The organism is Bartonella tribocorum (assembly GCF_002777915.1).
Classification (GTDB): Bacteria; Pseudomonadota; Alphaproteobacteria; order Rhizobiales; family Rhizobiaceae; genus Bartonella; species Bartonella tribocorum_A.
In genome coordinates this window covers 1-57671 of the sequence record NZ_NJGE01000010.1, presented here as the reverse complement: position 1 = coordinate 57671, position 57671 = coordinate 1, and the positions used below count along the sequence as shown (strand labels likewise).

Annotated in this window: 48 protein-coding genes, 1 tRNA gene and 2 pseudogenes (1 of these 51 running past the window's edge); 17 read left to right on the top strand and 34 right to left on the bottom strand. The window is 39.3% G+C overall.

Annotation, left to right across the window (positions count from 1 at the left end; genetic code table 11):
* The 7 genes from CER18_RS05320 to rimM all read right to left on the bottom strand — a co-directional run.
* Positions 1 to 292: the beginning of a succinate dehydrogenase iron-sulfur subunit gene (locus CER18_RS05320; protein ID WP_005774220.1), read on the bottom strand. 488 nt of this gene lie to the left of the window's left edge; only the first 292 of its 780 coding nucleotides appear in the window; its start codon is at positions 290 to 292; its stop codon lies off the left edge, out of view.
* A 14-nt stretch (positions 293 to 306) separates the two neighbouring features.
* The gene (gene sdhA / locus CER18_RS05315; RefSeq protein WP_100129034.1) at positions 307 to 2151 is read right to left on the bottom strand and encodes a succinate dehydrogenase flavoprotein subunit; all 1845 of its coding nucleotides are present in this window, start codon (positions 2149 to 2151) and stop codon (positions 307 to 309) included.
* A gap of 6 nt (positions 2152 to 2157) precedes the next feature.
* Positions 2158 to 2544 carry a succinate dehydrogenase, hydrophobic membrane anchor protein gene (gene sdhD, locus CER18_RS05310; protein WP_100129033.1) on the bottom strand — a complete coding sequence of 129 codons (387 nt, stop codon included), beginning with the start codon at positions 2542 to 2544 and terminating at the stop codon, positions 2158 to 2160.
* A gap of 18 nt (positions 2545 to 2562) precedes the next feature.
* Positions 2563 to 2964 carry a succinate dehydrogenase, cytochrome b556 subunit gene (gene sdhC, locus CER18_RS05305; protein ID WP_100129032.1) on the bottom strand — a complete coding sequence of 134 codons (402 nt, stop codon included), beginning with the start codon at positions 2962 to 2964 and terminating at the stop codon, positions 2563 to 2565.
* Positions 2965 to 3440: 476 nt separating this feature from the next.
* The gene (rplS, locus tag CER18_RS05300; protein ID WP_100129044.1) at positions 3441 to 3881 is read right to left on the bottom strand and encodes a 50S ribosomal protein L19; all 441 of its coding nucleotides are present in this window, start codon (positions 3879 to 3881) and stop codon (positions 3441 to 3443) included.
* A gap of 211 nt (positions 3882 to 4092) precedes the next feature.
* Positions 4093 to 4791 carry a tRNA (guanosine(37)-N1)-methyltransferase TrmD gene (trmD, locus tag CER18_RS05295; protein WP_100129031.1) on the bottom strand — a complete coding sequence of 233 codons (699 nt, stop codon included), beginning with the start codon at positions 4789 to 4791 and terminating at the stop codon, positions 4093 to 4095.
* Between the two features lie 302 nt (positions 4792 to 5093).
* On the bottom strand, positions 5094 to 5639 hold the full coding sequence (gene rimM, locus CER18_RS05290) for a ribosome maturation factor RimM (RefSeq protein ID WP_100129030.1): 546 nt from the start codon (positions 5637 to 5639) through the stop codon (positions 5094 to 5096).
* Between the two features lie 131 nt (positions 5640 to 5770).
* Here rimM and CER18_RS05285 point away from each other — a divergent pair, with 131 nt between their 5' ends.
* Together CER18_RS05285 and CER18_RS05280 are read left to right on the top strand one after the other, a co-directional pair.
* Positions 5771 to 6592 carry a SapC family protein gene (locus tag CER18_RS05285; RefSeq protein ID WP_100129029.1) on the top strand — a complete coding sequence of 274 codons (822 nt, stop codon included), beginning with the start codon at positions 5771 to 5773 and terminating at the stop codon, positions 6590 to 6592.
* A gap of 3 nt (positions 6593 to 6595) precedes the next feature.
* Positions 6596 to 7564: a tyrosine recombinase XerC gene (locus tag CER18_RS05280; RefSeq protein WP_100129028.1), complete on the top strand. Its 969-nt coding sequence runs from the start codon at positions 6596 to 6598 to the stop codon at positions 7562 to 7564.
* Positions 7565 to 8143: 579 nt separating this feature from the next.
* On the opposite strand, the gene CER18_RS05275 is transcribed toward CER18_RS05280, so the two are convergent.
* Positions 8144 to 8416 carry a BolA family protein gene (locus CER18_RS05275; RefSeq protein ID WP_100129027.1) on the bottom strand — a complete coding sequence of 91 codons (273 nt, stop codon included), beginning with the start codon at positions 8414 to 8416 and terminating at the stop codon, positions 8144 to 8146.
* A gap of 125 nt (positions 8417 to 8541) precedes the next feature.
* Here CER18_RS05275 and CER18_RS05270 point away from each other — a divergent pair, with 125 nt between their 5' ends.
* The 3 genes from CER18_RS05270 to cobT all read left to right on the top strand — a co-directional run bounded on the left by CER18_RS05270 (position 8542) and on the right by cobT (position 12263).
* Entirely contained in the window at positions 8542 to 9162 is a 621-nt protein-coding gene (locus CER18_RS05270; RefSeq protein WP_100129026.1) for a J domain-containing protein, read from the top strand.
* A 206-nt stretch (positions 9163 to 9368) separates the two neighbouring features.
* Positions 9369 to 10349, top strand: coding sequence for a cobaltochelatase subunit CobS (gene cobS, locus CER18_RS05265; protein ID WP_100129025.1), 981 nt, complete (start codon positions 9369 to 9371; stop codon positions 10347 to 10349).
* Between the two features lie 15 nt (positions 10350 to 10364).
* A complete protein-coding gene (cobT, locus tag CER18_RS05260; protein ID WP_100129024.1) occupies positions 10365 to 12263 on the top strand; it encodes a cobaltochelatase subunit CobT in 1899 nt (632 codons plus the stop codon).
* An 811-nt stretch (positions 12264 to 13074) separates the two neighbouring features.
* Here cobT and CER18_RS05255 read toward each other — a convergent pair.
* Positions 13075 to 13758, bottom strand: a complete 684-nt coding sequence (locus CER18_RS05255) for a VUT family protein (protein WP_100129023.1) — start codon at positions 13756 to 13758, stop codon at positions 13075 to 13077.
* A gap of 146 nt (positions 13759 to 13904) precedes the next feature.
* Positions 13905 to 14222 (bottom strand): 50S ribosomal protein L28, encoded by a 318-nt coding sequence (gene rpmB, locus CER18_RS05250; protein WP_100129022.1) that lies wholly within the window; start codon positions 14220 to 14222, stop codon positions 13905 to 13907.
* A 299-nt stretch (positions 14223 to 14521) separates the two neighbouring features.
* Between rpmB and CER18_RS05245 the strand changes: the two genes are divergently transcribed.
* From CER18_RS05245 to CER18_RS05235, 4 genes are all read left to right on the top strand, one after another.
* Positions 14522 to 15304 (top strand): SURF1 family protein, encoded by a 783-nt coding sequence (locus CER18_RS05245; RefSeq protein ID WP_100129021.1) that lies wholly within the window; start codon positions 14522 to 14524, stop codon positions 15302 to 15304.
* Between the two features lie 445 nt (positions 15305 to 15749).
* Positions 15750 to 17369, top strand: a complete 1620-nt coding sequence (gene purH / locus CER18_RS05240; RefSeq protein ID WP_100129020.1) for a bifunctional phosphoribosylaminoimidazolecarboxamide formyltransferase/IMP cyclohydrolase — start codon at positions 15750 to 15752, stop codon at positions 17367 to 17369.
* A gap of 70 nt (positions 17370 to 17439) precedes the next feature.
* Positions 17440 to 17568: a hypothetical protein gene (locus CER18_RS10720; RefSeq protein WP_280951574.1), complete on the top strand. Its 129-nt coding sequence runs from the start codon at positions 17440 to 17442 to the stop codon at positions 17566 to 17568.
* A gap of 147 nt (positions 17569 to 17715) precedes the next feature.
* Positions 17716 to 17868 carry a DUF1127 domain-containing protein gene (locus CER18_RS05235; protein WP_012232557.1) on the top strand — a complete coding sequence of 51 codons (153 nt, stop codon included), beginning with the start codon at positions 17716 to 17718 and terminating at the stop codon, positions 17866 to 17868.
* A gap of 959 nt (positions 17869 to 18827) precedes the next feature.
* On the opposite strand, the gene CER18_RS05230 is transcribed toward CER18_RS05235, so the two are convergent.
* The 3 genes from CER18_RS05230 to htpX all read right to left on the bottom strand — a co-directional run bounded on the left by CER18_RS05230 (position 18828) and on the right by htpX (position 23108).
* On the bottom strand, positions 18828 to 20573 hold the full coding sequence (locus CER18_RS05230; RefSeq protein WP_100129019.1) for a heparinase II/III family protein: 1746 nt from the start codon (positions 20571 to 20573) through the stop codon (positions 18828 to 18830).
* Positions 20574 to 20637: 64 nt separating this feature from the next.
* Positions 20638 to 22002 carry an RsmB/NOP family class I SAM-dependent RNA methyltransferase gene (locus CER18_RS05225; RefSeq protein ID WP_100129018.1) on the bottom strand — a complete coding sequence of 455 codons (1365 nt, stop codon included), beginning with the start codon at positions 22000 to 22002 and terminating at the stop codon, positions 20638 to 20640.
* A 59-nt stretch (positions 22003 to 22061) separates the two neighbouring features.
* Complete coding sequence (htpX, locus tag CER18_RS05220) at positions 22062 to 23108, bottom strand: zinc metalloprotease HtpX (RefSeq protein ID WP_100129017.1); 1047 nt, start codon at positions 23106 to 23108, stop codon at positions 22062 to 22064.
* 83 nt (positions 23109 to 23191) lie between these two features.
* Between htpX and CER18_RS05215 the strand changes: the two genes are divergently transcribed.
* Positions 23192 to 23407, top strand: coding sequence for a DUF1674 domain-containing protein (locus tag CER18_RS05215; RefSeq protein ID WP_100129016.1), 216 nt, complete (start codon positions 23192 to 23194; stop codon positions 23405 to 23407).
* A 148-nt stretch (positions 23408 to 23555) separates the two neighbouring features.
* Here the strand turns inward: CER18_RS05215 and rpsP are convergent, their stop codons facing one another.
* The 4 genes and pseudogenes from rpsP to CER18_RS05195 form a co-directional block, all read right to left on the bottom strand.
* Complete coding sequence (gene rpsP, locus CER18_RS05210) at positions 23556 to 23930, bottom strand: 30S ribosomal protein S16 (protein ID WP_100129015.1); 375 nt, start codon at positions 23928 to 23930, stop codon at positions 23556 to 23558.
* A gap of 16 nt (positions 23931 to 23946) precedes the next feature.
* Positions 23947 to 24275, bottom strand: a pseudogene (locus CER18_RS05205) (chorismate mutase).
* 24 nt (positions 24276 to 24299) lie between these two features.
* Positions 24300 to 25862, bottom strand: coding sequence for a signal recognition particle protein (gene ffh / locus CER18_RS05200; protein ID WP_100129014.1), 1563 nt, complete (start codon positions 25860 to 25862; stop codon positions 24300 to 24302).
* Between the two features lie 243 nt (positions 25863 to 26105).
* A complete protein-coding gene (locus tag CER18_RS05195) occupies positions 26106 to 26762 on the bottom strand; it encodes a carbonic anhydrase (protein ID WP_100129013.1) in 657 nt (218 codons plus the stop codon).
* Positions 26763 to 27041: 279 nt separating this feature from the next.
* On the opposite strand from CER18_RS05195, the gene CER18_RS05190 reads away from it, so the two are divergent.
* Complete coding sequence (locus CER18_RS05190) at positions 27042 to 31751, top strand: NAD-glutamate dehydrogenase (RefSeq protein ID WP_100129012.1); 4710 nt, start codon at positions 27042 to 27044, stop codon at positions 31749 to 31751.
* A gap of 868 nt (positions 31752 to 32619) precedes the next feature.
* On the opposite strand, the gene CER18_RS05180 is transcribed toward CER18_RS05190, so the two are convergent.
* From CER18_RS05180 to CER18_RS05165, 4 genes are all read right to left on the bottom strand, one after another.
* Positions 32620 to 33606 (bottom strand): DUF2125 domain-containing protein, encoded by a 987-nt coding sequence (locus CER18_RS05180; RefSeq protein WP_245410054.1) that lies wholly within the window; start codon positions 33604 to 33606, stop codon positions 32620 to 32622.
* 482 nt (positions 33607 to 34088) lie between these two features.
* Positions 34089 to 34835: a glutamine amidotransferase gene (locus tag CER18_RS05175; RefSeq protein WP_100129009.1), complete on the bottom strand. Its 747-nt coding sequence runs from the start codon at positions 34833 to 34835 to the stop codon at positions 34089 to 34091.
* A 158-nt stretch (positions 34836 to 34993) separates the two neighbouring features.
* Positions 34994 to 36562 carry a heme biosynthesis protein HemY gene (locus CER18_RS05170; protein WP_100129008.1) on the bottom strand — a complete coding sequence of 523 codons (1569 nt, stop codon included), beginning with the start codon at positions 36560 to 36562 and terminating at the stop codon, positions 34994 to 34996.
* A gap of 11 nt (positions 36563 to 36573) precedes the next feature.
* On the bottom strand, positions 36574 to 37758 hold the full coding sequence (locus CER18_RS05165; RefSeq protein ID WP_100129007.1) for a COG4223 family protein: 1185 nt from the start codon (positions 37756 to 37758) through the stop codon (positions 36574 to 36576).
* A 384-nt stretch (positions 37759 to 38142) separates the two neighbouring features.
* Between CER18_RS05165 and tsaD the strand changes: the two genes are divergently transcribed.
* From tsaD to CER18_RS05150, 3 genes are all read left to right on the top strand, one after another.
* Positions 38143 to 39237, top strand: coding sequence for a tRNA (adenosine(37)-N6)-threonylcarbamoyltransferase complex transferase subunit TsaD (gene tsaD / locus CER18_RS05160; protein WP_100129006.1), 1095 nt, complete (start codon positions 38143 to 38145; stop codon positions 39235 to 39237).
* A gap of 545 nt (positions 39238 to 39782) precedes the next feature.
* A complete protein-coding gene (locus tag CER18_RS05155) occupies positions 39783 to 40211 on the top strand; it encodes an EVE domain-containing protein (RefSeq protein ID WP_100129042.1) in 429 nt (142 codons plus the stop codon).
* Between the two features lie 431 nt (positions 40212 to 40642).
* On the top strand, positions 40643 to 41323 hold the full coding sequence (locus tag CER18_RS05150) for a response regulator transcription factor (RefSeq protein ID WP_100129005.1): 681 nt from the start codon (positions 40643 to 40645) through the stop codon (positions 41321 to 41323).
* Between the two features lie 147 nt (positions 41324 to 41470).
* Here the strand turns inward: CER18_RS05150 and CER18_RS05145 are convergent, their stop codons facing one another.
* The 5 genes from CER18_RS05145 to argH all read right to left on the bottom strand — a co-directional run bounded on the left by CER18_RS05145 (position 41471) and on the right by argH (position 47927).
* The gene (locus tag CER18_RS05145; RefSeq protein WP_100129004.1) at positions 41471 to 42241 is read right to left on the bottom strand and encodes a class I SAM-dependent methyltransferase; all 771 of its coding nucleotides are present in this window, start codon (positions 42239 to 42241) and stop codon (positions 41471 to 41473) included.
* A gap of 224 nt (positions 42242 to 42465) precedes the next feature.
* Complete coding sequence (locus CER18_RS05140; protein WP_100129041.1) at positions 42466 to 44892, bottom strand: TIGR02302 family protein; 2427 nt, start codon at positions 44890 to 44892, stop codon at positions 42466 to 42468.
* Positions 44893 to 45008: 116 nt separating this feature from the next.
* The gene (gene lysA / locus CER18_RS05135) at positions 45009 to 46283 is read right to left on the bottom strand and encodes a diaminopimelate decarboxylase (protein WP_100129003.1); all 1275 of its coding nucleotides are present in this window, start codon (positions 46281 to 46283) and stop codon (positions 45009 to 45011) included.
* A gap of 9 nt (positions 46284 to 46292) precedes the next feature.
* Complete coding sequence (lptM, locus tag CER18_RS05130) at positions 46293 to 46475, bottom strand: LPS translocon maturation chaperone LptM (RefSeq protein WP_100129002.1); 183 nt, start codon at positions 46473 to 46475, stop codon at positions 46293 to 46295.
* A gap of 51 nt (positions 46476 to 46526) precedes the next feature.
* Positions 46527 to 47927 (bottom strand): argininosuccinate lyase, encoded by a 1401-nt coding sequence (gene argH / locus CER18_RS05125; protein ID WP_100129001.1) that lies wholly within the window; start codon positions 47925 to 47927, stop codon positions 46527 to 46529.
* Between the two features lie 33 nt (positions 47928 to 47960).
* Between argH and CER18_RS05120 the strand changes: the two genes are divergently transcribed.
* Entirely contained in the window at positions 47961 to 48659 is a 699-nt protein-coding gene (locus CER18_RS05120; protein ID WP_100129000.1) for a TlpA family protein disulfide reductase, read from the top strand.
* 1 nt (position 48660) lies between these two features.
* Here the strand turns inward: CER18_RS05120 and CER18_RS05115 are convergent, their stop codons facing one another.
* From CER18_RS05115 to CER18_RS05085, 7 genes are all read right to left on the bottom strand, one after another.
* A complete protein-coding gene (locus CER18_RS05115; protein ID WP_100129040.1) occupies positions 48661 to 49137 on the bottom strand; it encodes a YaiI/YqxD family protein in 477 nt (158 codons plus the stop codon).
* Between the two features lie 35 nt (positions 49138 to 49172).
* A complete protein-coding gene (locus CER18_RS05110; RefSeq protein WP_100128999.1) occupies positions 49173 to 50024 on the bottom strand; it encodes a YihY/virulence factor BrkB family protein in 852 nt (283 codons plus the stop codon).
* Between the two features lie 760 nt (positions 50025 to 50784).
* Positions 50785 to 51717, bottom strand: coding sequence for a prephenate/arogenate dehydrogenase family protein (locus CER18_RS05105; protein ID WP_100128998.1), 933 nt, complete (start codon positions 51715 to 51717; stop codon positions 50785 to 50787).
* Between the two features lie 831 nt (positions 51718 to 52548).
* Positions 52549 to 53589, bottom strand: a complete 1041-nt coding sequence (gene holA / locus CER18_RS05100) for a DNA polymerase III subunit delta (RefSeq protein ID WP_100128997.1) — start codon at positions 53587 to 53589, stop codon at positions 52549 to 52551.
* Positions 53590 to 53593: 4 nt separating this feature from the next.
* A complete protein-coding gene (locus CER18_RS05095; RefSeq protein ID WP_100128996.1) occupies positions 53594 to 54388 on the bottom strand; it encodes an ABC transporter ATP-binding protein in 795 nt (264 codons plus the stop codon).
* Positions 54381 to 55277, bottom strand: a complete 897-nt coding sequence (locus tag CER18_RS05090; protein ID WP_100128995.1) for an ABC transporter permease — start codon at positions 55275 to 55277, stop codon at positions 54381 to 54383. The genes CER18_RS05095 and CER18_RS05090 overlap by 8 nt, the downstream gene beginning before the upstream one ends.
* 62 nt (positions 55278 to 55339) lie before the next feature.
* Positions 55340 to 56317 (bottom strand): ABC transporter substrate-binding protein, encoded by a 978-nt coding sequence (locus tag CER18_RS05085; RefSeq protein ID WP_100128994.1) that lies wholly within the window; start codon positions 56315 to 56317, stop codon positions 55340 to 55342.
* A gap of 186 nt (positions 56318 to 56503) precedes the next feature.
* Between CER18_RS05085 and CER18_RS05080 the strand changes: the two genes are divergently transcribed.
* A tRNA-Gly gene (locus tag CER18_RS05080) sits at positions 56504 to 56578 on the top strand.
* A 389-nt stretch (positions 56579 to 56967) separates the two neighbouring features.
* Positions 56968 to 57177 (top strand): hypothetical protein, encoded by a 210-nt coding sequence (locus tag CER18_RS05070; protein WP_100128992.1) that lies wholly within the window; start codon positions 56968 to 56970, stop codon positions 57175 to 57177.
* A 131-nt stretch (positions 57178 to 57308) separates the two neighbouring features.
* Here the strand turns inward: CER18_RS05070 and CER18_RS05065 are convergent.
* Positions 57309 to 57671 (bottom strand): annotated as a pseudogene (locus CER18_RS05065) (late control protein); the annotation flags it as partial.

Below are 57671 nucleotides of genomic sequence, written 5' to 3'. Positions count from 1 at the left end.
ATGTATTGGTCCCATCAATATTCATTGCACAAGAACCACAGATACCTTCACGACATGATCGGCGGAGTGTCAAAGTTGGGTCAATATGGTTTTTAATAAACAAAAGCCCATCAAGAATCATAGGACCACAAGCAGAACGATCCACATAATAGGTATCCAGATGAGGATTTTCTTCATCATCAGGTGACCAACGATACACGTGAAATTCTGTTAGTTTTGTTGCCCCTTCAGGTTTAGGCCAAACCTTTCCCGGTTTTACTTGAGAATTTTTGGGAAGCTTAATTTGTACCATATTTCATTCTCCCCTCAATAAACCCGTTTTTTAGGTGCAATGCGCTTTAAATCAATCCCACCATCAGCTTCAGCTGTTAATGGGTCCACATGGACAGGCCGATAGGACAAAGTTACCTTACCTTCTTTTGACAAATGTGAAAGCGTATGTTTACGCCAATTTTTATCATCACGCTCTGGATAATCTTCACGAGCATGAGCGCCGCGGCTTTCTAAACGTGCTTCTGCAGAATGAACCGTCATGATTGCATTCGCCATAAGATTTTCAAGCTCTAATGTTTCAACCAAATCAGAATTCCATATCAGGGAACGATCTGTGACTTTAAGATCAGACAACTCTCCCCAGATTTTACTCATCCGTTGACACCCCTGTTGCAAGGAATCTTCTGTACGGAAGACAGCAGCATCTTCTTGCATCGTGCGTTGCATTTTTTCACGCAATAGGGCTGTTGGTATGGCTCCTTGTGCAAAACGTAAACGATCAAAACGCGCCATAATTTCGTCGAAAGCTTCTTCATTCAAAGGTGGAATTTCTGCATTCCGATCAATCACTTCACCCGCACGAATGGCGGCAGCACGCCCAAACACCACAAGATCAATCAATGAATTTGAACCCAAGCGGTTGGCACCATGAACAGAAGCACATCCTGCTTCTCCTACCGCCATTAATCCTGGCTGAATACGATCAGGCGAATCAGCTGTTGGATTGAGAACTTCCCCGTAGTAATTGGTAGGAATCCCGCCCATATTATAATGAACCGTTGGCAAGATAGGGATAGGTTCTTTTGTTACATCCACCCCTGCAAAGATTCGAGCAGATTCGGAAATTCCTGGTAAACGCTCGTGCAAGATTGCAGGATCAATATGATTGAGAACCAAATGAATATGATCTTTCTTAGGTCCAACGCCACGCCCTTCACGAATTTCAAGCGTGATACAACGCGAAACCAAATCGCGTGAAGCTAAATCCTTAAAGGAAGGTGCATAACGCTCCATAAAGCGTTCACCTTCAGAATTGATTAAATAACCTCCCTCACCACGAGCACCCTCTGTAATGAGACAACCAGAACCATAAATTCCTGTAGGATGGAATTGCACAAATTCCATATCCTGAAGTGGTAATCCGGCCCGTGCGATCATTCCACCACCATCACCGGTACAGGTATGCGCCGATGTCGCAGAAAAATAAGCACGTCCATAACCACCGGTTGCAAGAACAACCATTTTGGCAGAAAAACGATGTATAGTACCATCATCAAGATTCCATGCCACAACCCCCGTACAAACCCCATCGGTCATGATAAGATCAAGTGCAAAATATTCAATAAAAAATTGCGCGTTATGCTTTAAGCTTTGTCCATAAAGCGTATGCAAAATGGCATGACCTGTACGATCAGCGGCTGCACAAGTCCGTTGAACAGGTGGACCTTCACCAAATTGTGTCGTATGTCCACCAAAAGGACGTTGATAAATTTTGCCTTCTTGCGTTCGTGAAAAAGGAACACCATAATGTTCTAATTCATACACAGCAGCAGGAGCATTACGCACCAAATATTCCATTGCATCGGTATCGCCCAACCAATCAGAACCTTTCACGGTATCATATAAATGCCACTGCCAATTGTCAGGTCCCATATTTGAAAGCGACGCAGCAATTCCCCCTTGTGCTGCAACCGTATGTGAGCGCGTTGGAAAAACCTTCGTAATACAAGCTGTCTTTAATCCTTGTTCTGCCATACCCAGTGTTGCACGTAATCCTGCACCACCGGCCCCAACAACAACAACATCAAATTTATGATCTACAGTATGATAAGGAGCGTTACCTGCTTTAGCACCCAAAGATGATCTTGTACCCGCCATATTTGTCTACCCCCCTAATGCAATCTTTAAAAGAGAAAAAATAATGACACCGCCTATGAAAAAACAAAATAAAATATTTAATATCAAAAAGAATAACCGAAAACCTTCACGTGGAATATAATCTTCAATCACCACCTGCATACCAAGTTTCATATGATAAAGGACTGAAAAAGTCATAAATACCATCAAAATAGCAACAATAGGATGTGCAAGTCTTGCACGCACAATAGTATAGTCCTTGCCCACAAGCGAAAGAATAAGAACAATCAAAAATATCAAAAGCGGTAGATTGATAAACCCTGTCAAACGCTCTAACCAAAAATGCTCTGTTCCTTCATGAGCACTCCCACGCCCCCGTACTTTTCCAAGTTCCGTTCGAAAATCTTTTTTCATGTCTCTTTTCACCCCCAGCTAAACAACGGTATATCCAATAATCCAAATCGCAAAAGTAACAATAAGAGAAATAAACACTGTCGCCCAAGCAGTGGCTGTTGCCTTTTCTTTTGCCAAAAGGCAAGGATTCAGATCCCAAACAATGTGGCGAACACCACCAACCATGTGATGAACCCCTGCCAAAGTATAAAGAAACAAAATACACAATCCAAACCAAGAACTATAAATCTCGTGAACTGTTCTAAATGCCTCCTCGCCACAGGCAATAGCAATTAACCAAACAGCAAGAAAAACCGTTCCAACATAAAGGGCCATACCCGTAATGCGGTGCGCAATGGACATGGCCATGGTAATTGTCCAACGATAAATACTTATATGAGGGGAACGAGGGCGCTCTTTTATCCTAGTTGTCTCTGTCATAAAATATCCTGACCTGGTTTTTGCAACCGCAATGAACGAGAAGTTTCACACAAAATAACCAAATATATTATCTCGTTTTTACTTGTTTGGCATCTCAAGATACCGATATTACAGGTCGGTTGTCTCAAATAACGGATTAAAGGTCACGCATAAAAAAAACCGATTACTCCACGGATATGATCCGCAAAACTTGCCTTAATTTAATACACTTTTATCTTAACGTCAAAGGCCTAACATCTTTTATCAAATATAAACAGACATTTTTTCAAACAATACTTATTCCGCTTGAGTATCCACGACATGTGCAATGATACCCTACACTTCACCTATTATTAAGAATAAAAAAGAGACAAAATTTGGATAGATTAAACATTTTTATGCCCCCTCCACGCCTTTTAGATGACAAAACGAATCACAAAAGACACAAATAAGCGGCATAAAAGCCGCTTTTGTATAAAATTTAGCCGATATAATTCTTACTCAGCAACTTGCGTTTCAACATCTACGTTTACAGGGGTTGTTTCTACTTTATCAACGCCCTTTTCATCCTTTTTTCGATAATCTCTCTTCTCAGCAATACGGGCAGCTTTACCTCTCAAGCCACGAAGATAATAGAGTTTTGCCCGACGCACTTTACCACGACGCACCAACTCAACAGCTTCAATTAAAGGAGAATAAACAGGAAATACACGCTCGACTCCTTCACCATAAGAAATCTTGCGGACTGTAAAGGTCTCATTCAACCCACCACCTGAACGGGCAATACAAACCCCTTCATAAGCCTGAACACGCGTCCGCGTCCCTTCCGTCACACGCACCATGACACGAACTGTATCTCCTGGTTTAAAGGCTGGAAATTGGCGCTTTTCTTCAATTTTTGCACATTGTTCAGCTTCAAGCTGTGCGATAATATTCATTTCTTTATCCTTCATGTTCTTTATCGAACAGTCAGAGCGCTCAACTCTTACCCAAAAAAGCTTTGTATACAAATAAGATGCTCTTTAGGTTATGCCTTACACAGGAGCGAATACACCATTCCTTCATTTTAATTTTGGAACTACAGAAAACCTTTTATTTAAAACTCTCTAAAGAAAGAGAGCTATGCCATACACCACCTTATCCTATGAATCAAGTTTTCTGACGATTTTTATCATAACGCGCATAAAGATCAGGACGACGTTGACGTGTTAACAATTCGGCTTGGCTTTGACGCCAATCTGCTATCGCCTTGTGATGGCCTGAGGTCAACACAGGCGGAATCGCTCGCCCTTCAAAAAGAGAAGGGCGGGTGTATTGGGGGTGTTCCAGCAAACCATTTTCAAAACTTTCACACTTTGCAGAAGCTTTATTCCCCATCACACCAGGGAGAAGACGTATAATAGTATCTAAGATAACCAGTGCAGCGGCTTCACCGCCTGAAAGAATATAATCACCAATGGAGACTTCTTCTAACTCCCGTGCTTCTATGACTCGCTCATCAACGCCTTCAAAACGTCCGCAAACCAATGTTATACTCGAATCACCAGCCAAACGACGCGCATAAGCTTGGTCAAAAGGGCGCCCACGTGGACTCATCAATAACCTTGGCGAATCCTGTGGACAATAATCAAGCGCAGCAGCCAAAACATCTGCCCGCATCACCATACCAGCCCCTCCACCAGCGGGTGTATCATCAACGCTATGGTGTTTATCCAAAGCAAAATCTCTAATTTGCACTGTCTCTAGCGACCAAATGCCGCGTTCTAAAGCTTGCCCTGCTAAAGAATACCCTAAAAAACCAGGAAACATTTCAGGATAAAGAGTTAAAACACGCGCCTGAAACTTCATTTTTATTTTTCATCCTCATTTTATTCAATAAACTCTCTTAAAGTAAAAATGACACAAATTAATTCTAATTAACGCTATAGCGTTAATTAGAATATTCTTGATCTTCGTCCTATTCAACACGATCCCTCTCATATTTTCACTTTAAATAAAGGCTCTAAAAATTCGGAAATGTCTCGAGATAAAGTATGATAATATATGCTCAAAGGTGTATTCTTAAGATTGCCATACGTTTCACTTTTTATTGACGCAATTCCTCAATTCTTTTTTATCTTCATCTTTATTTTTAGATTCAAGCCATTTCCTTATTGATCATTTTTTTCCCCATCGCTAAGGCCAGCAGCCATGGGGTCAACAATAAGAAAACCAGAATCCATACAAATTTCTGGTACCGCCACCTTACTAAAGGGAACAAGCACTCTTTTACCTGTATTCAAACGTATTTCAAGCAAATCACCAGCCCCGAAATTATAGAAACTACATACTTCACCTAAGATTTTCCCCCCATATTCTTGAACACGCAAACCTATTAAATCAACTTGATAAAACTCATCCTCACCCAAATCATCAATCAATTGATCACGCATCACATAAAGACGAATCCCTTTTAAAGACTCAGCAGCATTACGATTTTCGATGCCTTTAAAACGAATAATCGCATTATTTTTTTGTGTGCGAAGAGTTACAATTTCATAAGAACGCCCCATATCATCATAAAGAGTCCCATAAGATTTGAAACGCTGTGGCTCGGCACTTAAAATTTTAACAAAAACATCTCCTCTTATACCATGAGGCATACCAATAATGGCAAGATAGACTTTATTTTTAAGCTTTTCTTTATTATACTTCATGCAAAAATATTATCTCTCAAAAATGAACCTTCAATCTTAATCATTTCTACTCAATCTTGTTGCCATATGAGACAATCTTCCCAAAAGACCTTTCTTGGTAACAAAAACAAATTAATAAAGGAGAAAGTCTTATGGCAAATATTATGCTATTTTATAAAGATATCACGCCAATCAACAAAATTTCCCATAAAAATCTAAAATTTGCGCCACCAAGTGATATGTCTTTTGCTAAAGATACGCACTGGGTCCCTTTAGCAAGTACTGAATATTTTCAAGCAGCCCTAGACTATCCTATTTTGTTTATGTGTGCCGAAGATGAACAAAAAAAACGGCACTATACATCGGCCGCTCTTGTCGGTCTTTCTAATGACGAAAATGACTATATCGCCTCTGATAAAAGTTGGAAAACCAATACTTATGTTCCAGCTTTTGTTCGTCGCTATCCTTTTGTTTTAGCACAAATTAGCAATGAAAAAGAACTTTCTGTTTGCTTTGATCAGCAGTCTGGGATGTTTAATGAAGTTGCAGGAACAGAACTTTTTAATTCCGATGGCTCTATTTCTCCTTTTATGGAAGAACGTATTCGTTTTCTTGAAAGTTTTAAAATCGCTATGGAGAAAACCTCTGAATTTATTGATGCCCTTGTGGAAATGGATCTTCTCAGTCAAAAATCAATCAACGTTAAAAACGATCAAGGTCTCTCAGCACAATTAGAAAATTTTTGGATTGTTGACGAAGAAAAATTGAATAAATTATCGGCAAGCCAACTTGCCAAACTTCATAAAAATGGCTTTTTAGGGTTAATTTTTGCGCATTTGATGTCAACGCATAATCTTTTAAAAATACTCTCCCTTAAAGGTGAAAAGCAACTTATCAATCGTGAAGAGCAACCCGAAAAAAAGAATGGTCAAGCTGACGATGAAAAACCTAAAAAGAAAGAAACCCTCAACTAGATAATGCCTCTAAAAAACGACAAGAGAAAAGATGAAAATAATCCTCTCATTCCAGCAGACCCTGCGGTTTTAACCGCAAGGAAAAACTGGTTAGAGTGTCTCGTAAAAACACGTCGTATGTCCGCACAAACAGCGCAAGCCTATGAACGTGATACGCGGCAGTTTTTATTTTTTCTCTGTCAACACTTCAATCAAGCCCCAACCCTTACAGATCTTGCTCATTTACGCGTAAGTGATTTGCGTGCTTATCTTGCTTATCGGCGTAAAAACAATGTCAGTGCTCGCTCTTTAAGCCGCGCGGTAGCAGGCATTCGTTCTTTTTTCAAATACCTATCCCGCGAAGGAATTATCAATGTTCCCGCAGCTCAACTGATCAAAAGCCCCAAACATCCAAAATCACTCCCAAAACCTTTAGCGATACAATCAGCCCTCCACGTCGTTAAACAAGAAAATCAGCTGGAAAACGAACCTTGGATTAACGCGCGTAATGCTGCTGTCCTCATGCTTCTCTATGGTTGTGGAATGCGAATATCAGAAGCCTTAAGCCTCACACCAGAACAATTTTCTGATCCTGAAAAAAAAAGTTTATTTATAACAGGGAAAGGGGGAAAAACACGCCTTGTTCCTCTCATCAAAATAGTTTACGAAGCTGTCCAAAATTATCTCAAATGTTGCCCATATCCTTTAGTGGATAACCAACCCATATTTCGTGGTGCGCGAGGGGGGGCCCTACAGCCCGCTATTATTCAGAAAACTGTCCGCAACTTGCGTGCAAGTCTCGGGTTACCAGAAACGGCCACCCCTCATACACTACGCCATTCTTTTGCCACCCATCTTTTATCACGAGGGGGAGATTTGCGAACAATTCAAGAACTTCTTGGGCACGCTAGTCTTTCCACCACACAAACCTATACCCATGTCGATACAGACCACTTGTTGGAAATTTATCAAAAGGCCCATCCTCGTTCTTAAAAACGTCTCATCAAAAAAATTAGAGTTTTTCAACCTCAAATGCCAAGGCGAGGACACAAATCGCGAACTTTTCTTTTAAAACGAGAATAAAATCGCTCAATGGGTTTCTATGCGCATCATATCTGAAAAACAACAATACTTTGATTTATAATGATAATATAGCGTTCTTCAATTTAAGTAAAAACCTTGATACCGTAATATTCTCTCATTTCAAATCTGTTCCACGTCGAATCAATCAAAGCCGAATCAGTCAAAACCTCTTGCTTGCACGCGTCATAAGCCGGTTATCCGTAGGGAAAAACTGTACAAAAAAGCATACCTCTTATGAATCATCTGAAAGGCTAAGAGCCACGCAACACCCACGAACTGGAAAAGCGTGTGATCGTTCAGCCCTCTCTTTTATGAAGCGTTTATGAAGCGTAAAGACGGGAATGCTCTAATGCTCAATAGATTTTATACACTTCATGGGAGCTTACCATTATACCATTCACGAATGTCTTCGCGAAATAGATGTGACAAGCGTTGCAAAATATTTCTTTAAACCAAAAAACGTTCTAAAAAATTTTTTAAGAAAAAAAATTAAAGTGCTTCAACCTCAAGTGCCAAGGCATGGACACAAGTCGCGAGCTCCTCTTGTAAAACTTGATAAATCGCTCGATGGATTTCTACACGCGTCATATTGGAAAAAGAAGAAGATAAAATTTTCACGCGAAAATGTGTTTCTCCTTTACCATCAAAAGCATGTTCCTTATGAGGATGCCCTTCATGAAGATGACTCTCGTTAATCACTTCAAGTTTTTGGGGATGAAAAGCATCTTGAAGCTTTCTCTTGATTATTGTTTCTACAGACATTTTTCATTCCTTAACAAAATGTAAAGTGCAAGAATACACCTTTTTCATAATCAAATAAGTGTGAAAACAAATTTTTCAAAAGTCAATTCTTGTAAAATTAATTAATTTTGCATAAAACCAAGGGTATGACAATAACATCTAAATTATTCGATTCAATTCGCATAAGCTCAAATAAAAAACAAAAAGCTGAGCCAGAAGTGCAACAGTGTCAGTGGGAAGGTTGTGAAAAGACAGGAACCCATAAAGCACCAGCAGGTCGAAATCACGAAGGACAATATCTACATTTTTGTATTGAGCACGTGCGTGCCTACAATAAAAATTTTAATTACTTCTCAGGTCTTAGCAATCAAGACATTGCAAAATTCCAAAAGGATGCTCTCACAGGGCACCGCCCAACATGGCCGACAGATCTTAGCAATGGGACATCAAAAAAAACAGCAGCCAATTATGCAAAGATTCGCTCTGGAACCGCGGCCTATCAAAATCGTATGCGCGATCCCTTCACGCTTTTTACTGAACGGCATTCAAGCAATAAGTTCTCACGAAAATTAAAGCCCTTAGAAGCAAAAGCTTTTGATACACTGGGACTACAAGCAAACGCTTCAGCAGAAGATATCAAAATGAAATATAAAGAGTTGGTAAAAAAACACCATCCTGATTCCAATGGTGGTAATCGTGCTTCAGAAGAACGCTTTCGTGATGTTTTACATGCTTATAATTTGCTCAAAAAATCTGGTTTGTGCTAAAAACATGCACTTATAGAAACCCGTTCTCATTAAGACCATCACTCTTTACATAAAACATTCTTATCTTCATAAAATCATTATAGAATACGTGAAAACGATCTTTTTTCATCTCTAAAGCTCTCATTATAGAGCATTGCATAAATGCTCTAACTCTTGTATCGTTTTCTCATGAGATAAATAGCATCCTTTCCTTACCCAGAAACATCATGTCAAATCTTACCGTTGAAAATACACCCGATATTACAGTTTGCGCTCGCGATCTATTTCATATTGAAACAGATATGAAAATCCCTGCTTTTAGCACAAAAAGCCCCCATGTTCCTGATATCGATCCCGATTATCTTTTTGATCCGCAAACAACTTTAGCAATTCTCGCTGGTTTTACTTTTAACCGTCGCGTCATGGTTTCCGGTTATCATGGAACAGGGAAATCAACGCATATTGAACAAGTTGCTGCCCGTCTCAACTGGCCTTGTCTTCGCATTAATCTCGATAGTCATGTAAGCCGTATCGATCTTGTAGGAAAAGATGCTATTGTTTTAAAAGATGGCTTACAAATTACTGAATTTAAAGAGGGCATTTTGCCATGGGCTTATCAAAATAATATTGCGCTTGTTTTCGACGAATATGATGCGGGGCGTCCCGATGTTATGTTTGTCATCCAACGCGTTCTTGAAACTTCTGGAAAACTAAGCTTACTTGATCAAAGCCGTGTTATCTCTCCTCATCCAGCCTTTCGTCTTTTTGCAACAGCAAATACCATTGGTCTTGGCGATACAACAGGGCTTTATCATGGTACCCAACAAATCAATCAAGCCCAAATGGACCGCTGGTCTATTATTACGATACTCAATTATTTACCCCATGATAAAGAGGTTGATATTGTTTGTTCAAAAGTCAAATTTTTTCAAACGGCTGAGGGGGAAAAAACAATTTCACAAATGGTTCACGTTGCTGATATGGTCCGACAAGCTTTCATCAATGGGGACCTTTCAACAGTCATGAGCCCACGGACTGTCATTACTTGGGCAGAAAATACCACGATTTTTCAAGATGTTGGCTTTGCCTTCCGGTTAACCTTTCTCAATAAATGTGATGAACTCGAACGCGCCACTGTCGCAGAGTTTTATCAACGCGCCTTTGGGCAAGAGCTTCCCGAATCACTCACGCAGGGTGTCTTGTCTTAAAGGAATATGTCAATTATGGCGATCGACCCTGATGACAACAGAAAAAATTTAACAAACAATCCTCCCCCCAATACGCTTAATCATGAAGCTTTTAAAAAAGCCCTTTCCGCCTGTATGCGTGCCATTGCTGGCACATCCCACTTAGAAGTTTCTTTTAGTCCTAACAGACCATCTTTGAGCGAAAATTGTGCACGTTTACCAGAATTATCACAACACGCCACGGATAAAGAGATCACGATTACCCGCGGATTAGGTGATTCCATGGCTCTGCGCAAAGCATGGCATGATGATCGCATTCACATACAATTTGTCCCTCTAGAATCAGAAGCACGGGCTATCTTTGATGCCCTTGAACAAACACGTGTAGAAGCAATTGGTACTTTAGCCATGGAGGGGCTTGCAAAAAACCTTGATGTTATGCTCGCCGATAAATACAAAAGAGCCCATTATGAAAAGATTAGCAACCAAAATGAAGCCCCTATCCAAGAAGCGATAGCACTTTTATTGCGTGAAAAAATAACAAAACGCGCAGCCCCAAGAGAAGCAGGTCTGGTTTTAGAATTATGGCGCCAAGAACTTGAACAAAAAGCCGCAACAGAACTTAATGAACTCACACATCATATTTACAATCAACAAGCTTTTGCACAAATCGTTCGCCAAATGCTTGCGACACTCAAAATGACAGTGCAACAAGACGCAACTTCTGACAGTGAAAAAAATAAAAAATTAAAAAACGAATGTGAACCTCAAGACCAAGCAGAAGAAGAAAGCAAAAACAAAAAACATGACCAAAGTGAAGAACAAACCAGCACTGAACAAGAAAGTGATGTGCAAGACGAAGGAAAGACACAAGCAACACAAACAAACGAGAATGATCAAGCGGACGGCGCACAAAAAGATGGCCCTTGGAAAGAAAAGCCGAGCAAACCCAAACGTCTTTTTTCCGATTCAGAACAAATGGAAAAACTCGGCAATTATAAAATTTTTACCCGTCAATTTGATGAAATTTTGGAAGCAACCGATTTTTGTTCTGAAAATGAGTTAGATCACTTACGCCGTTGTCTTGATAAGCAAATTAGTCATCTTCAAAACATTGTTGGACGTTTAGCCAACCGTCTCCAGCGCCGCCTTATGGCACAACAAAATCGCAACTGGAAATTTGACCTTGAAGAAGGATATCTTGATACAGCGCGTCTTCCACGCCTGATTATTGATCCCATGCAACCCCTTTCTTTTAAAATGGAAAGCAACACCCAATTTCGAGATACGGTTGTTTCACTCCTCATTGATAATTCTGGTTCAATGCGCGGACGCCCCATTAGTGTTGCCGCAAGTTGTGCTGATATTTTGGCACAAACGCTTGAACGTTGTGGTGTCAAAGTTGAAATTTTAGGTTTTACCACCAAAACTTGGAAAGGGGGGAAATCACGCGAAAAATGGCTCGAGAAGCATAAGCCTCATCATCCTGGACGCCTTAATGATTTGTGTCATATCATCTATAAAAGTGCTGACACCCCATGGCGTCGAGCACGACGCAATTTAGGCTTGATGATGCAAGAAGGATTATTAAAAGAAAATATCGATGGAGAAGCTTTAATTTGGGCGCATCAACGCCTTTTATCACGGCGTGAACAACGTCGTATTCTCATGGTTATTTCTGATGGTGCCCCTGTTGACGACTCAACACTATCGGTCAACGCCAGCAATTATTTGGAAAAACATTTACGCGCCGTGATTCAAGAAATCCAAACGCATTCCCCCATCGAACTCATTGCCATTGGAATTGGTCATGATGTCACACGTTATTATCAACGTGCTGTAACAATTATGAATGCCGAAGAGCTTGCGGACGCCATAACAAAACAATTAGAAGCACTTTTTAGTGATAAAACACCTAAATTCTATAAGAAATAAATCTACTCTTAAATCAGGAATACAACACTTTGATTTATAATGATATCTCTAGCGTCATTCAACTTGAATGAAAACCCTAAATACCATGCGATTCTTTCATTTCAAATCTATCCCATATTGAATCAATCCAAATCATTTGCTTGCAGATCACAAGCGGTACTGAAAAGCATAATTCCATTTTACAGAAACACTTCACCTTGACTTCCAAGCTTATTTTACAAAAGCGCCACAATACCTATGAATGGCACAATATTGATTGTAATCTATTCAGTATCCCATCTTTACGCTCCATAAAAAGAAAATTGATACCATCATGCTTGCCATCCCCCAATATCCCAATCAATTTTGGCATTTAAGATGATTCATAAAAAAGCATTTTTGTCTTTTTTTAATGTTTTTATCTACACAGATTTCTCCCACTTGTCCTATGCAAGAGAAATACTTTTGACTGAGACAATAAATATAAGAGTAATTGAAATGAAAATCCTTCAAATATTTAAAGCTTTCTTTCGATATATAAGAAATAAATTACTCTTATAAATTCAATGAGTTAACAACACAAAACTGAAATTTCTTTTACATCAATGTGGTTTATAAGAAAGTATTTTTTGACCTCTTTCAGATAGGATTTATTCATCCATTTTTTATGAAAGCCTAAACAAATAGTTTTTATTATTGCCTCACAAAAAAATCTTGAAATGAGAAAAACATCCAAACCTCTTCCTTAAGCCATAAAGCACCATTTCAATCAACGATTGCTATCGCACACGTAACATAACGGAAATTTAAGTTTTAAAGAAAACAAAGATTATTATTTGTTACAAGCAAGAGAGGAATTATCCTTTGGATGACTTTGATAAAGAGGAAGCTTTACAATGTTAAGAATTGTCCCATAAGGTATCAACATCAACAGGCTCATAATAATTTTTATGAAAAAATCACCAAAAGCAAGCGAGAGCCAAACTGGCATGCCGATCCCTCCCAAAACAGTATTCTCCACCAGTGAACTATCAGCATACCCTGTTATCGTATCAAGAACAGCAAAAGAGCTGGAAAAAGCAAGAGAAAAAAACAACACCGTATCCAACGCCGAGCCAACCAACGCTGCTGCTAAAGGTGCTTTCCACCATGTTTTCCGTCGCAAAGGCGTAAAAACAAGAATATCAAGAAGTTGCCCAAATAAAAATGCCAAACTAGAAGCAAGCGCAAGCCGAGGTGTTGCCAATATCCAAGAAACAAAAACACCGGCAAAAAAACCAGCATAAACCACACGCCGCGCAGCAGATGGCCCATAAAAACGATTGGTCAAATCATTGATGAGAAAGGCAAATGGATAGGTAAAAGCCCCATAAGTCAACAGCTCATTCAAGCCAAACCAATAGACAGGATATTGAACCAAAATATTAGAAGCAGTAACCGCAAGACACATTGCTAAAATAGAAAAAACGACATACCTTCTCTTTTGCTGTTCTAATAAAAGACCGCTTGAAAACATTTTTTTTAACCTGGGGTATGGAACCAATAAAACAATAGAGCGATCAAAGAGAGAAAAGTCCTAAAAGCGCACTTCTTAAGACCAAGATCCGTGATTAAAGTGTCAATTCACCAAAGATAATGACACGAACAATCATGTTACAACAATCACGCTGCTTGTTCAGCCTTTTTCTCACTTTCTTGCTCAGCTTTTTTCTTAACGATTTGGCGTTTTAACAAACGCGCACGTTGCGACAACTCTTTGTCATCTGCTTTGACCAAAAAGCCATCAAGACCACCACGGTGCTCAACAGAACGCAACGCATTTGCTGAAATGCGCAAGCGATAACTTTGCTGCAACACTTCTGAAATCAACGTCACATTGCAAAGATTTGGTAAAAAACGACGCCGAGTTTTATTATTCGCATGGCTAACATTATTACCATACAGAACCGTTTTCCCTGTCAATTCACATGCACGAGACATAAACTTCACCTTTAAACTCTAAGAAACTTTCAAATCCCTATACCCAAAGGACACAATGAACACAATAGCACGCACAACGCGGCCTTGAACGGGCATCATTGGGAAGTTTCTTTCTAATAGGGGGTCGACAACAAAAGGTCAAGTCTTTTATCAAACCTTTTTCATCTCTTACGGGCTCAACCTTCATCTTTTTCCAAAATCAAGGCGTGTAAATTCCACCAAAAAGTGTACAAAACGCTTTTTTAAAAGGCATACCGTGTTAGAATAAAAGCCTATTGTCTTGAAAGGAAGCATAAATCATGAACAAAAAAGCCCCCCCCATGACAAAGCTTCAAGGCAATTCGTGCCGTTTTTCTTCTTTTTTGTTTGGGACTTTATGCATTTGTTTTTTTCTTCTCTTCAGTGCATTAGGTATATGGCAAGTACAACGGTTAAACTGGAAAACAAATCTTATCACCAGCGCCAATCAGCGCGTTCACTTAACACCCATAAAAGCCCCCCAGAAAGATCAATGGACAGATGTTACGTTTGAAAAAAACGAATATCAACCTGTTGTTATCACAGGAAAATTTTTAAAAAATAAAAATATTTTGGTCACTGCTACTGCTCAAAATACTACAGGCTATTGGGTTTTGACTCCTTTACAAACCGCTGACGACACACTGACCTTTATCAACCGTGGCTTTATCCCCATGGACGAACGGAACAATTTTCAACACTCAGAGCAATCCCATATAAATGCCTCATCTCAGCAAGATTTCACCACAACGACAGAACAAACAACAATCATCGGTTTATTACGGATGAGTGAAAAAAATGGATTTTTCCCACGCAAAAATAATCCTGACAAGAACGTGTGGTATACGCGTGATCTTCCCGCTATGGCACAAAAACTTGGATTATCTACAGTTGCTCCTTATTTCATTGATGCTAGAAAAACATCTCCACAAGCAAATCTTCCCATTACTGGTCTTACGATGATTCATTTTCGAAATAATCATCTTGTTTACGCAATCACGTGGTTTATTTTGGCTGCTGGTGTGTTAGGCGCTTTTCTTTTTCTTTTACGGCAAAAAAACTAAAAAATAAAAATGGCAGGAAAAATGAACATGCGTTTCTACCATTACAATTTTCATATTCTTGCTGGTTATTTCCTATTTCAGAGATAATTTAAACGAGCATATGCAATATTCTCACCTTCATCTCACATACAAAAGCTCGTATAGAAGAGAACGTATGGATGCATTTTTTGTTTCAAACCTACTCTATAAAGATGAGAGATTAAGTTATAAGAAACAAAAAAACATTTAATGTGTCAATGAGACTTTTATACCTATCAGAATACCTCAAATGACGGTATTTTACAGTATAAGAAAAAAGAAAAGACGAGTCATCGTATATTTTAAACATCGTATATTTTAAAAAGACAGTTTATCCTTTCAATATATTTTGCTAAAGGCTTGTGCTATTAAGCGTATAAGCTTGTTTTGCTGGAATTTTAACTCTTTCATTTTTAAGGCTTCTGTTATGGGTGTTGTTGCCAAAAATTTTCCCATACCTGATCTTCATCGGGTTCGTCGTGTTCTTCTTTCTGTGTCTGATAAAACGGGTGTGGTTGCATTTGCACAAGCCCTTCATACAACTTACAATGTTGAATTGATTTCAACAGGAGGGACAGCCAAAACCCTCATAGCTGCTGGTTTGCCCGTAAAAGATGTTGCTGAAGTTACCGGATTTCCTGAAATAATGGATGGACGCGTAAAAACACTTCATCCTTTGATTCACGGTGCTTTGTTAGGGGTAAGAGAAAATCCTAGCCATAGGGAAGCTATGGAAAAGAACAGCATTCATGGAATTGATCTCTTGGTGGTGAATCTCTATCCTTTCGAAGAGACAATCCTATCGGGAGCCGATGGGCAAACAATTCTTGAAAATATTGATATTGGTGGACCGGCAATGATTCGCGCTGCAGCAAAAAATTATGCTTATACCAGTGTTGTAACAGCGATAAATGACTATGATTGGATTCTAGCCGAATTAAAACAGCATAATGGATGTTTAAGCCTATCCATGCGCCATCAGTTAGCAATGCGTGCATATGCGCATACCGCTGCCTATGACACAGCAATAGCAGCATGGTTTGCACGGGATTTAAAAATTGAAACACCATCATGGCAGAGTTTTTCTGGTCATCTTGAAAATGTTATGCGCTATGGGGAAAATCCACATCAACAGGCAGCATTTTATCGCAATAATGAAAAACGTTTTGGCGTTGCAACAGCAAAACTTTTACAAGGCAAAGCACTTTCTTATAACAATCTGAATGATACAGATGCAGCCTTTGAACTTGTAGCAGAATTTGATCCACAAAAAACTGCGGCTGTTGCTCTTATTAAGCATGCCAATCCTTGTGGTGTTGCGGAAGGAGAAAATTTAAAAGAAGCTTATTTGAAAGCTCTGATGTGTGATAACGTATCGGCATTTGGTGGAATTGTTGCTTTAAATCAAACCCTTGATGAAGAATGTGCGGAAGAGATTGTTAAAATTTTCACGGAAGTGATTATTGCTCCTGATGCAACAATGGCAGCACGTGAAATTATTGCCAAGAAAAAAAATCTTCGTTTGCTCATTACAGGTGGGGTTCCTGATCCACGTTGTGGAGGACTTCTTGCAAAAACACTTGCAGGAGGCATTTTAGTACAATCACGGGATAATGTGGTGGTTGATGATCTTAAATTGCAAGTAGTGACAAAGCGGGCGCCAACTCAAGATGAAATGCGTGATCTTCAATTTGCTTTTCGTGTAGCAAAACACGTTAAATCAAATGCTATTGTATACGCAAAAAATAGCGCAACAGTTGGTATTGGCGCTGGACAAATGAGCCGCATCGATTCGGCAAAAATTGCGGCAAGTAAAGCCGCAGAAAGTGCACAAAGAGCAGGCTTAACAGAAACGCTCACAAAAGGATCAGTAGTTGCATCCGATGCATTTTTTCCTTTTGCAGATGGTTTATTAGCAGCAGCTAAAGCAGGTGCAACAGCAGTCATTCAACCAGGAGGTTCCATGCGCGATGAAGAAGTTATCACTGCTGCCGATGAACAAGGTTTAGCGATGGTTTTTACAGGAATACGGCATTTTCGTCATTAATATCATTTGGGTAATGCCTTCTTCATATGAGACAATCGTTTCAAAAGATTTCTCATAAATCGTATATCGATTGATAACTGTTGAAATGGGAGCAGTTATTCAAGCCAGAGAATCTATGCGTAATGAAGAAAATATCACCGCAGAAAATGCACATTATTTAACCATTGTTTCAGAAATAAGATATTATCGTTATGAATAACTTAAGTTATCCTTTTACATGAGACACGTGTTAAAGGGTCTCTTTTTTATACTGATGCATACCTGTTATGATATTATAGCACAACTCTTTTGAATAATATGCTCTATTCTTAAGGTTAGAGAGTGTAACAAAGTTTGAGTACAGGATATGAATATTCTCCGTTCTTATAGTAATTGGCGTCGTTATCGCCGGACCGTTAATGCATTGAGCCGTCTTTCGACATATGAACTCAATGATCTTGGCATTTGTCGCGGTGATATTGATTCAGTTGCGCGGCGCTATTCACGTAAATCTTCCTAAAAGTTGTTTGAAGAATATTTGAAGGAATGCCTTAAAGGGGCAAGCATCGTCGGGTTGATTATTGTGACTTCAATTTTAGTATGACAACACAAAGAAGAAGAGATTTTTTCTGAAAGGAAACTCTTGGTGTGATGTTGTTTCTTAAATTATCAATGTTTCTATGACGGGCAATTTTTGATTTATCAAGGGTGTTCATTATTTATGTGTTGAATGAGAGACTCTTCTGTAAGATTGTCTTATCTTAGGTCTTTCTATATTGAATCAACTAAAACCATGTCTCTTACTCGTAAAAAGCGAGGAGTGTCTGCGTAGAATGAAACTGTCAAAAAACTACAAGTGCCTATAACAAACCGTATCAAGCACCAAAGGATGCCGCAACATTAGAAACTGGCAAAGAGTATGTGATGATTACAGCTTGTTACGCTATAAACAGCAATAATAGATCAAAATAAAGATTAAGGTGTTCTAATGCTTTCCTCTATCAACTTTTGTATACGATATGGGCGCAAGGATATGATAGAGTTTATTTCTAAAATGAGAAACAATCCAGTTTAGCAAAAATATGAAGTCTCGAGGATAAAAACTATTCACATCTTTACCGTCATTTTTTAATTCCGTTTTACGACTTTCAAAAACGTCTATATCTCTTAAAAAATGAGGCGCACTCCCTCACCTTTTTTTTCGCTCTTTAATAAAATCATATCCCCAACGCAAAACAGAAGAAGCAAAATTTAAACATCATTATATGCTGCACATTCACACGATTTTGTTTGAAAAATATCTCTCAATTCGTGTCATATCCCTCTCTTTATGGTAATACTTATAAAGAAAATCCTCTAAATATTCTCTCCTTTACGGCCCATAAAAATACTTAACGCATAAAAATTTACATGATCCTTAAATAGGCTATTATCGCAATAAACGATGATTGTTTTACACAAAGATAAAAACTCTATAGACTATAGATTGGAACAATGTTTTGATTTTTTATCAAACGCTTGACGGATAAAACGCCAGCGAACTTTTTCCTGAAATGCAGGGTGAAAATATAAAACGATCTGCTGTGTCCTTTGCGGGCCTGTTAATTCGGCAAAATCAATCGAATCTTCAAGACAAATATCAGCATCAGGCGAGACAAAGTGCCATACTTGCTCGTCCTCCATGTGCTCGTTCTTTACCGCTAAACACACACGCTCACCATCATAGTTAACTTTAACTTGAGGATGAAGATGAAACCGAACAGCAACAAGATCCTGTTCACTTTGTACCCTCTTATGTCTCTTTCCCTCTTTATCGGGCATAAAAAAGCAATCAAAGCCTTCGATCATATCTCCACTTGTCGCCAGAATAAGACCACGCTCATGAATAAGATTAAAGGGTCGCACATAACCGTTATGGCTGGCAATAAAACCCGTTTTTTCTGAATCCTCTATACGACGCACTTGAACATCTGTTGGTCCATCAAACAAAAAGGAAGCGCCATTTTTCTTTTTTTTGTAAAAAATGCCCACCGAACAATCATTAAGCGTCGCTGTTGAATGGGCTGCAGTAACACGCCCTAAATGTCGATAGTCTTCCCGCCCGTCAGGGTTAACACCAGTATTAATAATAAAACGGTGTCCTTGTGAGGACATTTCAAAAGACAAACACCCCGAACAAGCCTGTTGTGCGACAGAGCGTGGTGGAAATTTTCCTGTATCGGCAAGAATTGTTGTTTGATCAGCTTTTAAGCGCTGAAACCCTGAATAACGGGCATAACTAAAAGGATGCCCATCTGTTTCATCAAGTGCCAAAAGTGCCGATAATCGTTCTGACACAAGGGGACCAACCCCATTAAAATGTGCCAATGTTTGATCCTCATGGATAAAGAATCGTAAAGCTGGCAACATACGCTCAACAGAATCAATTAAAATACGGGGTGCTGTTTCATTGCTCCGCATAAAAAGATAACGTAAAGATAATAAATCTGATAACAAATTAAGTAAGATGATAGGACTACGGGAAATATGCCCACCATCAACCAAAATCTGACGTGAGAGCTCTTCTATAAGCGTGGTTTGTACCTTTTTTTTCACGTCCGCAGAAACAGGCAACGCAAGAGAGGCGAACGTTAAAGCTATTGCTGCTTGTAAACGTTTATCATCATGATCCATACTGCAAATTGTTACGCGCAAGTAACGAAATTGCAAACCAAGCGCCCGTAAAAAGCGTTTTTCAAACCGCTCACTTGCCCCTTTTAGCAACATTTTCGAATGACAAATCCACGAAATCAAACGCCGCGCAACAACAGGACCACTCCAAGCAAGCCCTTTTACCTTTTTGCCAGCATGGTCAAGCCAATCCTCTAAAAGCGTGCGCGCATGCGCTGCAGCTAAATCACTTTCTGCTGCTTCCATATGGCGCAACCAATGAAAATCATGTAAAGCCGCTTCCCATTCCAGCGTTGGCGGAACCAATGAAAATGGCGAAACAGCACCAGAATGAACGATATGACCAGCAAAAGCAAAACGACCATGATAAAATTCATGCGCCATCATCGGATCAGCCACATGCAAATCAACGGGATGCGCTAAAATTTTATGAGGACGAAACCCCGAAAACCGCCAACGAAATAAGGGCCCAACCCATAAACGCCGCATAACATGCTGTAGTGTATCGACACAGGCTGCCACTTTTACCTGAGGAGCTTTTACCGCAACCGCCAAAATTCCATCTCCATCTATGCTGAATCAGATACAATTTCGACCATTTTTGTAAATGAAACGTTAATTAAGAAATTTTTCGTAAGCGCGCAGCAAAAAAACCATCCATTCCTAAAAACACAGTTTTCTCAGCATCAAAATTTTTATGACAAAAATCCGCCGGCGTCGTGCGCAACATTCCCTCACAAAGCAAATGTGCCAATGCGCCCATTTCCTCTGGATAAATAGGATCTAAAACAATGTTACTGTGTGTCGATAAAATTTTCTCAACAAGATCTTCACCTTCTTCTCTTGCCAATGAACAATTAGAAAAAACAATCTGTCCCCCCTTCTTGACCAAAGCAATTGCTGCGACAAGCAAATCATATTGCAACGCCGCTAACTTGACGACATCATCCCTCGATTTGGTCCATAAAATATCTGGATGACGACGGATCGTTCCTGTAGAAGAACAAGGAGCATCAAGAAGAACTGCATCAAAAAGCTGTGTGGGATGAAAATTTCTCACATCTCCTTGCCAAATGTGAACGGAAAAATGAAGCCGTTCCATATTTTCTTTTAAACGCTTTACGCGGTTAGCAGAAAGCTCAATGGCTGTCACCTCTGCGCCTTGCAAAGCCAATTGTGCTGTTTTCCCGCCAGGGCTAGCACAAAGATCAGCAACGCGTTTATCCCAAAGTTCTCCTATTAAACAAGCAGGCAACGCAGCGGCAAAATCTTGAACCCACCAAGCTCCTTCACAATAGCCTGGTAAATCAGAAACAGAACACTCCAAACGATTCAATCGAACAGAACCATTAGGCAACACGACACCACCAAGTCTCTCAGCCCATCCAACACTATCAGATTTTACTGTCAAATCGAGCGAGGGCTCCACACTTTGAATTTCTATAATCTGATGCGCCTTTTCTATTCCATAAGCGGATACTAAAAGCTGGGAAAACCACGCTGGAACACTTTCAATGGTCGGAACCTGTTGGCGTAAAGATACTGCCTCCCGTGCGACATTGCGCAAAAGAGCATTCACCACCCCTGAAAAACGACGCATACGCGGATCAAATTTTGCCACACGCACAGCTAAATCAATCGCTGCATGATCAGGAATATCAAGATAAAGAATTTGCGCCACACTGATATGCAAAAGATGTTGAAGTGAAAGTGCTTGTAAAGGCAAAGGACGTGCTAAAAAGCGTGAGAGAGCTGCCGTAATCTGCCCGCGATGACGCAATGACGTTGTCAAAATAGCCCGACACAATAAACGATCTCGTTGTGAAAGCTTTAAATATTGTGGATGCCCGTGTTCATTATCCGTCAAACCAGAAAGAGGTGTATACCTATCAACAACCGCCCCTAAAAGACGCACACACACCTGCCGAACAGCCAATCCTGGAACATCTTTTTCAGACACATGCCCCGCTTTTTTGTGTTTCAAAATAACACCTTTATATCACTGCTTCCTCAAGAAATCCGCCAAAAATCCCCTTTAAAATTTTATGAACGAGAGCTTTTTGAATTTTCATAACGAAGCCAAGAAGGACGTTTTGTAACCCGCTGAAAAGTGCTATCTTCTTGCTCACCTGATGCACGAGCCTGACGACTATGAAAATCTTCATAATCCATCTCGTTGCTTTTTTTATTCAGACGACCTTCTTCATTCCATCCCCCACTTTCAACAAGAGCCCCTTTCATCTCTTCTGCTTGCCGATAAAGAGCAGCGATACGATTTACCGTTGCTGGATGGGTCGAAAAAAGACTATCCGCTCCCTCACCGCTCAAAGGATTGATAATAAATAGATGCGCTGTTGCTGGATTATGTTCTGCTTCTTCATTATAAACGCCATGCCCCCCATCAGCAATTTTACGCAATGCCGAAGCCAACCATAAAGGATTACCACATATTTCAGCTCCCCTCCGATCCGCAGCATATTCACGCGTGCGGCTAATGGCCATTTGCACAAGCATTGCAGCAAAAGGAGCCACGAGCAATGCAATAAATCCTCCAATTGCCCCAACACCATGAGAATCTTCCGAAGAGCTGCGCTGTCCCCCCATAAAAAAAGCAAAATTGCCAAGCATTGAAATTGCCCCAGCAATCGTTGCTGTTAAAGTCATGGTTAAGGTATCACGATGCTCAATATGTGCAAGCTCATGCGCCATAACACCAGCAATTTCCTCTGCACTTAACCGCTCTAACAAGCCGCGACTTGCAGCAACAGCGGCATTTTGAGGGTTACGCCCTGTTGCAAAAGCATTTGGCTGCGCGCTTTCAATCACATAAACTTTTGGTTGAGGAAGAGAAGCTTTTTTAGCTAAATCGCTTACAATCTTATAATAAACAGATGAGGAATGCTGATCCACTTCACGCGCACCATACATGCGCAAAACGATTTTATCTGAATTCCAATAAGAAAAAAAGTTTAAACCACTTGCCATTAAAAGAGCAACGACCATGCCACTGCCCCCTCCAACAAGATAACCAACCCCCATAAAAAGAGCCGTCATAAAAGCCAAAAGCATGGCTGTACGCATTATATTCATTACTTAAAAAACTCCATGATAAAAGTTTACCAATACTATATGATGGGGTTTTCTTTCTGCTTCTTCAATGGAATAGGTGTAAAATGAATAAAAAAGATAAAAAAATAAACCAAAAAAGTTCAACTGCTATTAAACAGCAATCTCTTCCTCCCGCAGCACAACGTGCTCTTAAAGAAGCTGAAGAAAGACGTAAAGACGAAACAACAAAAGAACAACCGTTAGAAAATGGTGGACGCGGCGGCAAAGACCCTTCCCGCTATGGAGACTGGGAAATTAAAGGCCGCGCCATCGATTTTTAAAGCCATAGATCTCTAAAATGGAACTTTAAAAAACCAACGCCGTTTTAAATAAACACCCTTTTAAAGAAGATCCGTTTTTGATCGGCAAAAACGGATAATATTTGTTCTTCTAGAAGTTTTTAAAAAGGCGTTGATTAACAATCATTCTTTATGCTGAAGCAGATTCTGCTTCAACCGCAGCTGCAGCATCCTCTGCCGCTTGCTTTGCTGCTGCTATACGTTCTTGTGCTTTTTTACCTGGTTCACCTTTATGTGGATTATTGCGGACTGGACGCTTTTTTAAGCCAGCTGCATCTAAAAACCGTAAAACGCGATCTGTTGGTTGAGCTCCTTGTCCAAGCCAATATTGGATACGTTCTTCATTAAGTTTTACCCTTAGTCCATCTTTAGGCAACATTGGATCCCATGCACCAACACGTTCAAGGAACCGCCCATCGCGCGGACTACGAACATCTGCAACGACGATATGATAGTAAGGACGCTTCTTTGAACCTCCACGGGACAAACGAATTTTCAATGCCATATTTTATCTCCTATTGTCAGCTCTGGCTTTCGTTTAAATTGACTTTTTTGTTTTTTGCTCTTCAGCAATAATTTCATGATGAAGCACAACTTCTTTAATAATAAACTTCAAAAATCTTTCAGCAAAATCAGGATCAAGATGACTATCCATAGCCAATTGCCGCAAACGCGCTATTTGATGTTGCTCACGCAGAGGATCTACTTTAGGCAAATCATAACGCGCCTTTAACTGCCCAATAGCTTTGGTACAACGAAAACGCTCTGCTAAAATATGAATCAAAGCTGCATCAAAATTATCAATAGATGCGCGTAAATGTTCCAATTCGTTCAATACTGTTTCCTGCATCATATTCCTTTCCCTCTTTACATCTTATTTTTTCTTGAGATGCTGAGGAAGTTTTTCCCTATCGGCAATGGCACCGGAAAGACCAGGAAATGTAGGACTACGTCCGGGAAGTCCAGGCAAGAGCTTCCCTCCATGTCCATTTTCAATCTGCTTTTGAAGTGTTGAGATTTGCTTTAGATCCAATCCTGATAAATCAGGCATAGCTGGAGAATTTGCCCCTGCCATCCCTCCAAATCCCATTTTGGAACCAAGGCCTCCTAACATTTTTCCCATCAAACCACTTTTTCCCTTACCACCCATGGCTTTCATCATATCTGCCATTTGGCGATACATCTTCAAAAGTTTATTAATATCAGCTGCTGTTGTCCCAGACCCCTTAGCAATTCGCTGTTTGCGGCTATGTTTTAAAAGCTCTGGATTTGCACGCTCTTGCGGTGTCATGGATGAAATAATAGCCAATTGACGATTAAACAAACGATCGTCAAGACCGGCTGCCGCAATCTGCTCTTTGACCTTGCCCAATCCTGGCAACATACCCATAATACCGCCCATCCCACCAAGTTTTTTCATTTTCTGCAACTGTTCTGCAAGATCATTCAAATCAAATTTTCCGGCCTGCATTTTTTTTGCAAAAGCAGCAGCTTTCTCATGATCCATTGTTTCAGCAGCTTTTTCAACCAAAGAAACAATATCCCCCATTCCGAGAATACGATCAGCAATACGGCTGGGATGAAACTCTTCCAAAGCCTCTATTTTTTCACCGGTTCCAATTGCTTTAATTGGCTTTCCTGTCACAGCGCGCATAGAAAGAGCAGCACCCCCACGCCCATCACTATCCATGCGTGTTAAAATAATCCCTGTAATCCCTACGCGCTCATCAAAAGAACGCGCGAGATGAACAGCATCTTGCCCCGTCAAGCTATCAGCTACCAACATAATTTCATGAGGAAGAGAACACGCTTTAATCTCAGCCAATTCAAGCATCAAAGCTTCATCAATATGATTACGTCCTGCGGTATCAAGAAGGAGCACATCATAACCGCCCAATTTAGCAGCTTGCACAGCACGTGATGTAATATCAACGGGCAATTGTCCCGCAATAATAGGCAAACTTGCAAGTTTTGCTTGTTCTCCCAACTGGCGCAATTGCTCCTGTGCAGCAGGACGACGTGTATCTAATGACGCCATGAGAACTTTTTTATTGTGCTTATCAGTGAAACGTTTTGCAAGCTTTGCTGTTGTGGTTGTTTTTCCCGAACCTTGCAAACCAATCATCATGATAACAACAGGCGCAGGCGCATTCAAATCACTCAGAACGCTTTCATTTCCAAGAATACGAACCAATTCGTCATGAACAATTTTAACCACCATTTGACCTGGTTTAATTGATTTAACAATCTCAGCTCCAACAGCTTTTTCACGCACCCTATCGGTAAAAGAACGAACAACATCAAGAGCAACATCAGCTTCCAACAAAGCGCGTCGAATTTCACGCAGCGCCTCTGCAACATCCTGATCCGACAAAGCGCCACGTCCCGTCAAATGAGACAGGATAGAACCAAGTCGCTCTTGCAAGGATTCAAACATTATTTACCTCATCGTTGCATAATAAAGTTACATAACAAACAAACCAAAATAGCATCCGAGAACGCATCGCGCCGTCGAATGTTGACCTCTGAGATCTCTTCATACCCTTGCATTGGGGTCTCAGTCGGTGGCTCCAAGTTAATTTTGTCACTGAAAGCTTGCTCCTTCAAACAATAAAACCCCAGCTTTGTCAAGTTTTATCATAAAATGTCTTTTTATACGAAGAAATAAAAACAGCAAATACTACACTTCAAAACTTTCAACTTCAACACACATAAAACAACCTGTTTCCTGTTCCATACTCCATAATTTCCCGCTAGAGATATCAAACCAAACCCCATGCAACGTCAAAATACCTTGATCTTTACGGAACTTTATCCACGGAAACGTCTCTAAATTTCTCAACGAATGGCGAATAGAAAGCTGCTCTAAAGCGGTTTGTTTTTCTGGCCAAGACAGCGACTTATTATTCAAAACGATTTCTGCGGCTGGCGCTAAAAGACTAATCCATTGGCCAATAAAATCATTTGATGATAAAGATTTACATGTCTCCTTAAGAGCCGTACGAACGCCTCCACAATGGGCATGACCAAAAACAACAATATGTTTCACCTCAAGCAATTGCACAGCATATTCAAGAGCCGCTGATGTTGCATGATATTTGTTATCAGGGGAAAAAGGAGGAACCACATTTGCCACGTTGCGTAAGGTAAAAATTTCCCCAGGCTTAGCATCAAAAATCATTTCTGGGATAGCACGCGAATCACAACAAGCAATAACCAAAACTTCAGGTTTCTGCCCCTCAATCGCCAATTGCTGATAATGTGCTGTTTTATATGAAAAATGATTATTTATAAAGTTTTGGTAACCACTTAAAAGTCTTTCTGGTAAACGGGTCATTCTCTCTTTTACTTCTCATTCTCTCTTTACTTTCATTTCATATAATTAGAAAAACAAACTATTAACACACAAAAATACTAAAAAGACCCCTTCATTGATGTAAAATATTTCTTTAAAGTGCAAATTATTACTAAAAAATAACAAAAACAAAGTCATTCTTTGCAAATAAAGAGCTGTTTTCTTTAGGAAGAAAGTGTTACAGTGTAAAAGAGTATAATGGTCTGCTCTTAAATAATGAAAACAAGAAAAGACCCCTAAGAGCAAAAAGGGAGAGTAAATGTGTTACAACAAAAAACAATAGAAACAAAAAACACACCGGATAAAATAGAAAAAATCCTTTTTGCTCAAACTGATAAAGAAGATATTGTTCATTACGAAAATAAAGAACTTCAAAAAGCCGCCGCCATCGCCGTAAGAGCTTTCAATCTCCACCAAGCAGGAAAAAATACCATCTGCTTTGAACAAAATTTGACCCGCAATAACAAACCGATAACTGTTATCACTCTTGTCAATGATAACAAACCCTTCCTTCTTGATTCCATTTTAAATGTCTTCAATCAACATAAAAACCATATTTATTTGATTGCACACCCTATTCTTGATTGTTCTTCTGGAAAACGCATCAGTCTGATGCAAATCCACATCGAGTCGTTAAACGAACAACAGATCCAAAAACTTGAAAATAAACTCACCTTAGTTCTTGAGCAGGTTAATGCTGCTGTACAAGACTGGAAACCTATGCTTGAAGAAGTTGAAAAGCATATTCATGCCTATCAAACAAGCCTTCCCTCACACTACAAACAAGAAGGCGAAAAGGCTATTGAATTTCTTCACTGGCTCAAAGACGATAATTTCATCTTCCTTGGCATGCGCACTTACAACTTCATCAAAGATCAAAAACCTATAAAATCTTTCACAGCAAGTAACATTGAACTTGGTATACTCGCGGATGCTTCTATTCATATTGTTGACGATGAAAGTATGAAAGAACCTCCTCAGGAAGTCTTATCCTTTATGGAAAGTGATAACCTGTTTATTGTGACAAAAGCAAACAGTCGTTCCAAAATTCACCGTTCCGTTTGGCTCGATTATATTGGTCTTAAAATCTTTGATAAAGAAGACCAACTCTGTGGAGAATTACGCATTGTAGGGCTTTTTACCTCTTCAGCTTATACACGCTCTATTTTGCAAATTCCTTTCTTAAAAGAAAAAGCCCAAACCATTATTCAACGCCTTGGATACAATCGTGCTGACTATTCTGGAAAAGCACTCGTCAGTGTCTTAGAAACCTATCCAAGAGATGAAATGTTTCGTACGGATGTTGATACATTAACAGAAAATGCCAAACTGATCCTGCAACTTGACGAACGCCCTCGTTTGCGCGTACTTGTCCACACTGATTCTTTTGGGCGCTTTGTTTCTATCCTTGTCTACGTACCACGTGACCAATACAGCAGCAGCCTCCGTGAAAAAGTTGGCGAACATTTTGTTGAGCTTTATAAAGGCGACTTTTTTGAATCCTATCCGCTATTTTTAGAAAGTACCCTTATCCGTGTTTATTATATTATCCATCGCAAAGGTAGCGAAACTGTTCCGCTTCATGAGCGCGCCACACTTGAACAACATGTGCGTTCAATCGCACAAAGTTGGGAAGATAGTGTTCAAGCCATCGCTCTGATCCACAAAATAACAGAACCACAAACCCGTCTAGCCCGTGAATTTCCCAACAGTTATCGTGATTTATTTTCAGCAGAAGATGCCATTAAAGATGCCGGACATATTCTAAGTCTTCATGATAAAAAGCCTCTTTTCGTGACCTTTTATCACGCACAAAACAAAGAAAAACAGAACATTTCTCTTCGGCTCTTTCACCGCCATAAAGCCCTTGCTCTTTCCAAACGTGTACCACTGCTTGAAAATATGGGATTTCGCGTTATCGCGGAACAAACGCTTGAATTACCAGATGGCAATGGACAATCTGTATATCTTCATGATATGCAACTAGAAAGTACTTTTCAACTCTGCCTCGATTTTGAAAAAGACGGTCAAAAGCTTGCCGAAACCTTTGAAGCCATTTGGGCACAAAATGCTGATAATGACGCCTTTAACGCCCTCACCCAAACAGCTGAGTTTGATTGGCATGAAATTGTTATTTTGCGCCATTACGGACGTTATCTCCAACAAGCTGGAATTCCTTATTCGCAAGACCGCGTAGCCCAAACTTTAAATGCTTATCCCGATATTACCAAAGAACTTTATGCTTTATTTCATTTAAAATTTCATCAAAGCCATACAGAAAAAGAACGGGAAAAAAAGCAACAGATTATTCAAAAGCGCATTGAAGAAAAATTACGGAAAGTATCTGGTTTAGATGATGATCTTATCTTACGTCGTTATTGTAACCTTATTGATGCGAGTTTACGAACGAATGCCTTTACACCTCTTAGCGACGGCAGTCCACGGCGTATTTTAGCCACCAAATTAAATCCGCGCCAAATTGAAGGCTTACCTGAACCGCGCCCTTATCGAGAAATTTTTGTTTATGGACCAGAAGTTGAAGGGGTCCATTTGCGTTTTGGACCTATCGCCCGTGGCGGAATTCGTTGGTCTGACCGCGCATTAGATTATCGCACAGAAGTGCTTAGCTTAGTCAAAGCCCAACAAGTTAAAAATGCCGTTATCGTTCCTGCGGGTGCAAAAGGTGGATTCTATCCCCATCGCCTTCCTCAAACAAGTGACCGTGCTCTCATCGTAGAAGCCGCACGACAAGCTTATATGGACTTTATCACAGCTTTGCTCTCCATCACAGACAATCTGGTTAACGGCAAAATAAGTGCGCCCCATAATGTCATTTGTCATGATGATCCTGACCCCTATTTTGTTGTCGCAGCAGACAAGGGGACAGCAACCTTTTCTGATACAGCCAACGCTATCAGCCAAGCAAACCATTTTTGGCTCGATGATGCTTTTGCCTCTGGTGGCTCAGCAGGCTATGACCATAAAGAAATTGGGATCACAGCCAAAGGTGCATGGGAAGCCGTCAAAAGACATTTTCGAGAATCATTTAATCACGATATTCAAACAACGCCTTTCACCTGTGTCGGTGTTGGCGATATGTCTGGTGATGTCTTTGGTAATGGAATGCTCCTTTCCAAACAAACAAAATTGATTGCTGCTTTTGATCACCGTGATATCTTTATCGATCCAAATCCAAACACAGAGGAAAGCTATGCAGAGCGTATGCGTCTCTTCAAACTGCCTCGCTCAAGCTGGCAAGATTACGACCAAAGTAAATTATCAAAGGGTGGTGGTATCTTCTCACGAAAAGAAAAAACCATTACGCTCTCACCCGAAGCAGCAAAAGCCATTGGTTTCGAAAAACAAACAGGAACCCCTTTTGAAATTATTTCTGCTCTTCTCAAAGCCCCTGTTGATCTTTTATGGTTTGGTGGCATTGGTACGTACATCCGCGCTACTACAGAAAGTGATGCCCAAGTAGGTGATCGTGCAAATGATGCAATCCGCATTACCGGAGAACAAGTGCGTGCAAAAATTATTGGCGAAGGCGCTAATCTTGGCATGACCCAACGTGGACGAATTGAATATGTCTCAAATGGTGGTCGCTGCAATACGGATGCCATTGACAATTCTGCCGGTGTAAATTGTTCTGATATTGAGGTTAACCTTAAAATTGTCCTTGCATCAGCACTTCGTGCTAAAACACTTACCCGCGAAGAGCGCAATAAACTCTTGAAAAAAATGACACCTCAAGTCGAACAACTCGTCTTACGCAACAATTATCTACAACCCCTTGCTCTTTCTTTAGCAGAAAGCCAAAGCACTGCTGATTTACCCTATCAAATACGCTTTATGCACGATTTGGAACAAAAAAAACTTCTAGATCGCAGGGTTGAAGTACTCCCTGATGAACAAGTTTTACGACAAAGAACAACCCAAGGCAAAGGTCTTATCCGTCCAGAACTCGCCGTTATTTTGGCCTATGCTAAATTAACGCTCAAAGAAGAAATTGCCAATAGCCCCATTGTTGATGATCACTATTTCAACGCAGCTTTGCTGAATTATTTTCCAACCCAAATTCAAGAAAATTTTGAGAAGGAAGTCATCAACCATCAATTGCGTCGTAATATTATTGCAACGCTGATTGCCAACGATATTGTCAATCGTGGCGGTCCTACTTTTGTTAATCAACTCCACGATGCAACAGACCAAAAGGTTGAAAATATTATTCGCGTTTTCATTGCCATCCGTGATAGTTTTGAAATTTCTCAATTGTCTGATCAAATTGATAAGCTTGATAATAAAATACCCGGTCTTGTTCAAAACAAATTCTACGCAGCAATAACCCCAATGCTCTTTGAAACAACCAATTGGGGTTTGCACAACATGGATCTCTCACGTCCATTAGAAGAAATTGTAAAAACAATAAAACAAGCCCGTAGTGTTATTGAAAAAGAGCTTATGCGTTCTAACGATAACGATATTAAGCAAAAGATTGAAGAAAAAGCACGACACTACAGCGAAGAAGGAGCACCAAAAGCATTAGCAAAACAATTAGCTCTCTTGGAAGCCGCTCCAACCATCTGTGATATTTCTTTAATTGCAAAACAAAGCAACAGCGATCTTATTAAAACCGCAGGGATCTATTTCTCACTTGCGCAAATCATTCGTATCAACCGAATTAACGAAGCGAGAAGAACAATTCCTATCCTCGATTACTATGATAGTATGGCTTTAAACCAAGCCAAAGAAAATGTTTCCGAAAGCTTACGGCAAATCGTTATAAAAATCCTCAAGAATTATGGAAAAAAAGAGGATCCTTTTGCTACTTGGAAAAAAACAAAAGAAGATGATATTCATAATATTACAAACCGCATTAGCGCTCTTATTGAAAATGATCTCAATATTTCTCGTTTTACTTTTGCAGCAGGATTGATTTCTCAACTTCAAAATACTGGCTTTCAAACTTAAAATGAGTACAAAATGACCCAGTAAAATGCCCATTTTATTCCACCACAGCAAGCCATCAAGGATAGAGCGGGAGTTTTCATTTTAAGATAGAGCATCCAAAATACAAATCCCGCTCCTTATCACAACAAAATTGTTTAACAATTTCAAAGCGACAACAGAATTGATTTCTCAAAGTAAAAACATCAATTTTCAGCTTTAAAAGCAGAACAAAATAGCCAATCTTTTATCCTTGTTCTATTTATCTATGACCAATATCAATATTGGTCTGACAATAGATTTTACACCAAATGGAATTAGGGAAAAATATGTATTGATTGTTTTCATAACCATTTTTTACCAGTCGATGTGCGTTTTATAAAAATGGATTTTAACACATGAAAATGGGAAAAATCGAAATTTTGTAACAAAAGGGATGATGGGCTTTGAAAGCTCTTTAAAGACCTTTGAGAGCCCCTTAAAAATAATTTAAAATAAAATGAATTGGTACAAAACTTGAATCAAAATATACAAAATCTGCTAGCAAGCTACAATCAACAAGGATAGAGCGGGAATGCTGTCTCTCATTTTTAAACAGAGTATCAAAATAAAAAATAACACTTGAAAACTTTAGGCCTGACGGTAAACAAGCGCTGCAAAGTGTTAAGAATTCCTGCGGATAGAACAAAAAAACAAATTCAAATTTTTCTGTCAAATATCCTTCATCATCAAAATATAAATGCTTTGATTTACAATCATACCTTTATCATTTTGCATATTGAAGGAGAGTCGCATATTCTACGTTTCCCTCATTCAACGTGTAAAACAGTGAACACTTTTTTATAAATCAATATGTTGCCATACAGACGCTCTTGCCAATTTCTTCTCAAACCTAAAGTGGCGCAAGACGACCAAGCTTTAAAAATCCCAGTTTTACCCAGCCATGGCTAACAGTCAAAGGAAGAACGGGAGCGCCATCTGCATTTTTAGGAAGTGTACTCAAAATAAAAAATAACGCTTTAAAATTATCCGCCTCTTCAGGAAACAAGTGTTTCAAAGTCTCAAGAAACTTCACATGCTGTATACAAACAAGTTCAAATGTTGCTGTCAAATATCCTTCATCATCAAAAGAAAAAGGTCCACTGATATGCACCCCACCACCTGTATGAAAAGCCAATTCACCATGTTTTAAAATGCCACTTTTTCCATAGAGATGCTGTCTCCAATTTTCTCCTCCTTTTTCAGATAGAAGAGAAACATCATTTAAAATCCATTTCAAATTGCCATCAATTTTTGGAACATCAACAAAAGAAGATATAAAAATTGGAGAAACATCAAAACCGTCAAAAGTCATATTTCCTGAGAAATGATTTTTTTCATGTTCAAGATCAAAACGTAAAAATTCTGCCGTTATTTTTTGAGAGACACCTTTTGACTCTAATGGCTGTGCAACCACATCAGGAATATCTTGCAACGATGCCTGATCTTCAACATTTTGTTGTATCGTCTTTTTATCTGCCGTTTGTGATCCCCCTGTTTCTTGAAGCTTTTGATCCTCAAGGGAAGAGGAAAGAGGAGAAAATTCAAGCCCTTCAGCGATAAATTTCAATGTCTGACCTGTTTTCCAATAAGGTTCTGTTTCAATCACCAAATTGCGCCAACGAGATACTACGGAAGTTTTTTCAGAAAAAACAATTGATGCAGGAGAATCAACATTAAACTCAACCAAATGAGGGGCATAAATTGGTGCACCAACCGTCAAACGCCCCGTCGATAAAGAAACCCCATATAAAGGCCAAGAAAATTGAAACTTGTCACAAACAACACCGATACGCAAAGGATAACCATTTTTGCGTACATTCTCGCACACCGCCGCCATACTACCAGAAGACGCTTTTGCGGATATATCAGAAACATAGTTTTCTATTTTACGTGAAAAAAAAACCAGAAAGCGCTATAAATAAGGATCAGAGCAAGACAAAACAGCCCACAAAATAAATAGCGCAAAGAAAAACTTTTTTGTGATGATGGTATTTGAGAGGATGTAGACAATTTTAAAACTTTCTTTATCTTTTGATTTTCACCCCACCCTAAAAAGGACAAAGATTCTTAAACATTCACCAATCTATAAACAATCCCGCTTCTTAATCTAATAGGGCTTTGTCTGCTAACCACTTCATGCTGTTCATAATTTATCATCCTAAAATGCAGCACCCCATGATCTCAAGAAGCAAGATTTCCTTAAGAGAGTTTTCTAACAAAAAACACCTTATATGTAAAGTTTCACATGAGTTTTCTCTCTTTAACCTTAAATAACACTGTTTTTACAGTACAACAAGAATGACAATAAATAGCGCATATTCACACAAGTGCGGTCGGTGTACAAAAGATCTGCCGTAATGCACCTTCAAACCATAGGCTTAAAGCTTGATCATAGATTAAACGCCCTTTTAAATGTGCACAAGCAGGCTGAGCACCTTTTTCGGTTAATTTATGTGCCGAACGCGCTAACAAACGTCGCATCATAGCGCGTGTAAACTCAGCATGAAATTGCAAACCCCATGCATTGTTTCCATAACGGAAGGCTTGCGTAGGATACGTATTCCCCGTTGCTAAAAGCATTGCCTCTTTTGGTAAATCATAAATACCTTCATCATGAAAATGGTAGACCATTTCTGGCCAATTCATTAATTCCTTCCCTTGTGGTGTTACTTCCAGTGGATACCAGCCCACTTCAACACTCCCATCACTTCTTGTACCAACGCGCGCGCCTAAATTTCGCGCTAACATTTGTGCTCCAAGACAAATACCCAAAAAAGGCTTATTTTCCTTTAGCGATAACGAAATCCAATCAATTTCCTCACCAATATAAGCTTCGCTGTCATTCACACTCATCTGTCCCCCTAAGATAACAACACCAGCGTAATGCTTTAATGTGTCAGGGAGTTTTTGCCCAAAAATAGGATGATAAACATCAAGAACAAAACCATTTTGTTGTAAAAATTTTCCCAAACGACCCGTATAAGTAGACCGCCGATGAATAACGACTGCAATCCTTGGTTTGCTATTTTTTTGCTTTTTACCAAGACATCTCTGATTTAAAAACATTTTATAACCAATCACCTCTGTAACGAGGAAAAACTTCATTTTTTTTAAGTCTATTAAGCATAAGAGAATAATTTATTGTGCAAGATTAATAACAAGTTTTTTCTTCTACATTCATTGTTTCTTCTGAAAAAACACCCCACTCACCCTATTGGCACAATTTAAAATAAACGAAACTTCCTCCTCGATAAAGACGCCCCTTCTTCTTCTGTTTCTGTTTTAACCCCTGGATCATCAACATTTAAATGAACTCGACTGAACGTTTTCGCATCTTGTTCTTTTATATTTTGTTTCTCCACCTGTATATTATACAAAAAAGGATCGTCTATAGACGTTAATTTTTCAAGCTTTTTATCCTCAATCTCCTCACTTTTTTCTACAACGTCCTCTTTATCTTGCTTTTTTGGCACAATATTGACTGCCTCTAATGTAAGAGAAGGTACACGGGGAGGTGCTTTCCATTCAAAACAACCCAAACGTCCACTGATTGGAGAAACAGCTGACCAAGAAGAAAAAATAGCCCCCTCACACATCCATACTGGATCACGTTCAGCACGAAGTGCTAAGGAAAGCCATTGACGCACAGCGCCTTGATTGTTTCCCTGTGCCTCTTCAATATCTGCCAATAATAAATAAACACTTTCCCGTGGATGATACTGTAATGCTTTTTGTGCTTGCTCTCTTGCTAATGTCGTTTCACCAGCATCCAAAGCAGCTTTAGCAATAAGAAAAGCCGACTCAAATACATCTTTGTTATAAGAAGCAAGTGTCTTAGCCCTTTTCAATCGTCCAATGGCTCCTTCTTCTCTTTCAATATAAAGCGCCCCCAAATCAAGATGGGGCTCCTTCTGCCAAGCCGCTATAATCATTTTATCCGCTTTACGCGTTTCATTTAATTTATAAAGAATATTAGCAGCTATAATTTTTATTGGAACAAAATCAGGAGCCAATTTATGAGCTTTCAAAATGGCTTCACGTGCTTGCACAGGATGTGTATCAAACAGATGAAGTGCTTGCCCACTTAACAGTAAAACCTGTATATGCTGCCGCTCTGGAGTCGAACGAACAGAACGCGGAAGAGCTTTTTGCGCTCTTTCAAAAACAGTAAGTGCCTTATCCCATTTACCCTCAGCCCCCAACCGATCAAGCACCGCCTGATGCGCCCATAAAAGTGCCGGAGATAAAGTTAGTGCCTCTTGTGCATATTGTTGTGCTGCTTCATAAGCCTTACTCTTCATCGCTTCACGAAACAAACCGTAAAGTCCAACCAGTTTTGTTGGCTCTTCCTTTCTCATCTCCTCATAAAGGCTGATGGCACGAACAGAGTTATTTTGTAATGACAAGGTTTGTGCTTTTAAAAATTTTACCAACGGTTCTTGCTTTCCTGCAAGATATTTAGCAACCTGTGCGTCCATTTTTTGTGCAACCATACCATCACCAGCAAAAGTTGCAAGAATCCCCTTTGAGAGAGCTTCATAACCGCGCTTTCGTTGGCGTTTATAAAAATAATTGGAAAGAGCACTCGGTATGGAAAAAAAGAAAGACAATAACCACCATAAAAGCACCAGCGTTACAAAAAGCAACGTAAGCACGCTTAACATTGTAAGCAATGAAGCAGAAAATCTGGAGTGCAAAAATGTAAGGACAAAAACACCATTGTGATTAGCAACCCATACAAAAGCTAATCCAAGGATACAAACAACAAAAGTATAAATAAAAACACGTATCATCTGGAGCCTATTTACATCTTTGTTGCCTTAAAAGACCCTTGTTGCACAGACAACAACAATTGCTGCAGCAACTGTTGAATAGCAATGTGCCTTTCAAGCTTCTGAACAAAATCCTTTGAAACATCTTTTGCACTTTGGGGCAATGATTGCCATTCGCTCAAAGCCTTTTCGTAATCACCGGCTTGAATAGCAACTTCCATGCGCGCTGCAATCGCCCCCAGCGTCATCCCTTCAACATTTCCAATCGGTCGTGAAACAATAAGCCCTTTTATCCACGCTAAAATTCGGTCAAAAAAACCAGCATCTGGCGCAACAATATTTTGCGTACCAACAATTGCATCAGCAACATGAGCAAAATCAATTGAAAGTTGTGCTGAACTTGGAAGACCTACATCAGCTGTCTTTTGCAACACATCAAGTCCATCAATCGAGGGTGATAATTGCTGTAACAGTTGTAATTCGTTGTTATAAGATCCACCCCGCTCTACAGCATTTTTTAACGAACTGATCGCTGTAAAAAGTGCCGTATTTATTTCTTTTTTCTCACTATTTTTAACCGTAATTTCTTCCTGTAGTGCTTCCAGCTGTTTTTTTAACGAAGCAAGATCATGTGCATTGCTCTGCCCAACAGACAAAGCCGTTTCTATTTCTTTTGACTCTCCAACAAAAGCTTGTACAGCCTCCTCAAGAACTTTTACTTTTTCCTCTAAAACCACAAAAGCTTTTCTGCTTTCTTTTTGCAAGAGCTCATCGTTTTTCATTGCTTTAAACTGTTGTGATGAAAAAGAAGAAAACTCTGTTTTTAACGCATCGATTTCTTGAAGCATTCGTTCCAATTGTTCTTTTGTTTTATTACCTTGGCTTTTTGCAGCTTCAGCAATCTGCAAAACTTTTTCCCCTCCAACAGAATTTGCCACAAAAGGAAAAGAAAACAAACCTGCCCATTGAAGCCCCACAAAAATTCCCAAAGCAATGAGTCCCCCTAAAATCCCTGAAAGGGGAAACAAAAACCAAGATGTGCGAGAGATACTTTTATCCTGACTTTGGATATTCTGTTTTTCTCGTGCATGAGATTCTACAGAATTTTGTATTTTTTCCTCTAAATCATGGGAAACAGCTTCATGTTCAATGACTGGCTTCTTACGGCGCGTACCAGCATAATGTGATTTAACTTTTGATTTTGAAGAATCGACCATCTCTGTCACTTTTTGTGCACACTTTTTTTAATGATAAAATAATAAAATGAAGAAAGTTTTAAAAATGAAGCTTTTCTCAAATATTTTTGTTTCCATTACACAATTTTTACAAAGAGTATAACTTTATGGAAATTTTCTAAATCGCATTTTTATCAATAACATTTACAATGATAAACTTTAATAGACAAGTTTTTAAAAACACATCTGAATTTTATACTAAAAATACAGCTTCATTTTTTAATCAACAATGCCATAAAATTCAAAGAAAGTACCAAAATTCATTCTCTCGTAGAAAAATCAATTCTTAAAGAGAAATACTTTGCATCTTTTTCTGTTCATGGTACGCACGCGAGAAAGAAGCTTCAAAATAAGGTTTTGTTTAAAATGCGTCTGTTGGGAATAGAAACAAGTTGTGATGAAACGGCAGCAGCTGTCATTGAATACAACAATGAATCAAACAGCCGAATTCTTTCTAATATTGTTTGGAGCCAAATTGATCATCACGCACCTTACGGCGGTGTTGTTCCTGAAATTGCCGCTCGTGCCCACGTTGAAATTCTTGATCATTTAATTCTGCAAGCTCTCACAGAAGCAAACACCAAATTAAAAGATATTGATGGCATTGCAGCCACCAGTGGACCTGGTTTGATCGGGGGACTATTGGTAGGCGTTATGAGCGCAAAAGCACTCTCTCTTGCCACTGGAAAACCATTTATTGCCGTCAATCACTTAGAGGGACACGCTTTAACAGCTGTGTTAACGCACAATGTCAAGTTTCCTTATTTATTACTTTTAGTTTCAGGGGGGCATACACAAACAATCCTTGTTCATGGAATAGGCAACTATCAACGTTTAGGAACCACCATTGATGATGCATTAGGAGAAGCCTTTGATAAAACTGCCAAACTTTTAGGTCTTCCTTATCCTGGTGGACCAGCGCTTGAAAAAGCAGCTTTATTAGGTGATAAAAATCGCATCCCTCTTCCGCGACCTTTAAAAGGTGAAAAACGGTTAGATTTTTCTTTTTCAGGTCTTAAAACAGCTGTTCGACAAGCCGCAACGGCCATAGCGCCTCTTACAGAAAATGATGTTGCTGACATTGCAGCAAGTTTTCAAGCCGCCGTGACCGATACAGTGCGTGATCGTGTTCATTTGGCTCTACAACACTTTACCCACCAATATCCTCTCTCTCATGATCAAGGAAAACATTCTCCTGCTTTAGTTGTTGCGGGCGGCGTTGCTGCAAACCAAGCACTTCGTTCTACGTTGCAAGAACTTGCCCACCAACATGGTTTTGAATTTATAGCCCCTCCTCTTTCCTTGTGTACCGATAATGCTGCAATGATTGCTTTTGCCGGTGCACAAAAGCTCGCACAAGGAGAAACAAGCTCTCTTGATATTGCCCCTCGCTCACGCTGGCCATTAGATGAAAAAGCCATGCCCTTGATCGGAATGGGACGCCGTGGAACAAAAGCATAAATAAATTGATTTCCCCACCTTTCAAAGAACGAAGATTTTTACTCAATCTAAGTCTGTAAACAATCTAGATGGTTATTGAATCAATTTCCTACCTGCAAACGATTCTATCTGCTTCTCATTTCACACGATTTACTCGACCCAAGACGCGACATGCAAACTTAAATATTCACCTTTGATTATCTATTTGTTTCACAACCATTATAGTAACTTTTTAAAACTAATTTTCTTTCTAAGTTTTTTCTAATGTAATGCGCCTCTCATGACTGCGTTTCACAATCATAGCCGAAAAGATGATAAAACCTTCATGGCTGAGAAATTTTACGTCTATTCTTCGATACATTGATATATTTTTTTGCTAAAAGATTAAAGCAAAATACAACATTATCAATTGAAGCGTACTCCTTATTACAAATTATTTTGAAACAAAAAATAGATAATGCCCGTTCTTTACACCACTTTAAAAAATCATCATTGATGATGTTACAAAGATGCTTATAAAAAAGGAACATGATGAATGCATAACGGTCTATGAAAAAGGTGAACACATGGCTTATTGGCTTTTTAAATCTGAACCTCATAAATGGTCATGGGAGATGCAAAAGAAAAAAGGAGCGGGTGGAGAACAATGGGATGGTGTTCGCAATTATCAAGCCCGTAATAATATGCGTGCCATGAAATATGGCGATAAAGGTTTCTTTTATCACTCAAATAAAGGTTTAGAAATTGTAGGCATTGTCGAAATATGTGCTGAGGTACACCCTGATTCTACAAGCTCTGATCCACGCTGGGAATGTGTGGATATCCGTGCACTTTGTGACATGCCAACACCTGTTTCATTAAAACAAATTAAAGCTAATCCCAAACTAGCCAATATGGTGCTGGTCAACGCCAGCCGCTTATCCGTACAACCCGTGACAGAAGATGAATGGAAAGAAGTGTGTTTGATGGGCAACCTTAAGAAAGAAATGCTTTGATCTTAAAACAATAATTTTTATTCATTAACACACATGGAAAAGTGCTTTATAGCGTGGAAGAACAAGTACAATGCATCCCTTATCGTATTCTCATGCTAATATATTTCTCCTTGTTATTTTGTATTCTGCACTCTTTCTCAATACAGCCCCCTAAAATTGCACAAATACTCTGTTCATGATGCATCTTTTCAACATAACTGAAGAAAAGGCTCAAATACCAAGGGGCACAACGCTTCCAATCAATGTATAAATATTCTGCGCATAACGATACATCTTCTTTTTAGTAAATAACCATAGAAATCATATAAAAGTTCAGTTTTTAGAGACGCTCTTTTTTAATTTTTCTCTTTTAATTTTTCTTGCATGAAAGCTCATTTTTTATGAAACTACTCTTTACTAATCAGTGCCTTAACATGGCTATAAGGAAAAACATGAACAACTATACTCTTTTAATCATTGAAGATGATGATCTACGCCCCATTTTGGTAGAACAATTGCAAATGCATCAAGAATTTGAAATTTTCCAAGCAAAAACAGCTGAAAGGGGAATGAAAATAATCCAAGAAGAAAATATTGATCTTGTCATTTTGGGACTTGAACTTCCTGATCTTGATGGTCGCAAAGCGGTTAAACAATTACGCACCCAAGGATTTCGTGCCCCCATTATCATGATAACGAATGATGATACAAACTGCGATACCATTTTAGATCTTGAAACAGGCGCCAATGATTATGTGACAAAACCCTTTCGCTTTGCAGTATTATTAGCGCGAATTCGAGCACAGTTGCGCCAATATGAACAAAATGAAGATGCAACTTTGCATATTGGTCCCTATACTTTTAAACTAAGAAAAAAACTTCTTCTTGATCAATGCAACAATGAAATCTATCTCACAGAAAAAGAAGCAGCAATTCTCAAATGCCTCTATTATGCTAATGATAAAATTGTCAGCCGTGAAACATTGTTAGAACAAGTTTGGGGCTATAATGAAAACGTTGTCACCCATACTTTAGAAACCCATATCTATCGTTTACGACAAAAAATTGAAAATGATCCCTCTAATGCACAAATTCTCATGACAGATCAAAACGGTTATCGTTTAAACCTCTGATTTGATATGAATCGTTTCAAAAATAAGTTTAATATCTTAAATCATTTCTTTGCATTAAAAAAATGAGATGAAAAAAAAACGCTCACATACAATTTGAGATGAAAGAAGCCTTATAAATTTGCGATTCTTATGCCAATAGCAAAATGATTAATGATCTTTATAAATTAAAATATTTCTCGTCTGTGGGGATAAAGCAGGAATAAAAACACGTCGCGACTGACGACGCTGTACAAGCACCCCCTGATAAACACGTTTTTGTGCCTGACAAATCAAGAGTCCACCAAAATAAGGAAAAAGATGGCGTGCAAATGGCTCATAAAAAAGTGAGAACAATCGCGACGCATAGCCTGTAGAGGGCATATAATGGACAATTTCTTGGATTGGCCCAGAAATAAAATTTGTTTTTTCAAACAAACGCGTAATCTGTTGGCGAGTATAGGGTTCGCCATAACCAAAGGGCGTAGTCGTATTGCGCGCCCAAAAGCCAGAACGATTAGGAACAATGACAATCAAATGACCATTAGGGGCTAAAACACGCCATATTTCATTCAACGTTTCAAATGAATTCTCTGTATATTCTAGTGCATGGACCAATAAAATACAATCAACTGATGCATCAGAAAGCGGTAAGTCTTCTTCAAAAACAAGCGCTGTAGCAACTTGCTCAACACAAGGCCAAGGCGAAGCACCTTGTCTAGCTGGCATAAAAGCAAAACATTGTTGGGTACGTTCACGCAATGCAGAAAGATAAGGAAGTGTATACCCTAACCCCATAACCCGTTTATCCGCAAGATCAGGCCACCATAAATTCAATTGGTCACACAGCGTCTTTTGCACGCGCAGTCCAAGTGCAGAAGCATAAAAATCTTTCAGCGTGACGATATCCAACTCAACATACCATGTAGAAACAAATCTCAAATATTACAGGCTTTCATATACTAAACCTATATGGACTTCTACTCTTTCTCCGCAATAGCGAACATTTTAATATTTCACATTCTAAACTTAAATAATCAAAAAAAGCAGCGCAACAGGATGATGATTGCATTACAAGCATTTTAATCATTTTCTTTTGGGATAAATTCCATAGAGGTTTTCATATGCTGCCTCTAAAATCAATTAAGCAAAAAACCAACGATTGGTTAATTAAAATGAAGCAACCTTTCAAGATAGTTTTTTTCTACTTCTGGAATATGTTCCTTACCAAGGCGTTTGCGAATTTCATCCAAAATTTGCCGCGTACGCATTTGATCACTTTCTTGTGGAAGCGCCTCACCTTCTTGTCCTTCATCTGTTTTTGAAGAAAGCGGACGCCCTAACGGATCTTTCGGACCAGAATCAGCGTTTTGATCATTCCCTGTTTCTTTGAGTGTTTCACGCATTTTTTTCAAAACATTTTGGGCACCTTGTCGCAAAGATTCTAAAGCATCAGACTGATTTTGTATAGATGCCTGATGATTTCCATGATCAAGAGCATCTTCTGCAGAATTCATTTTTTCTTCTGCCCTTTTCAGTGCATCACCTGTTTCAAACCCCTGCTTTGATAATTCCTTTTCTAATGTTGATAATTCAGATTGCAATTCAGCTTGGCGTTTTTTTAAAGATTCCTTTTGTTTTTCCGGTACGTTTTCCCCCCGTTTTTGTCCCATCTCTAACTGATGTGTTTCATTGAGAATTTCCTGCTGACGACGCATTAAATCTCCAAGCTGGTCCATCTTTTCTTTCATTTGTGCAGATTGACTTTTTTCTCCTTCATTTTGATTGCTTTTTTGCACATGCAAATGATCAAGCGTCTGTTCAACTTCCGCCAAGAGCTGTTCAGCAGCTAAGGAAGAGCCCATTTTAGCCATTTCCTCAATGCGATTCAGCTTTTCTTGTAATGTATCTTCAGAAAGATTAGGACTTTTTGAGCTTTTAGAATTTTTGGAAACTTGGCTATCTGGTGCTTTTTCAGCCAAAGCTTGAATATACGCATCCATCGCTTGACGTAAATCTGCCATAAGCCGTTCGATTTCCGCCGCTGGAGCACCATATCGCAATGCATCGCGTAAAGCAGCTTGTGCCTGTTTTAAATTTTTCTGCACAGATTCAAGCTTATTGCCTTCAATGCCTAAAGCAATTTGCCATAAATAGTCCACCACATCGCGCAAATCCTCTTCTGTTTGTGCCAAAGAAAGCCTTGTCCATGCACTTTGTAGAACGAGAAAATGCGCTGTATTTTGGAGCCCTTTTTCTGGACGCACCAGCAAAGCAGAAAGCATATCCAATACACGCTCTCTCGCAGAAACATCAAGAGCAAGTAAACGTCGTAATTCACTGACAGAACGGGCAACAGGATTTGAAAAAATACGCTGCGGTAATATCATAACAAAAGTTTTGCTACGCCCTTTCTGCCCTGCACCATCTTCTGCCACCAAAGTAATTTTGACTTGCGAACCCGCCCATGGATGGGCTGATACATCGTGTACCGTCCGCATTTTACCTTTTCCACCCCGTGGAAGAAGAAGCTTTATTTCCGGTGCCTTATAAAGAGAAGAAGCATTTTTATTCTGAAAGAGAGGCTCTATTTCAACAAAAGCGTTCCTCACACCATAATCATCATCCAATTCATATCGTAGCTCCAATGACCCCGTTAAAATCCGCCCTGGTTTTTCCAGCCAATCAATTGTTGGAAATGCATCCTTAATCATCTGCAAATGCCATTGCTGTTTTTTACGACGTGATGATACAAATAAATCCATTGAATGCTCTAAATGGGTTTCAAAATGAACGATTGGATCATTAAAAGCTGTTTTTTCATTTTTCTCTGAAAATGAAACTTTCTGCCCATCTTCTAAAGTTTTTGCTTTAACTGTAACACCAGCCCCATTGACAACACGCACAACCACATCACTCCCTTTAGGAACTTCCAGTTGTGTCTTCTCATCTTTTGTCAAATAAATCGGTGCCATGCCAGTATAAGCAGGGGGCGTTACCCAAGCATCAATCCGCATAAATTTTTCATCAACAACAGGACGAAAATCAAAAGCATCAGCCAAACGTCCCCCTCGTGAGCCAAAAGAAAAGCTAAAGGCACACACAAAAAGGAGAACACACAAAGCTCTCAAAGCTGAAGGATCATAAGCCGCACTATTAAGAGAAATAAATCCAGTTTTTAAATGGACTAATTGCTTTGCCATTCGACGTTGATGCTCACGCCAAACAATAGCACTAAAATCTTCCTCATTTTCAGAACATACATGATCTGTCTGAATATTCAAAGGCTGGTGTTTAAGATCATTAACATGTTCAAGACGATGATCGACTTCCCGCATTGTGGGAAACCGAAAACGAATAAGAAAAAATAAACTCGCCCCAGCACAAACAACTAAAACTCCAAGTAAGAGCCAATGGAACCAATAGCCTAAAACGCCAAAAAGCCCCAACCAGCTAAACGAACAAAAGAGACTGAGAACAAGGAAAAATGGCAACAACCGTGCCCATATCCGTTCAAATAAAAGGATCCCCCACATCAAAATGCGCACACACAAAAGCTTTATTGCAAAGCTCTTGATGTTTTTATTTTTCACAAACAAGCATTCTTCCCCTTTTACCGTGATGTATTAAGATCATAAAACCCATACAAGACAATTTCCAGAAAATAAATTATCTCATCAAAGTTTAGTAAAAATAAGACCAAAAACATTTAAGGATGTTCAATCCAATCAGGAATATGATCACATGCCATCAATTGCGCATAATCAAGACGCGGACGAATAACCCCATAACGGGTATCTTGAACGAGAACCTCAGGGATCAAAAGTCGACTATTATAAGTGCTCGCCATCACAGCACCATAAGCCCCAGCTTGCGTAATTGCCAAAAGATCACCGGACGCCAAAATTGGCAAACAACGATCTAATGCTAAATAATCACCAGTCTCACAAACGGAACCCACAATATCTGCACGAATAAGGAAAGCATCTTTTGCTGCTTGTTTAACAAGGACGACATTCTGCCAAGCATCATAAAGTGTTGGACGCATCAGATCATTCATTGCCGCATCCACAATAACGAAATTTCGCCCTTGTCCCTTTTTTAAATAGAGAACAGAAGTTACCAACACACCAGCTTGACCCACAATACTCCGCCCTGGCTCCACAACAATATTAATCCCTAAAGGAGCAATATACTTCTTTACCAGCGCAGCATAATCAAAAGGAGAGGGTACAGTATGTTGTTCACAACCATAGGCAATACCAAGCCCACCACCAATATCTATATGCGTTATTGCATAACCATCGCTCCACAATTGACGCACCAAATCTGCGATAATAATAAACGCCTCCTCAAACGGCGTTAAATCACAAATTTGACTGCCAATATGCATGTCGATACCGCAAACCTGCAATCCGGGTAAAGAAACAGCTTTTTTATAAGCCTCTCTTGCCAACAACAATGGAATACCAAACTTATTTTCAGATTTTCCTGTTGTAATTTTCTTATGAGTCTTTGCATCCACATCTGGATTAATGCGCAATGAAACACGTGCTGTCTTTGACAATGCAACAGCACGTTGCGACAACTGTTCAAGTTCGGGTTCTGATTCAACATTAAAACAATAAATATTCTGAGAAAGAGCAAAATCTATCTCTCTCACAGTTTTACCAACACCAGAATAAACAATACGATGTGCCGGAATACCCACCGCAAGGGCACGCCGTAATTCGCCTTCTGAAACAACATCAGCTCCTGCCCCATTTGCCGCTAAAAGCCGTAAAATTGCTTGATTAGAATTAGCTTTAACCGCATAAGCAATCAGACTAGGCATCCCTTGAAATGCCTTTTGATAATCCTTAAAACGTGTGACCAATGCATTGGCCGAATAACAATAAAAAGGTGTCCCCACCTCCTGCGCAAGAGCAGTAAGCGAACACCCTTCAGCATGAAGCATCCCTTGATGGTAGGGGAAAAAATTCATACTTTCCTCCTACTTTATCAAACGATCAAGAATAAAAGGTTGATCATCTTCACTTTTAGCAGCAGATGTTCCCTGCATAGATTTTTCCACACTTGTAAGAGGAGGCGCCTCCAATGACCCTTTACGCCCACAGCCAACGATACCCAAGCCCCCCAAAAGGACAATCACCAACCCCTTTATTATAATTTTCATCTGTCCTCTTTCCTCATCTTGATTTCTTTTTTACCTTTAAAATACAATCACTCAAGCGCTCACAAGGCGCTTTTTCCAATACGCAATTTGCCGAAGAACTTCTGAAGATGCGGTTCCCCCAAAGCTTTTACGACTTTCAACAGATTTTTCAACGGTCAAAACATCAAAAAGTGTCGCATTGATATCAGGACAAATTGCTTGAAGTTCATCTAATGATAAATCCTGAAGGCGACACTGTTTTTTTTCTGCCAATGCTACAGCACGCCCCGTTATGTGATGCGCTTCACGAAAAGGAATCCCTAATTCGCGGACAAGCCAATCAGCAAAATCCGTCGCTGTTGTATATCCTAAATCCGCGGCTTGTTTCATGATTTCTTTATTCACTTTCAAATCAGCAATCATCCCTGTCATTGCTGCAAGTGATAATTCCAAACTCAAAGCCCCATCAAACACATACTCTTTATCTTCTTGCATATCCTTTGAATAAGCAAGCGGTAATCCTTTCATCACCGTTAACAATCCCATAAGCGCACCATTCAATCGGCCTGCTTTTGCCCTTATTAACTCTGCCGCATCAGGATTTCTCTTTTGGGGCATAATAGATGAACCTGTTGAAAAAGCATCGGATAAATAAATAAAACGAAACTGCTCACTTGACCAAAGAATGATTTCTTCTGCTAAACGCGAAAGATGCATGGCACAAAGAGCACCAGCACTTAAAAACTCCAATGCAAAATCACGATCAGAAACACTATCAATTGAATTGCGCGTAGGTTCACGAAAATCTAGCGCTTGTGCTGTCATAAAGCGATCAATTGGAAAACTTGTTCCTGCCAAAGCCGCAGCCCCTAAAGGCGATTCATTCATTCGCTCAATAGCATCACGCATCCGCGATAAATCTCGACCAAACATTTCAACATAAGCCATCATATAATGGCCCAATGTTACGGGTTGAGCTAATTGTAAATGTGTAAAGCCTGGCATATAGGTCTTGACATGTTGTTCTGCAAGAATAAGCAGTTGTTTTATCAATTGTTTTAAAGCTTGTGCTATTTTCTGCAATGCCTCACGTACCCACAACCGAAAATCAACAGCCACTTGATCATTGCGTGAACGCGCCGTATGCAAACGTCCAGCAACAGGACCAATCAACTCACTCAATCGCGCTTCAATATTCATATGAATATCTTCAAGATTTCGTGAAAAAACAAAGTCTCCCTTTTCAATTTCTTGTAAAATAATTTTTAAACCATGAGAAATTTTTTCATAATCAGACTGTAAAATAATCTTCGTTTGCGCTAACATCGCAGCATGAGAGAGCGAACCTTCAATATCTTGCCGATAGAGTTTTTGATCAACATCAATTGAGGCGTTAATTTCTTCCATAATTACAGCAGGCCCTGCAATAAACCGTCCACCCCACATTTGGTTCTTTATCTTCTCATCTGTCATAGTTTAAAAGTACCCATAAAAAGGATAAAAGCCATGATTCCTAAAAGTTTTAATAACTCAAAGAAAAAAAACAAAAAGTGGAAGATTTTCATAACATCCTTTTTTGTTGCCATTATCTTAGTCGGTATCAGTTTATACGCAATAAAAAATCATCATGACAAGAATGCCTCTTTTTCTACCAACTTTATTTCAAAAGAAAATACCGAGAAAATACAAGACAAAAAAATGATGACACTCCAAAAAGCCGCAACAGGCTTTTTTGCTCACATGCGATTTATTGATACACCTTTAGATATGAACACGCTCTCTTTTAAGGATATTCAAGGAAAAGACCACACACTCGCTGAATTTAACGGAAAGCCAACACTCATCAATCTATGGGCGATCTGGTGTGTGCCCTGCCGCACAGAAATGCCTGAACTGGCACAATTAAAACGCGAATTGGGTGGAGAAAACTTCGATGTCATAGCGATTAATATCGATAAAGCCGCTTCTCCCGAAAAAATTCAACAATTTTTGCAAAATATTCATGCTGATAATTTAATCTACTATCGCGATGAAACCATGAATATCTTCAATGACATGAGAAAACAAGGGCTTGCTTTAGGATTACCCGTTACACTTCTCATTGATAAAAATGGTTATCTCATTGCTTCCTATAATGGCGCAGCACCATGGGCCAATAACGATGCCAAAACACTTATAAAAGCTGTCATAAAAGAAGCACAATGACCTAATAACCACGTCTTTTTAAACGTTGAATTGTCAAATCCAATGCTGATAAAAAAGCAGAACGATCTTTACCACAAAAAGGGCGTGGTCCTCCTGTGACATGCCCCTGCTCTCGCAAATTTTCCATCAAATTGCGCATGACTAAGGCCTCACCGATTGAATTGGCATCAAAAATACGCCCCGTTGGCGAGAGACAAAATCCTCCAGACCGTACAACCCGTACTGCTAAAAGAATATCACTGGTAATAACGATACTCGCCTCATGCACATGTTCTACAATCCAATCATCGGCACTGTCAAGCCCACCAGAAACAACGATTCTTTCAATGAGTTCTTCATGGGGCAGAGAAAGAAAGCGGTTTGCGACAATAAATGTTTTAAGCTGATAACGATTCATAACACGATAAATTTCAGCTTTTACAGGACAGGCATCCGCATCAACCAATAAAGTAATGGCAGGTCTTATTTCTTTCCCCATCTTTTGGTTTTCACACGATTTACAAGTTTTTTCATTCATCGAGGAGATTGCCAATAATTGCGATAAAACATTATTGCAGCGTTTATTTCACCTCCCAAAATAAAAATTGCGCTTAAGATGTAAAGAAAAATTATGGCAACCATAATAGATGCCAACCCCGCATAGGTTGAAATATAATCAAACATCGTTAAATATTGCGCAAAAGCAAGAGAAGCCATAAACCACACAAACATTGTTACCACGATTCCTGGTAAAATATCTATAAATTTCCGCTGCCCTGCTGGAAGCCATTTATGAACAATCAAAAGACTGATAAACAAAATAACGACTGCAATCGTATAACGCCATAAACGAATGACCCCAATATATTCAGTCATAAAAAAAGAATGATTTTGCATAATTTTGATCAGCAAGGGCGCTAAAATCAATAAAAAGCTCATCACCACAAGACCAAAAGCTCCAAGGATCACAAAAAACAAACTTTGAAAACGACAAAACAATAAACTCCGTCGATCGTTCACACGGTAAGCTTTATTCAAAGCCGTACGCAAAGCCTCTATTCCATTAGAAGCAAAATAAGCCGCTCCAATGACAGAAAGCGTCAACACACCTCCTTGATGAAGAGTTAAAACATTGACAATTTCCTGAGATAACGGCTCAGCAATAACATCAGGCAATAACTGTACCAGCGCTTTAATTTTTTGTGGTGTATACGTAAAAGCCCCGAGAAAACGAGCAAAAGATGTTCCAAAAATAAAAAAAGGAAAAAATGCCAAAAGCCCCGATAGCGCAACATGGCTTGCAAAAGCACTTCCATTATCACGCCAATAATGACTTATTGCGTCACCAAAAATACGATAGCTATACCAAAATATATTTCTTAACAAACCTCAATACTTTCTGGTAATACCCTTTTTTTCAGTTAGCTCATGCTTTATAAAAATCATCAACACTTTAGAAACAAACACTTTTTAGTATAAAGGGCAATAATCCATGAGGTCAAGCCCACCCTATCCCAAAGCTTAAAAGCCAACAAATTTTACCAATCAAATATATTCTGTTTGGAGCGTTTTATTTTATATGAGAGCCATCCTCCATTAATAAAGAACGCAAAAAATAAAATCTGAGGCCAAGATATTTCCATGAATGCTTTTTCACATTTTAACGCTTCAATTAAAAGGGAATAGATGGAAATGAGTTTTTACCTTTACACCTTTATATATTGTTCTCAAATAGAGTTTTTTCCTGCTTCAAAAGATAACTCAAACAGAGAGAATACTTCCGCCCTAAATCGGCATACAAAAGATAAAAAAATGATTTCTTTGTTTTTACAGTCGTAATCCCTTTAATAAGAACTGCATGTCCATTGATATGAAATAAATTAAACTTGAAGCATATCTCTTTTCGCTCTTATTTATGCATATTTTCTAATCAAAACAACAAGCGCCCCTCATAAGAATACAAAAACTATTTTAGAGCACAGGATGGGTGATAAAGGTAAGTAAGCAGGGCACCACTTATCATCATACAAACGACTGAAAACAGCGCCATATCTCTATAACAATAAACCATTTAAAAGAACAGATATCCTAAGAAGAATCATAAGAATAAGAAAAACAACAGCGCAAAATTCAAAAATCTCTTATTTTACATTCCCTCTTTAGAAACGCTATGACGCCCAAAATCAGGGGCATCAATTTCCTGTCCCGCCGCAATAATATTACGGCGCACAGCACGCGTACGCGTAAAAAAATTAAACAGTGTTTCACCATCACCCAAACGAATTGCCCGTTCTAAAAAAGCAAGCCCTTCACTAAAACGATCCAGCATCTCTAAAATCGCCTCTTTATTATGCAAGCAAATATCCCGCCACATCACGGGATCAGAAGATGCCAAACGCGTAAAATCACGGAAACCGGAAGCAGAATAAGCAATCACTTCCGAATTTGTTACTTTTTCTAAGTCACTCGCTGTTCCAACAGTATTATAGGCAATCAAATGTGGCAAGTGCGAAACAATCGCTAAAACAAGATCATGATGCTTAGGCTCCATCTTTTCGACACGCGCCCCACAAGCTTCCCAAAATGCTGTCAATCGTGCGATAGCCGTCGCATCACTCTCTGCAAAAGGCGTTAAAATACACCAGCGATTCATAAATAAATCAGCAAAACCAGCATCCGGACCCGAATATTCCGTTCCAGCAATAGGATGTCCCGGAATAAAATGAACGGTTTTTGGCAATAAAGGTGCCATTTCTGCAATAACCAACTCTTTTGTAGAACCAACATCACTCACTATCGCCCCTAGCTTTAAATGATCATGAATGTCTTTTGCCACCTCTGCACTCGCTCCAACAGGAACAGAAATAATAACAAGATCAGCTCCTTCAACAGCCTTTGCATTATCCGTTGTATAAAAATCTCCAAGTTCCAATTCACGCGCTCTTTCTAGTGTTTCTTGACGACGCGTTGCAATAGAAACCTGAGCTGAAAGATTTTGCTTTTTAATCACCCTTGCTAAAGAAGATCCAATCAAACCGATCCCTATGAGCGCTATTTTTTCAAATTGAATATGGGACATCTTTCACCTTTAAAGATTTTTTGCAAATGGCAACAAAGACAGTTGTAAAAATCATAATTTTCCTGTTTGTTCGTTCAAGGGTTATGCGCAAAATATTAAAAAACGACTACTAGAGAATAACGCAGTTTACTCATCATCACCTGCGTAAACAAACAATAGATCATTTTATCTAGAAAATGCAAAAAATACGGGATGAAAAACCAAACACCAAACTTCCAAATTCTCATCTCATTGCTTAACCGCATACAGCGTATTGATTCATAAAGATAATGACACTTTCATAGATTGAAAAAGATCCCTTAAATACCGCAGCATTATTTCATCTTAAGCCTTCTTATGTTGAGCTTAATCAAAATTATATCTTTCGCGCCTTACAAGAGGGAGAGTGTATAAATAAAAAGCCTCACGTTTTTTAATGCCAAGGATTATTATAACATTAGAGACTAAAAAAGGATGTAATGAGTGCCAGTTTATACTTTTGTTAAACATAAAACAGGAGTGCCCAATGAATTGTATTGATAAGAATCTTTACCATTATATTATTCATGAACACCGTCGCGAAATAGATATGATACGCATTGAAAAATATTTTCAAAAAAGCGTCATAAATTTGTAAAACACAAATGTATTCTATCACGTTCTTTTTTATATTGAAGAGCGCTACAACTTCAGAACTCTATGAACAAGCCTTGCTCTAAATAGAGAACGCACTTGAAAAATCACCGTAAAAGGCGATTTTCCTTCAACCTCTACCTGATAACGCAAACCGCAATTGCTGAAAACGCCTCTATACTGTACTTAAAATAAAAAATCATTATATTTTTAAATATGTTAAGCTGCCATTTGGCGTCGTGCAATAATTGTAAGGCCCAACAAAGCTTGACGAATGATGGCTTCACCCAAAAGCGGATTTTTACGGCTTTCTAAAACAGCACCCTGAATTCTTTCCATTGCGTAAGAAATCTGTTCTAACTTCCAATATTTTAAAGCTTGTTCAACATTTTTTTTCCGTTGAAAAAAAATGGGAGGACGCGCTTGAGCAACCACCGTAAAAGGCGATTTTCCTTCAACCTCTACCTGATAACGCAAGAGCTGTAATTGCTGAAAATGCCTTTGTGCTGTACTTAAAATAAAAAAAAGCGCCCCCTGCAATGCTGCATGTCGGTTAAAATGCGCTTCAAAGCCTGATATATCGCCCAATAAAAGAGCATCAATAATTTCATCTTGAGAAAGAGCGCTTACATCACTTACAATAGCTTTTACATCTTCAAGAGTAATATGAACATTTGAAGCGTAAAGGCAAAGCTTCTCTAATTCACCGCGTGATACAAGACGATCTACCCCTAAACTTTCATGCAACCATCTACGCGCATCCAAAGAAAGAGTCTTCTTAAACTGCCCTAAAACCTCATCAATCAAACCGTCAAGAGAACGCATATCATCGGCAAAACAGGGCAAAGCCATTGCATTTTCCGCTGCTTCAACAGCATTGCGCAACCCTGTTCCTTTTTTTAAATCCCCCGCCTCAATGAGAATAAAACTTTTCTCTGGTGGCTTCTCAATTAAAAGCTTCAAGGCTGCAAGAAAACCTTTTTGATTAGCAGCATTAGAGATCCATATCAAACGATCTCCCCCAAAAAGCGAGAAAGTACGTGCTTCATTTTCCAAACATGCGGGATCTTTATCAATTTCAGCAGCATCTAAACGAATTGTCGAAAATGGATCTTCTATTGTGATCTTTGTAAGTTTGGCAAAACGTTGAGCACGTTCACAAATAAGACCACGATCTGGCCCATAAATGAGAACAATAGGAAAAGCACGTGAGAAACGCGTAAGAAACTGATCAACCTCATGTGCTTTTTTCTGAGCCACACTATTAATCCATTAACAGTTCATCATCATCAAGAACTTCCCCTCGAACTTTCTGAAACATGCCAATTAAGTCATTGACATCCAAGCCTTTACGCGCTTCATGACAAACATCCAAAATCACCTTTCCACCATGCAACATCAATGTGCGATCACCATAATCAAGAGCCTGACGCATAGAATGGGTTACCATAATAGTCGTTAATTTTTTCTCTTCAACGATTTTTTCAGTCAACCGCATTACAAAATCAGCCATTCCAGGATCAAGTGCTGAGGTATGTTCATCAAGTAATAAAACATCTGCATGGGCTAACGTTGCCATCACAAGACAAACAGCTTGGCGTTGTCCACCAGATAAACTGTCCATGGGATTATGAATATATGCTTCAAGACCAATGCCTAATTGAGCAATTTTCTCTCGAAAAAATTGTCTTTTTTCATGGTTTAAAGCTGAACGCAAACTACGACGGTTTCCCCGAAGAGCAGCAAGCGCCAAATTTTCTTCAATTGTTAAAGAACCACAACTGCCTATTAACGAATCTTGAAAAACACAAGCAACCCTTCCAGCGCGTTCGCTGACGGATTGTCTGGAAACATTTTGTCCATTGATAACCACTTTTCCTGTTGATGGAAGCGTTGCCCCCGCTAAAACGCTGAGCAAGGTTGATTTACCCGCACCATTTGAACCGATAACCGTAACAAAGCTACCCTGATCAATTTTGAGGTTAATATCAATTAAAGCCTGTTTTTCCAAAGGCGTTTGCGGTTTAAATGTAACCCCAACATGAAAAAACTCAATCACGTTTACGCCTCCTCCAATAGCGTGGCACAATAAGAGTTAACACGACCAACAGTGAAGTAATCAACTGAAGATCTGTCGACGTATCAATACCAATTCCATTGGCCTCAAATGCAAATTGTACCGCCACACGATAAAGCACAGATCCCACAATACAACTGATTATAATCCAAAAAATATTGCGTGTACGAAAGAGCGTTTCACCAATAATCACAGCAGCCAACCCGAAAACAATTGTACCAATTCCACCGGTAATGTCCGTTGCGATTGCGGTTTGAATATATAGAGAACCACCAAGTGCAACGCAGGCATTGGAAAGCCCCATACCAAAATAAATCAATGCTGATGTATGAACACCTTGCGCTGTCGCCATACGTGGATTGGCTCCCATTGCGCGCATAGCAAGACCAATTTCACTTTCCAAAAAGCGCCAAATCAAAAACGCCACAACCAGCAATACAGTACCAACGAAAAGAGGACGCACAAAAATATCAGACAACCCCAATAAATTATAAAAGGGTGTTAAAGCCGTATCAGCAAGCGCCAAATTAATATTAGACCCTCCCATAATTCCCATAATACGAAGATTAACTGTATAAAGCGCGGACATTGTCAAAATGGAAGCCAAAAGATTCAAAATGCCAAAACGCAAATTCAATAGAGCTGTTACCAAACCTGCTACCATACCAGCACAAAAAGCGCATGCCATCGCTGTCCATGGATTAAAACCTAAAAGAATCAAGACACCGCAGACACAAGACCCAAGAAGAAACGAGCCATCAACCGTTAAATCAGGAAAATCCAAAACGCGAAATGAGAGATAAACCCCTATAGCCACAAACGCATAAATAAGGCCTAATTCCACAGCGCCAGAAAAGGCAAATATATTCATGTAAAGACAATCCCCATGAAAACTTAACGGTTTTTATTGTATCAATATTCTATCAACAAAAGTTATTGAAACACTTTTGTCGCACGATCAATAACGGATTGAGGAATAACAATCCCCGCTTTTTCTGCTGCTTTCAGATCAATTCGAATGTCATTATTCGCCGCTTGCACAACATCAATATCACCGGGCTTTTCACCCTTTAGAATACGCACAACCAATTTTCCGGCATCAACCCCAACATCGTAGAAATTCACACCTTGCGTCATAAAAGGGCCACGTCCTATAGTATTAGCATCAACCGTAAATACAGGCATATTTGCTTCTTGTGTAACCTTTATAGCGCCCTCTAAAACAGACAGAATCGTATTATCAGCAGGAACAAAAATAACATCGACCTTACCAATTAAAGCACGTGTTGCTGCCTGAACATCTGAAGGCTTTGGTGCCGATGAAGGAATGATTTCAACTCCTACTTTTTTTGCTACATCTTTTAATGTTTTAAGTGTCGAAACAGAATTTGCCTCAGAAGCATTATAAAGATAACCAATTTTTTTCAAATCTGGTTTTACTTCTTGCAAAAGCCTAACACTTTCAGCAACATCTATACGATCAGAACTCCCCGTCACATTACCCCCAGGTTTAGTCAGCGAAGAAACGATTTTAGCTCCGATAGGATCAGAAATTGCTGCAAAGACGATAGGAATTGTTTTTGTTGCGGCAAGCATTGTTTGTGCTGAAGGCGTGGTAATTGCCACGATAACATCGGGCTTATCACCAACAAATTTACGCGCAATTTGCGTTGCTGTTGAAATATTACCCTGCGCAGATAAAAAGGTTAGCTGAAAGTTTTCACCTTGCTTATAACCATTTTCTGCAAGAACATCTTCCACACCCTTGCGAACAGCGTCTGCCGCAGGATGGACCATAATTTGTGTTAAAGCAACTTTAACATGTTTAACTTGATCATCCGCTTTTGCAACACTGTTCATCATAAAAACAGCAGCAATGATAACCCCTAATATATTTATTCTCTTCGACATTATACTCCACCCCTCTCCACGTAAAAATTAAAAAAGGAATAATTTATTACTGAAGAATTTTCTAAAATCAATCTTTATTTCATTTTATCGAAACATAGACAAAATAAATCAAACTGAAATGATATTTTTTTGTTGCAATTCGTAGAAGCCTACGCCATACAAACAACATATATGTCGAATCAGTGAGCGGGTGTAGCTCAGGGGTAGAGCACAACCTTGCCAAGGTTGGGGTCGTGGGTTCGAATCCCATCGCCCGCTCCATTGAATTTTGATTTATTCGTTCTTGCGTGGATGTCTGTAGCTGTTGTAGCTTGCCAGCGGTGTAGCTTGCCTGTAGCTTGCCAGCGGGTTTTGTATATTTTGCCACCAGGTTTTGTACCAATTTATTTTCTTTTAAGGGTTTTTAAGGTGTTTTCAAAGGGTCTTCAAAGACCTTTCAAAGATCATTTAGAGCCTCTTTAATGAATTTCTTTTTCTTCTCCTAAAAATTATGATTTTTAATGATCAGTTCTTTTGCCAGAATCGTATTACAGGAATCGCATTATTTGAGAAGCAGCATGTATAAAAAGGTATCTCTTCTTTTAACATAAAGTGAGTGATAGCTTTTCAGTTTTCTAAGGCATTATTAAAACAAAAGAAGCTTTGAGGAATTGGGTAAACATTACCCTATTGCTGAACTCATGCAATTGGATCAACTTGATCCTATTGTACCTTTAAGGAATAGGGACAAGTTGTCCCCATTGCTCTCTCCCACCCAAAGTGCAAACATTGCACGTTGGTCTCAGAAAGCATTACAACCGATCAAAGGAGCAGGTTGCACTTTTGATCTTCCATTTCCTTCACATAAAATTTCATTGTGATCTGAATATTTCAAAAATAGGATCAACTTGACCCAATTTTTCTTCATCATGCAATTGTGCAATGTTTGCACTATTGCTCTAAATGTTCATCATCACCGATCAAAGGGTCAAGTTGACCCTTTGATTTTCTGTCACTCATAGGTTTCCTTTTCTCCTGTTTCTTTTCCCTCGATTGGTGCCTCAAAGGTGATTTCTGTTGTGTATCCGCTTTGTTTTTCATAGCTGTGGGTAACGGTAGCGGCTTTCCATTCTCCATTGATTTGCCCACGGAACCCTTGAAGGATGAGAGGTTGATCCGCCATGATTTCGGGGTGTCCTGCAAGAGTTAAGGAGCCACTGCCTACAGCACGACAAAGCCTATCCGACTCGGAGGCAGCCGCCGCTTGTGCTTCTTCTTGACATGGATAACAACTGCGCAGACGGCGTACAGGACCGCTAAAACCTGTTTGATGCTTGACTTGGCATTGTTGCCCTGTTGAGGTTGCCCTGTTGAG

Bases quoted from the DNA above. Each gene is read 5' to 3' on its own strand.
- CER18_RS05270 (WP_100129026.1), top strand. From the start codon at position 8,542: ATGACAATAACATCTAAATTATTCGATTCAATTCGCATAAGCTCAAAT.
- CER18_RS05215 (WP_100129016.1), top strand. From the start codon at position 23,192: ATGAATAAAAAAGATAAAAAAATAAACCAAAAAAGTTCAACTGCTATT.
- CER18_RS05170 (WP_100129008.1), bottom strand. From the start codon at position 36,562: ATGATACGTGTTTTTATTTATACTTTTGTTGTTTGTATCCTTGGATTA.
- lysA (WP_100129003.1), bottom strand. From the start codon at position 46,283: ATGAATTTTTTCCCCTACCATCAAGGGATGCTTCATGCTGAAGGGTGT.
- cobT (WP_100129024.1), top strand. From the start codon at position 10,365: ATGGCGATCGACCCTGATGACAACAGAAAAAATTTAACAAACAATCCT.
- rimM (WP_100129030.1), bottom strand. From the start codon at position 5,639: ATGAAGTATAATAAAGAAAAGCTTAAAAATAAAGTCTATCTTGCCATT.
- CER18_RS05115 (WP_100129040.1), bottom strand. From the start codon at position 49,137: ATGGGGAAAGAAATAAGACCTGCCATTACTTTATTGGTTGATGCGGAT.
- CER18_RS05120 (WP_100129000.1), top strand. From the start codon at position 47,961: ATGATTCCTAAAAGTTTTAATAACTCAAAGAAAAAAAACAAAAAGTGG.
- CER18_RS05280 (WP_100129028.1), top strand. From the start codon at position 6,596: ATGCCTCTAAAAAACGACAAGAGAAAAGATGAAAATAATCCTCTCATT.
- CER18_RS05105 (WP_100128998.1), bottom strand. From the start codon at position 51,717: ATGTCCCATATTCAATTTGAAAAAATAGCGCTCATAGGGATCGGTTTG.
- CER18_RS05180 (WP_245410054.1), bottom strand. From the start codon at position 33,606: ATGGCGGCGGTGTGCGAGAATGTACGCAAAAATGGTTATCCTTTGCGT.
- rplS (WP_100129044.1), bottom strand. From the start codon at position 3,881: ATGAATATTATCGCACAGCTTGAAGCTGAACAATGTGCAAAAATTGAA.
- CER18_RS05175 (WP_100129009.1), bottom strand. From the start codon at position 34,835: ATGTTTTTAAATCAGAGATGTCTTGGTAAAAAGCAAAAAAATAGCAAA.
- CER18_RS05090 (WP_100128995.1), bottom strand. From the start codon at position 55,277: ATGAATATATTTGCCTTTTCTGGCGCTGTGGAATTAGGCCTTATTTAT.
- CER18_RS05150 (WP_100129005.1), top strand. From the start codon at position 40,643: ATGAACAACTATACTCTTTTAATCATTGAAGATGATGATCTACGCCCC.
- CER18_RS05155 (WP_100129042.1), top strand. From the start codon at position 39,783: ATGGCTTATTGGCTTTTTAAATCTGAACCTCATAAATGGTCATGGGAG.
- CER18_RS05165 (WP_100129007.1), bottom strand. From the start codon at position 37,758: ATGGTCGATTCTTCAAAATCAAAAGTTAAATCACATTATGCTGGTACG.
- CER18_RS05275 (WP_100129027.1), bottom strand. From the start codon at position 8,416: ATGTCTGTAGAAACAATAATCAAGAGAAAGCTTCAAGATGCTTTTCAT.
- cobS (WP_100129025.1), top strand. From the start codon at position 9,369: ATGTCAAATCTTACCGTTGAAAATACACCCGATATTACAGTTTGCGCT.
- htpX (WP_100129017.1), bottom strand. From the start codon at position 23,108: ATGAATATAATGCGTACAGCCATGCTTTTGGCTTTTATGACGGCTCTT.
- argH (WP_100129001.1), bottom strand. From the start codon at position 47,927: ATGACAGATGAGAAGATAAAGAACCAAATGTGGGGTGGACGGTTTATT.
- CER18_RS05235 (WP_012232557.1), top strand. From the start codon at position 17,716: ATGAATATTCTCCGTTCTTATAGTAATTGGCGTCGTTATCGCCGGACC.
- sdhA (WP_100129034.1), bottom strand. From the start codon at position 2,151: ATGGCGGGTACAAGATCATCTTTGGGTGCTAAAGCAGGTAACGCTCCT.
- sdhD (WP_100129033.1), bottom strand. From the start codon at position 2,544: ATGAAAAAAGATTTTCGAACGGAACTTGGAAAAGTACGGGGGCGTGGG.
- rpsP (WP_100129015.1), bottom strand. From the start codon at position 23,930: ATGGCATTGAAAATTCGTTTGTCCCGTGGAGGTTCAAAGAAGCGTCCT.
- CER18_RS05245 (WP_100129021.1), top strand. From the start codon at position 14,522: ATGAACAAAAAAGCCCCCCCCATGACAAAGCTTCAAGGCAATTCGTGC.
- trmD (WP_100129031.1), bottom strand. From the start codon at position 4,791: ATGAAGTTTCAGGCGCGTGTTTTAACTCTTTATCCTGAAATGTTTCCT.
- CER18_RS05085 (WP_100128994.1), bottom strand. From the start codon at position 56,317: ATGTCGAAGAGAATAAATATATTAGGGGTTATCATTGCTGCTGTTTTT.
- CER18_RS05195 (WP_100129013.1), bottom strand. From the start codon at position 26,762: ATGACCCGTTTACCAGAAAGACTTTTAAGTGGTTACCAAAACTTTATA.
- CER18_RS05255 (WP_100129023.1), bottom strand. From the start codon at position 13,758: ATGTTTTCAAGCGGTCTTTTATTAGAACAGCAAAAGAGAAGGTATGTC.
- tsaD (WP_100129006.1), top strand. From the start codon at position 38,143: ATGCGTCTGTTGGGAATAGAAACAAGTTGTGATGAAACGGCAGCAGCT.
- rpmB (WP_100129022.1), bottom strand. From the start codon at position 14,222: ATGTCTCGTGCATGTGAATTGACAGGGAAAACGGTTCTGTATGGTAAT.
- purH (WP_100129020.1), top strand. From the start codon at position 15,750: ATGGGTGTTGTTGCCAAAAATTTTCCCATACCTGATCTTCATCGGGTT.
- sdhC (WP_100129032.1), bottom strand. From the start codon at position 2,964: ATGACAGAGACAACTAGGATAAAAGAGCGCCCTCGTTCCCCTCATATA.
- lptM (WP_100129002.1), bottom strand. From the start codon at position 46,475: ATGAAAATTATAATAAAGGGGTTGGTGATTGTCCTTTTGGGGGGCTTG.
- CER18_RS05285 (WP_100129029.1), top strand. From the start codon at position 5,771: ATGGCAAATATTATGCTATTTTATAAAGATATCACGCCAATCAACAAA.
- ffh (WP_100129014.1), bottom strand. From the start codon at position 25,862: ATGTTTGAATCCTTGCAAGAGCGACTTGGTTCTATCCTGTCTCATTTG.